Origin of the sequence: Caulobacter vibrioides OR37 (assembly GCF_000372645.1) — a bacterium.
In the GTDB taxonomy this organism is placed as follows: Bacteria; Pseudomonadota; Alphaproteobacteria; order Caulobacterales; family Caulobacteraceae; genus Caulobacter; species Caulobacter vibrioides_E.
The window spans coordinates 1-57671 of sequence record NZ_APMP01000010.1; the positions used below are offsets into that span (position 1 = coordinate 1).

Consider the following 57671-nt stretch of genomic DNA (forward strand, 5'->3'; position numbering starts at 1 on the left):
ACGCGGCCCCGCTCAGCCTATCCCCGCCGCCGTTTTGGGCCGGATCCAAACGCCCTCCCCCGCGACGGGGATGGCTGTGATTATGGAGCGGCGCTGAACGCGGATCATTCAGCGGCGCGTAGATTCGGCAAGCGCTTGATTTTACTGGGTCCTAGGTCGCGAATTCCAAGGACAGAGCGCCTCCAATCCCCATACCTCCGACTTCCCCGGCGAAGGCCGGGGTCCAGATCGAACCCACGAGCGATCGACGCTCCAGGTCGGACGCGCGATCGCGAACACCCCAAACGCTCCGGATGACTGGGCCCCGGCCTTCGCCGGGGAGGTCGGGTGTGGGGATGGCGGTGAAGAGCGGCCCACTCCGTTCATCCTCACCCTCCCATCCCGACTTCCGTCGGAACGGGCCCCGCCCTCTCCCGACGGGAGAGGGTTTTTGGCGCGATACGCCGCCCCCTACCCCTCCGCCGCGTCTTTCTTCCGTTTGCACGGCTTCAGGATCACCTTGTCGATCCGCGAGCCGTCCATGTCGACGATCTCAAGGTCGAAGGCGCCGATCTCGACGTGTTCGCCTTCGTCGGGGATGCGGCCCAGGCGGTCGAGGATCAGGCCGGCCACGGTGTGGTAGCCGCCATCGGCCTCGAAGTTCTCGCCCAGATGATCGTTCAGCTCCTGGATGTCGAGGCGGGCGTCGATCAGCCATGAGCCGTCCTCGCGGCGGATCATGCGCTTGTCGTCGTCCTCGTGGTTCTCGGGGAAGTCGCCGGCGATCATTTCCAACAGGTCCAGCGGCGTGATCGCGCCCTGCAGCGAGCCGAATTCGTCGACGACCAGCGCCATGTGCAGGCTGGTGGACTTGAAGACCTGCAGGGCCTTGAGCAGCGACATGGTCTCGGGAATGGCCACCGGCTGCTGCACGTGAGCCTTGAGGTCCAGCGGTTCGCTGGACAGGCAGGCGTCCAGCAAGTCCTTCTTCAGCACCACGCCGATGTCGCCGTCCAGGTCGCCCTCGGTGGCCACCAGGATGCGCGAGTGGGCGCTGGCGCGGATCTCGCTGAGGATCGTCTCGGGCTCGTCGGCCAGCGACACCCAGAAGAGGTCGCGGCGCGGCGTCATCGCCACGCGGACGGGACGGTCGCCCAGGCGCAGGACCTCCTGGATCATCGAGCGCTCCTCGGGCTCGATCAGGCCGGCGTCCGCGCCCTCGGCCAGGACCGCTTCCATCTCCTCGGTGGTGACGCCGCTGTTGCGCTCGTCGCGCACGCCCATCAGCCGCAGCACGCCGGCGGTCGAGACGGTCAGCAGGGTGACGAACGGGCGCAGGCCCGTGGCCACCAGGGCCAGGAACGGGGCCATGCGGCGGGCGATGACGTCCGGGAACATCAGGGCCAGGCGCTTGGGCACCAACTCGCCGAGGATCACCGAGACATAGGTCAGGCCCACGACGACGACGCCGGTGGCGATCACCTCCGAATAGCGGGCCACGGCCGGGAAGCGCGCGTCCAGCCAGTGGTTCAGGGCGCCGGCGATGGTGGCCTGACCGTAGGCACCGGCGAAGATGCCGATCAGGGTGATGCCCACCTGCACGGCCGACAGGAACCGCGTCGGATGCTCGGCCATCTCCAGCGCCAGCTTGGCGCCGCGATCTCCGCGCTCGGCCAAGCCTTGCAGCCGGGCCTTGCGGGCCGAGACGACGGCCAGTTCGGACATGGAAAACACCCCGTTCAGCAGAACGAGGAAGAGGACGACGGCGAGCGCGACGAGGATCATGGCCCTTCAGGGTCGGGGACGCGTCGCCGGACGGCGACCGCGGCGCGGGGGTCTGGGGAGGCCCGAGCCCGGCCACTATACAAAGAAAAGCGCCGCGGCCCATAGAGGACCGCGGCGCCGTGTCTTCCGGCCCAAGGGGTGAACCGGAGGACCTCCTTAGTACTTCACGCGCAGCTCCAGACCGTAGGTCCGGGGCGGGTTCAGGTTGCCGTAGTCGCCGATCGTGCCGCGGTTGGCGGCCGAGATGCGGTAGACGTGCGTCTCGTCCAGCAGGTTGCGCGCCCAGAGCGACAGGCTGGCCGAGGCGCCGCCGCCGGCCATGTTGATGTCGGCCAGGGTCAGGTTGCCGTTGACGATGAAGCTGCTGTCACCCTTGACCGCGACGTTCTGGACCAGCTTGCCGGTCGGCGAGACGTCGGCGAACTCGCTCTGGAACGAGTACTGGGCGTCGGCGTAGTTGGCGTCCAGGTGGGCGCGGAAGGTCATCGAACCGACCGGGTACTTGAAGTCGACATAGCCCGAGGCGGCGTTCGGCGGCGTGTAGACCACCTGCACCGGGAACGGCGAGCCTTGCGGCACGTCGGTGTTGCCCAGGTAGGGGAACGGCGCGGCCGGGATCTTCACGTCGGTATAGGCGTAGGAGGCGCCGATCGTGATGTTTTCCGAAACGCGAGCGGTCAGCTCGGCTTCGAAGCCCCGGATCTTGGACGTGCCCTTGGCGTTGGCCGTATCTTCGGTGTGCGCGCCGAGCGTCGGGCTGCCGGGGGTGGTGTCGACGTTGTCGAAGTCGATCTGGGTGTTCTGACGGTCCATTTGATAGGCCGCCAGGTTCAGGCGCAGACGGTTCTCGAGGAGATCCATCTTGGCGCCCAGTTCGTAGGCCTTGACCTCTTCCGGACCGAAGGCCTGGAAGGCCGACGAGCGGTCGTTGGCGCCGCCGGCGCGATAGCCGGTCGAGTACTTGGCGTACAGGTTGATGCCTTGGGCCGCGTCATACGACACGTTGATCAGCGGGTCGAAGCGGCCCTTGTCGTAGGTGAACTTGAAGTTCGTGGCCTTGCCGGCGACCATGTAGAGCGTGCCGTCGCGCTTGTCCTTGGTGTAGCGGCCGCCCAGGGTCAGGTGGACCTGCTTCATGGCTTCCGGCGTGTAGGTGCCTTGGCCGTAGATCGCGTAGCTCTCGGCGTCGGCCTGGCTGGCGCGGGCGAGCAGGCGCGTGCTGCGCTGCCAGCCTTGCGTGCCCGAGGTGATCGGACCCGCGCCGAAGCTGCCGTAGGCCGAGCGGATCGTATAGGCGGTGCCGTCGGCGTTCCACTGGTTGGTCAGCGGCGTCGAGGCCGATTCCTTGGCGTGTTCCTTGAAGTAGTACAGGCCGCCGACATAGTTGAAGCTGTCGCCGACGTCGCCGACCGCCTGGAATTCCTGGCTGTACTGGTACTGGTACAGGTCCGACAGGCTGTAGCGGCCGAAGGTGGCGTTCGGCGCGAAGACGTTACGCGACTCGATGCCCGAGTTGTCCCACTGGTTGGTCGCCACGGCGCGGGCGGCCGTGATCGAGCGCAGCTGCAGGCTGGGCGAGACGTTGTACTTCAGGGTGGCCATGGCGCCGCCCGTCTTGTCGACGCTGGGCTGCTGGACCGTGCCGATGTCCGACACGCTCTGGCGGTCGGTGCTGACCCGCACCAGCGGCGACAGCGGGTTGATCGTGCCGGCCGGCGCGGCGGCCGAGGCCGTGACCTCGGCCAGGCTGCGGACGCGCTTGCCATAGGGGTTGTAGTTCAGCAGCTGGCTGAAGAACGGGGTGTTCTCGTCCTTCGAATAGTCGATCGACACCTGGGCGCTGAACTTGTCGTTCGGCTTGTAGAGGCCGGTCACGCGGCCGCCGGTGCGGTGATACTGGTTCCAGCCGGCCTGACCTTCCATCGGGTTCTTGGTGGTCGGATCCTGGTGCTGGATCAGGGCGTCGACCTTGATCGACAGGCCGTTGAACTCCTGGAAGTCCTGGTGCAGTTCGCCGGTGTACGAACCGTAGTTGCCGAAGCCGGCCACGACGCGGCCGCCGAACACGCCCGTCGGGGCCTTGCTGACGATGCTCAGGGCGCCGCCTTCGGTGTTACGGCCGAACAGCGTGCCTTGCGGGCCGCGCAGCACTTCCAGACGCTCGATGTCGAGCAGGGCGGTGTTCAGGCCTTGCTGGCGGCCCAGATAGACGCCGTCGATATAGACGCCGACGCCTTGGTCGCGGGCGGTCTGGTTGGCGTCGAACGGCACAATGCCGCGGATGCCGACGGTCAGGGCCGACTGACGGGCCTCGAAGGTGGCGACGCGCAGCGACGGGATGGCGCCGTCCGACAGGCTGATCAGGCTCTCGGCGTGGCGATCGGCCATGGCGGTCGCGCTGAGCACCGAGACGGCGATCGGCGTCGACTGCAGGTTGGTTTCACGCTTCGTGGCGGTGATCACCACCTGTTCCAGCGCGGCGCCGTCATCGGCGGCGGGAGCGGCGGCGGCCGGGGTGGCGGCGTCGGCGGCCAGGGCGCCCTGCGCCGTGGCGATCACGAGAGCGACGACGGCCGCCCCTCCGAAATATTTCAGCATGGAAGCAAAACCCCTTGTTGGTTGGCAAGGGGCATAGACGTTCAGCGGTGATGGTTCAGTGACGACCACATGTCGATTTCACGACGTGATAATTTTATCACCTGGCGCGCGGACTTTAAGACAGTTTTGTGTAAAATCGGGAAAAGCCATGGAATTTCAACGTTAGAAAAACTTACGAAAATCCATCTACTCCGAAAGATCACCTTACCTGTCGGCTCATATGTTGGGCCGGCGCACGGGCGCGCGCGCGAATACAACGTCAGGAGCGTCTTTCCGGCGCCGACGAATTTCGGCGTGATTGTGGCAAGGTCGAGCTTGGCGCGCGTTTCGGATAGGCTCCATGTAGCCTTGCTGAAACACGGCCCCGCAAAGGCGCGGACACGCCCCGCCCGCGTGGGCTGGCGCGAGCGGCCGAACCGCCCGCACTCGCTCTAAATAATTGAATCTACGGGATTTTTATCCACCTCAAATGATCCCATTTGAAGCAGGCGGGCTCTAAAGCAGGCGGGTTCGGATCACCTGCGACAGCAGGTCGATCAGCGACACGGCCACCACGATGACCAGGACGATGCAGCCGGTCTGGTCGAACTGGAAGGCGTTGATTGAGTCATAGAGGATCTGGCCGATGCCACCCGCGCCGATGATGCCCAGCACGGTGGCCGCGCGGCTCGACGACTCGAAGCGGTAGAGGGCGTAGCTGGTCCACAGCGGCGCGACCTGCGGGATCACCCCCCAGATGATTTCCTGCAGCTTCACGGCCCCGGTCGCCCGGACGCCCTCGACGGGACCCTTGTCGATCGACTCCACGGCCTCGGCGAACAGCTTGGCCAGCACCCCGCCGGTGTTGAACATGATCGACATCACGCCGGCGAACGGACCCAGCCCCACCGCGGTGATGAAGATCAGGGCCACGACCAGATCGGGGATCGAGCGGATCAGGTCGAGGACCCGACGCACCGGCTGCTGGATCCACACGGGCGCGATGTTGCGCGCGCCCAGAAGGCCCAGCGGGATGGCCAGGACGATGGCCAGCGCGGTGCCCCACAGCGCCATCTGGATGGTCTGCCACATCCTGTCGATGAACAGCTCCCAGTCCATCGACAGGAACAGCTGTGGGTCGGTGAACGGCTTGAAGAACAGCTTGGCGAAGGCGCTGGTCTTCTCGGTGTCGGTGAACAGCTGGGGAAACTTGTCGATCTCGGCCGGCTTGAAGCTGATCACCAGCAGCAGGATCACCCCGCCCCACAGCAGGGTGTCGAAGGCCAGGGCCGAGGCCGAGCGCTTGGGCGGCGCGGGGATGCTTCCCTCGTTCATCTTAGCGTCGCTCATGAGCGGTCTCAGTTGGCCGACGTCGGGGCGACGCCGGCCTTGCCCTCGGCGGCCACGCGCTGAGCCTTGATATCGTCCAGCGCCTTCTGGGCGGCGGCGATCTTGGCCTGATCGCCGGCTTCGCGCGCCAGGCCCAGGTTTTCGGTCGCCTCCATCTCGCGCACGACCAGGAGGTGGGTGTCATCGGCCGGCTTGAACCCGCCGATCGACAGCTTCTTCAGATAGCCGCGCTGCCGCTCGGCTTCCGGCGTGTCGCCTTGCGCGTAGGTCAGGAAGAACTGGCGCAGCTTTTCCTTGATGACCGGGTCGAGATCCTTGCGCCAGATGATCGGGTCTTCGGGCAGGGTCGGCGACTCCCAGATCACCCGGATCTTCTCGGCGACGCCGTCGCCGCGCGCCTGCGAGAGGCCGACGGCCGTCGAGTTGTTGGTCGCCGCGTCCAGCTTGCCATTGGCCACCGCGAACAGATTGGCCTGGTGGTTGGCGCTGATGACGGTCTTGAAGCACTCTTCCGGCTTCTTGTTGGCCGGGATGAACACGTAGGTCATCGGCGCCAGGGTGCCCGAGGTGGACTTCTTGTCGCCGATCCCGAAGTTCAGCGTCTTGTCGCACTTGAGCAGATCCTGGACCGTGCGGATCTTGCTGTCGGCCGGCACGATGATCAGCGACTTGTAGCCGTCGACGCCCGAGGGGTCGAAGGTGCGGGCGAAGACCTCGCCGTTCGAGCGGCGCACGGCCTCCAGGCCAGACTGGTTGGAGAACCAGCCCACGTCGGTCTGTTTGGCGCCCATCGCCACGATCAGCGACGAATAGTTGGACGAGAAGAACGGCTTCACCTTCAGGCCGGTCTGCTTTTCCATGTCGGCCAGGATCGGCTTCCAATAGCCCTCCATGTTCTGGGCCGACTCCGTGGACAGGATCGAGAAGGTGATCGTGTCCTTGGAGACCGTGGCCTCGGGCTTCTTCGAGCACGAAGCCAACGCCAGGGCCGAGAGGCCCACGAGCGAACAACGGGCGGCGATGGCGAGGGCCGAACGGCGGCTGATCATTGCGGAGCTCCTTCCCAGAATACGTCCTCGAATTCCGGGCCGTAGATATCGATGAGTTGTTCACGCTTCAGGCCGGCGGCCGGGCCGTCATAGACCTTCTCGCCCGCCTTCAGGGCCACGACCCGGTCGCAGTAGCGCAGGGCGTAGTCCACCTGGTGCAAGGTGACGATGACGGTCAGGCCGTCGCTTTGATTCAGGTCACGAAGAATCTCCATGACCTTGCGCGCCGAGACGGGATCGAGCGAGGCGACCGGCTCGTCGGCCAGGATGATCTTGGCCTTCTGGACCAGGGCCCGGGCGATCGCCCCGCGTTGCTGCTGGCCGCCCGAGAGGGTGTTGGCGCGCTGGCCCGCGTAGTCGGCCACGCCGACGCGGGCCAGGGCCGCCATCGCCGCCTCGCGCGTCTCGCGGGGCCACAGGCCGAACAGACCGCGCAGCAGCGGGATGCGGCCCAGCGATCCCAGGGCGACGTTGCTGAACAGCGACAGCCGGCCGACCAGGTTGAACTGCTGGGCCACGAAGCCGACGCGGACGCGCGCCTTGCGCACCTCGCCCGACACCCTGCCCCGAGCCTGGACCGGTCCGCCGAAGGCGGTGATGGTCCCTTCGCCCTCATCGATGGTCTGGAGACCGTCGATGGAGCGCAGCAGGGTGGATTTGCCCGAGCCCGAAGGGCCGATGAGCGCGATCATCTCCCCTCGACCCACGTCGAGGGAGACGGCGTTCAGCGCGCGACGCGACCCGAAGGTCTTGGACGCGGCGCGGATCGAGAGAACAGGGTCCGACGTCATGGTCGGGACGAATCCTTAACGTGGTTTCGGCGCGGGGGAAGTGCGTTCTCTGGTTTGGGGAAGGTTAGCAATCGAATTGTGACGACCAACAGCCCTTTTCACCGCCGAACGGCGTGGCTCGCGCTCCGCGAAGCGCCGGATCTGGCTGGGCTTGTCGCGCGTTCGAACAGGACCGAAAGCACGATTTCGCCCGACGGGCGCGCCTGCATCAATTCGTCCAAAAAAGGGGGGCAGAAAGGGACTTTACAACCCTGTCCAATGCCCCTATTTCGCACGGCTCCGGCGGACCCGAAGTCCTAAACGCTGCTAACGCCGGCCTGGGTTTAACTTCCAACAGGGGGTTACGTGAATTGCGCACGTACCATTCGCCCCTGGACCTGGTCCGTGAGCGGTCACCGGAACGTCCCGTCGCACTCGTGCGGCCCGACGCGGTTTCCGTAGCCGCGCGCTGGTTCCAGTCCGAATTTAAAGGCGACGTCTTCTACGCGGTGAAGGCCAATCCTTCGCCGTGGGTGATCCGTGAGCTGGCGCAAGCCGGCGTGCGGTCGTTCGACGTCGCGTCGCTGAACGAAGTCGAGCTGGTGGCCAACGAGGCCCCGGGCTCGCGCATGGCCTTCATGCACCCGGTCAAGAGCCGCGCCGCCATCTCGGCCGCGTACTTCGACCACGGCGTGAAGACCTTCTCGTTCGACACCCACGAAGAGCTGGCCAAGATCCTGGACGCCACCGGCCAGGCCAAGGACCTGAACCTGATCGTCCGCATGGGCGTGCAGGCCGAGGGCGCGGCCTACAGCCTGTCGGGCAAGTTCGGCGTCGAGATGCACAACGCCCCCGCCCTGCTGCTGGCCGCCCGCCGCGCCACCCAGGACCTGATGGGCGTCAGCTTCCACGTCGGCAGCCAGTGCATGCGTCCGACGGCCTTCCAGGCGGCGATGGCCCAGGCCAGCCGCGCCCTGGTGCGCGCCGGCGTGCTGGCCGATGTCGTCGACGTCGGCGGCGGCTTCCCGTCGATCTATCCGGGCATGGTCCCGCCGGACCTGTCGGAGTACCTGGCGGCTATCGACCGCGGCTTCGCCGAGATGATGGTCCATGAGACCACCGAACTCTGGTGCGAGCCGGGCCGCGCGCTCGTGGCCGAGGCCTCGTCGCTGCTGGTCAAGGTCGAGCTGAAGAAGGGCGACGCGCTCTATCTGAACGACGGGTCCTATGGCTCGCTGTTCGACGCCGCGCACATGAAGTGGCCCTTCCCGGTCAAGCTGTACCGCAAGAACGGCGAAGTCGTGGAGGAAGGCCTAAAGCCCTTCCGCTTCTACGGCCCGACCTGCGACAGCGTCGACCACATGCCCGGCCCCTTCTACCTGCCGGAAAGCGTGGACGAAGGCGACTATATCGAGATCGGCATGTTGGGCGCCTATGGCGTGGCGATGTCGACCCGCTTCAACGGCTTCGGCGAGACCGACACCGTGGAAGTGCAAGACGCGCCGATGGCCTCGATGTACGGTCTGGCCAAGCGCTCGATCCCGGTCGTCCGTCAGGAAGCCGAAGAGCGCAAGATCGTCCGCTTCTCGCGTCCGAAGGGCGCGGCCGGCAAGCGCAAGCGCCGTCGCTAGAGCACGCCAAGCTTAGCTGTGAGAGTCTAAACCGCTCGAACGCGCTCCGAACGTATCAATCCAGAGTCTGGTCATCCAGTTTAGAGGACATCTAAATCGGACAGACTTGGCGGGCACGCATTCGGAAATGGCCAAGGCGGGGTTTCGGCCCCGCCCTTTTTTTGCGGGCCGACAAGCGTGACTGGACATTCTCAGGTTGCGCTGACAAATCGTCGCCATCGGGATCGACGATAGGGGCGTGCGTGGGTTTCCTGACCAAGACCAAGCTGGGTTGGACGTTCGCCTTCGGCGTCCTGGTCCTGATGTGCTTCATGCTGCAGCATCAGCCATTGCTGCACGGGACCGGTTGGAACCACAGCTACTTCTTCAACGCGGCCTGGATCCTGGAATTCGACGACTCGTTGCACCGAGGCGTTTTCCCGCCGCGCTGGCTGTTCGGGGCCAACAACGGATTAGGCTCGCCGTCGTTCTACTATTATCCGCCCCTGCCTTTCTATCTGACCGCGATCGTGGCGGCCTTCTCGGTTCACAAGAACGACTACGCTCAGATCGCCGCTTGGGGATCGTTCTATATGAGCCTGGGCTCGGGCCTGGCGATGTTCGCTTGGCTGCGGCGGCAGGCCGGCGACGTTCTGGCGCTGGCGGGAGCGATCGCCTACGTCTTCATGCCCTTCCACGTGGTCGACGACTTCGTGCGCGGAACGATGGGCGAAACGGCCGCCTATATGGCCCTGCCAATGGTGGCGCTGTGCCTGCAACAGGCTGCTCGGGTCGAAGGCCAGGCCGCCCGTCCCTGGATCGCTGGCCTTGGCCTAAGCTACGGCGCGCTCCTGATGTGCCATGTGACCATCGCGTTGCTGACCTCGATCAGCGTGCTGTCGGTCTACGGACTCTATCTTCTTTTTGACTCGCCCGTCGAGAAGCGCCGCGCCCTGCTGGTTCGCTGCGCCGCCGGCCTAGCGCTGGGCGTGGCCATAGGTCTCAGCTATCTGGGTCCGGCGCTGCTTATGCAGAAGCACGCCACCCTGCAGTGGATGTTCGTCGCGCCGGAATACCACCCATTCCGCTGGACGCTTCTGCGCCCTGACCTCTGGCCGAACCATGGTTACGGTCTCTCGATGGCCCTGATGGGCTATGGCGCCGCGGCCCTTGGCCTGGCCGCTATTCTCGCGGCCCTGAGTCGGCGGATCGAAGGCCCCGCCCGCGAGGCGGCCGTCTGGGGCCTTGCCGCGATATTCGCCTTGCTGCTGTACGCCCTGCCGTGGATCTGGCAGGGGCCGCTGGGCGCGGTCCTGGGCAAAGTGCAGTTTCCGTTCCGTATCGTGCTGGGCATGGAGTTCGCCGCCGTCACCGCCGTGGTCATGGCGGCCGCCGCCGGTCGCTGGCTGCGCCTGCTGATCCTTGTTCCGCTGTGCCTGATCCCGCTTGAAAAGGGCTATCGTCTCCAAGAGTCGCCTATCAAGCTGCATTTGGCCCAGAATGGCGACCTCGACGCGGACACCCGCCTACGCATCGCACGACGGCGCACGCCAGACGAACATCTGCCCCAGGGCTTCGATCCGGCCGGGCCCCTGTTCAAGGCGGACACCTTGGGCTTCGCCGGCTTCGACGCCGTGCCGCCGGCCCGGGCCCTGGCGCCAGACGCCCGCGTGACCCCCGCCGGCCAGTTCAAGGACGGCAGCTTCGCTATCATGGTCGAGACGCCGCGCCCCACGCGCGTGGTGCTACGCCGATTCTACTACCCGACCTGGGAGGTTGGTCTGGTGCGCAAGGGTCGCGACCCGTCGATGAAGACGGAAGGCTACGGCGTCGAAAGACTGCTGTCCTTCGAGGCTCAACCCGGCGTGAACACATACCGTGTACGGATCGTTCGTTCACCACTGGAAAAAGTCTGCGACACGATCTCGCTGTTGGCGCTGCTGCTGGCCGCGTGGCTGTTCGTTCCAGCCCTGCGAGAAACGCTTAAAAAAACTTCGCAAAGCCGCTATATAGCCGCCTTCATCGAAACACCCCATCGCCGGTCGCTCCGTCCTGGCGGTCTCATCGGGTCACGACGGGCGCTCAACTTCAGAGGAACCTCTGTCATGAACGCTCCCGTTCCGAACACCAAGGCCGAGCTGCTACAGAAGACCGTCGAGCACGTCGACATCACCTCCTACGACGCTCGCCCGATCATCGACTCGATGCGCAAGATGTCGTTCAGCTCGCGCGACACCGCTCGCGCGGCCGACATCTTCAACATGGCCCTGGCCGACAAGGGCTGCTCGACCTGGCTGATCCTGGCTGGCTCGACCTCGGCCGGCGGCTGCATGCACGTCTACCGCGACATGGTGAAGAACGGCATGATCGACGCCGTAGTCGCCACCGGCGCCAGCATCGTCGACATGGACTTCTTCGAGGCCCTCGGCTTCAAGCACTACCAGGCCGCCGGCCCGGTCGACGACAACGTCCTGCGCGACAACTACATCGACCGCATCTACGACACCTATATCGACGAAGAAGAGCTGCAGGCCTGCGACCACACGATCCTCGAGATCGCCAACCGCCTGGAGCCGCGCGGCTATTCCTCGCGCGAGTTCATCTGGGAGATGGGCAAGTGGCTGTCGGAAGGCAACGCCAAGAAGCAAGGCTCGCTGATCCAGACCTGCTATGAAGAAGGCGTGCCGATCTTCTGCCCGGCCTTCGTCGACAGCTCGGCCGGCTTTGGCCTCGTCAAGCACCAGAAGGAACGGGCCGCCGCCAAGCAGCCCTACCTGATGATCGACGCCGTGGCCGACTTCCGCGAACTGACCGACATCAAGATCGCGGCCGGCACCACGGGCCTGTTCATGGTCGGCGGCGGCGTGCCCAAGAACTTCGCCCAGGACACCGTCGTCTGCGCCGAGATCCTCGGCGTCGAGGCCGACATGCACAAGTACGCCATCCAGATCACGGTGGCCGACGTCCGCGACGGCGCCTGCTCGTCGTCGACGCTGAAGGAAGCCGCCTCGTGGGGCAAGGTCTCGACCACCTACGAGCAGATGGTGTTCGCCGAAGCCACCACGGTCGTCCCGCTGATCGCCTCGGACGCCTACTGGCGCAAGGCCTGGGAAGGTCGCGAAAAGCCGCGCTGGAACAAGCTGTTCGGCAAGTAGGCTTGCGAGCGTCACATTAGAGATGCAGGGTCCCCAGACGAAAGTTTGGGGACCTTTTTCATGCGCGCTGTTCCGCTCGCCGTCGCCGCCACCCTCCTGCTGTCCGGCTCCGCCCTGGCCGCGCCGGATCCCGCGCCCGCCGGCGCCCCCAAGGGCTACCTGCCGGCGGGGACCCTGGACACCTTGAAGGTCCTGCCGCCCGCGCCGCCGCCGGGCTCGCCCCAGGCCGAGGCCGACCGCAAGATCTTCCTGGCCACCCGCGCGCTGAAGGACAGCCCCCGCTGGGCCCTGGCGGTCAACGATGTCGACGAAAAGGCGATCCTCGCCGACTTCCAGTGCGCCCTGGGCTTCACGCCGTCGATGAGCGCCACGCCGCGCATGGTCGGCCTGCTGATGCGCCTGCGCTTCGACGTCGGCGCGGCGGTGAATGGACCGAAGGACTTCTACAAGCGCCCGCGCCCCTATCTGGTCGACGAGGGTCCGATCTGCGTCGACAAGAGCGAGGGCCTGGCCAAGAGCCCGGACTATCCGTCGGGCCACGCGACCTGGGGCTATTCGGTGGGCCTGGCCCTCGCCCAGGCCGATCCCGAGCACGCCACGGAAATCCTGGCGCGCGCCCGGGCGTTCGGCGAGAGCCGCGTCGTCTGCGGCGTGCACAACATGAGCTCGGTGTCGGCCGGCCAGCTTAACGCCTCGGCGCTGATGGCGGCGGTCAGCGGGACCCCGCTGTTCCAGACCGACATCGCCGCCATCCGCGAGGAGATCGCCCGCAACCGCAAGGCCGGCCCCGCTCCTGACGCGGCCAAGTGCGCGGCCGAGGCGGCGCTGATCGCCAAGCCTCTCCTCTAGCTTGCGCCGAGCCGGCGCGCCCTCTACCTGTTGGCCATGTCTTCCTGCGGACACGACCATCACCATCACGGCGTCGCCGGCGCGGCCCTCGCGGCCGAGCTGGACGCGGCCGAGGCCCGTTGCGTCGCCGCCGACCAGCGCCTGACCGCGCCGCGCCGCCGGGTGCTGGAGCTTCTGCTCGGGGCGGGCCAGCCGGTGAAGGCCTATGATCTGATCTCGGCCTTCGGCGGCGAGGGACCGCCGGCCAAGCCGCCGACCGTCTATCGCGCCCTCGACTTCCTGGAGAAACAGGGCTTCGCCCACCGGATCGAGAGCCTCAACGCCTATGTCGCCTGCCGCAAGGAGGCCGACGGCCACGCCGCCGCCTTCCTGATCTGCGACTGCTGCGGCGCGACCCGCGAGATCGAGCCCAAGGCCAGCGCCGAGATCATCGCGGCCGGCGCCGCGGCGGGATACGCCCTGACCAGCGTGACGATCGAGGCCCACGGCCTCTGCGCCGATTGCAGAGGTTGAGAAAACCCCGGTATTAGGATCGAACGATCGTTCCACTTCGTTCGAGAGACGCCGCGATGACGACCCCCGAGCCGCCGCCTGGCGTCGAGATCTGGCGCGCCATTCTTGGTTTCGAGGAGCCGCGCCATGACGTTCGCTGAGGGTCTCCCTGGCGTCGAGATCTGGCGCGGCGGCGTCAACACCTGGGACTGCGACGAGATGGGGCACATGAACGTGCGCCACTATGTCGGGCGGGCCATGGAGGGCCTGGTCGGCCTGGCCGCCGAGCTCGGGATGCCGCACGCCTTCTCGCCGTTCGCCAACGCCACCCTGCTGGTCAAGGAGCACCACATCCGCTTCCTGCGCGAGGCCCACGCCGGCGCGCCGCTCTACATGTTGGGCGGGGTGATCGAGATGGGCGAGTGCGACGCGAAGGTCCTGCAGCTGCTGGTGCATCCCGCCTCGGGCGAGCTGGCGGCCACCTTCCAGACCACCGTCGTCCACGCCACGCCGCGCGAGGGCCAGGTGTTTCCCTGGCCGACCATCGCCCGCGAACGGGCCGAGGCGCTGAGGGTCGAGGTTCCCGAAAAGGCCCGGGCGCGCAGCTTGGATTTGTCGCCGTTCGCCAGCACCGCCAGCCTGGCGCGCGCCGAGGCGCTGGGCCTGACCCGCATCGGCCTGGGCGGCCTGCTGCCCTCGGACTGCGACGTCTTCGGCCGGATGCGCGCCGAACAGTTCATCGGCCGGGTGTCGGACGGCATCGGCGCGTTCATCCATCCCTTCCGCGACACCATCGTCGCGCACGCCGACCCCAAGCCGGCCCGCTTCGGCGGCGCGGTGCTGGAATACCGCATCGCCTATCTGGCCTGGCCGCGCGTCGGCGACCGGGTGGACATCCGCTCGGGCCTGCTGGGGGCGGACGCCCGCACCATGCGGATGGTCCATTGGATGCTGGATCCGGCGACCGGCGAGCCGTGGGGAACCTCGCAGGCCGTGGCCGTCACCTTCGATCTCGACGCGCGTAAGGTCGTGCCGGTGACCGACGCCGCCCAGGCGGCGCTGGCGGCGCGCGCGGTGGCGGATTTGGCCCTCTAAATGACACCATGATCGCTTCCATGGTCACGCTGGGCGAGCTTGGAACTGAAGGAAGCGACACGTGACGGCGATTGCCCACCGGATGACCCTGGTCCTGGCCCTGGCGACGGCGCTTTGCGCCACCGGCGCGATCGCCCAGCAGCGACCGGCGGACGCAAGCGGACTGCATGACGCCCTGCGTCTGAGCCCCGGCCAGGAAGACGCCTGGCGGACCTATCAGGCCGCGATCGCGCCCGATCCCCAGGTCCAGCAGCGTCATCGCGCCGCCGACATGCTGCTGCCGCAACTGCCCACGCCGCGACGCGTCGCGCTGATCGAGGCCACGGCCCAGGCCGACGCCGCCGACCTGCATCGCCAGGGCGAGGCGGTGAAGGCCTTCTACGCGACGCTGTCGCCGGACCAGCAGCGGACCTTCGACCGCATGACCGCCGACGCCGCCCGGCAGGGCGAGGCGGACGCCGGCCAAGGGCGTCCTCCGGGCGAAAGATAGGGTTAGCAGGGCTTCCAGTCGTAGCGGTCGGCGGCCACGTTCCACGACCACGCGCCGCAGGCCGCCGGCGCGGTCGACGAAGCGGGCGGAGCCGGCGCGGGGCTCGCGTCGTCTTGGGGCCGGTCGTCGCGGCTGGGCGGCGGATCGCCGTAATAGGTCGTGTAGCTGTAGGAATAGCTGGGCGCGCTGTAATACCAGGGCGCGCCGTACCACGGGTCATAGAACCACGGATCGTAATAGGCCGGGCTCAGCACCAGGCCAAAGCGCGGGCCGCTCCACCAGTACGCCCTCGGATACCCCCAACCGCGATAGCGGTAATAGGGATAGCCGTAGTGGGGATATGCGTAGTGGGGATACGCGTAGCGCGGAAAGGCGTGATAGCGCGCCGCGGCCGGACTTCCGAAATGATAGCCGCCGCCGGGCCGGAAACCCGCCTGGACGACGTGGTAGCCGCCGCGGCCGTGCGCCGCGGCGAGCGAGGGCGCGGCCAGGATCGGCGTCGCCAACAGGCCTGCGCCGGCCAGGACGGGGAGAAGGGCTTTCATGATGACCTCCGAAAGAAGCGAGGCCGAGGGTCACGATGGCCAACGGTCGGAGGCTCGCGATTAGCCCGAAATAAGGGCGATCTTACGGTGAAGATATATCGCCGTCGCCACACAGGCGGCGGGTCCGGAGCTCAGGCGGTGGCCATGTCGAACAGGGCGTCGCGCACCACGTCCGGCCGCTCCATCGGCAGGAAGTGGGTGGTCCCCGCGACGGTCTCGATCCGCACATCCCGGCCGCGCCGCGCGAAGCGGTCGCCGACCCGGCAGGTGGAGTGCTTCTCGGCCTTCAGAATGCGGACCGGCGCCGTGACCAGACGGATGGCCCGCCACGGATCATGGCCCTGGGCGGCGTAGTTGGAGGCTTCCCAGGCGGGCGCGCAAGCCAGCTCCACCGTGCCGTCCGCGCGCTCGACGAAGCCGCCAGCCACATAGTCGGCCAGCATGGTCTCGGGCCAGGTCTTGAAGGCGCCGCGCCCCTTGTAGCCGGCGAAGGCGGCCTCGCGGCTGTCGAACACGGCGCGGCGGCGCAGCGACGACAGCACCAGCGGCATCCGTCGCCACAGGCGGCCCGAGGTCCACGGCGCCTTGGCGTACAGCGTGGCCAGCCAGGGCATGATCACCGGGTCCAGCAGCAGCAGGCCCTTGACCCGCTCCGGTCGCTCGGCGGCGGCCAGCAGGCTGACCGTCCCGCCCATGGAGTGCCCCGCCAGCACCACCGGCGGGCCGTCCAGACTGTCCAGCAGGCCGGTCAGATCGGCCTGCAGGTCCCGCCAGGAGCGGCGGCCGTCGGGGTCGGCGGGCAGGGTCGTCGAGCCATGGCCGCGCTGGTCGATCGCCAGCACGCGCAGCCCCGCCGCGAGCGGAGACAGCAACACCCGATAGGTCTGGGCGTTGAAGCCGTTGGCGTGAACGAAGATCACGTCGATCGGCCGATCCGGCGGGCCGAACTCCAAGGCCGCGATCTCGCCGCCAGGCGCGGACAGGACGCGTTTGCGAGGTTCGCGAAAGACGGCCGCGTCCATAGGCGTGGCTCCCTGGGCTTTTCTTGGGCTTAGGGTATGCCCGTAAGCCCTTCGCGTCCATGGAGACCCCGATGAATAAGCTTTCGACCATCGGATACGAGACCGACACCCAGGCTGGCCTGATCGCGCGCCTGAGGGCCGCCGAGGTCGACGTGGTCGTCGACGTGCGCGCCGTCGCCGCCTCGCGTCGGGCCGGCTTTTCCAAGACCCTGCTGGCGAACAGCCTGGCGGCCGAGGGGATCGGCTATCTGCACCTGCGGCCGCTGGGCACGCCCAAGCCGGGCCGCGACGCCGCCCGCGCCGGCCGCGTGGACGAGATGCGCGCCATTTTCGAGGCCCATCTGGAGGAGCCCGCCGCCCAGCTGGCCCTGGCCCAGGCGACGGAACTGGCCAAGGACAAGCGCGTCGCCCTGCTCTGCTACGAGGACGACGCCGCCTGCTGCCACCGCCGGATCGTCGCCGACCGCATCCGCCAGACGCTGAAGTGCGAGGTGGCGGACCTTTAGGCCTGGGTCAGCTTCCACTCGCCGTCGCGGTCGCGGCAGGCGCTGTAGCGCTGGCTGGACGGGGCTTGGCCGCCGCCGGAGACTTGGGCGTCGATCACCCGGCAGCTGGCGGCGCGCTGACCGTCGGGACGCACCAGCGAAGCGGCCGCGTAGCCGACGCCATAGCCGTCGCGGCCGACCAGCACCCAGCCGCCGGCCGGCGCCACGCCCAGGGCGTCGAAACGCTCGCCCGGCGCCAGCCGTCCGACCACCGCCCCGCGCGTCGAGGGACTGGCGCGCAGATTGGCGGAGGACGACGCCACATAGGGACCGCCGGCCGCGTCGTAGCTTTGCAGCGCTTGCACGCCCTGGGCCAGGCGGATGTCGCGGCCGTCGATCGGCGGACCGTAGCTGGACGAGATCACCGCGACCCGGCCCGAATTGCCGGTGCGCCGGTTGTACCAGGTCTGGGCGACGCCAGTGTCGAGCGCCTTCTTGGCGGCATGCTCGGCCATGGCCGCGTCGGTCGACTGCATCCGGCAGCCGATGTAGGAACCCGCCGCCGCCCCGGCCGCCGCGCCCAGCAGCGTGCCCAGCGTGCGCTCGTTCTTGGCCAGGCGGTTGCCGAGGAAGGCGCCGGCGGCCGCGCCGATCAGGGCGCCCTCCTCCTGCTTCTTGCCCGAGCCGTCGCACGAGAACAGGCCACCCAGCGGCCGCCCGTCGGCCAAGGCGGGGGCTGGCGCGACGACGACGCCCGCGCCGAGCGCCGCGGTCATGGCCAGGACGGTCCCGACCTTGCTCATGGACGTTTCGCGCATCGCCGAATCCTCTTCCGTTAGGTCAGTGTTGGCGCCGCGACCGGCCCGGTCGATAGTGCGCGACCAAGCATAAGGGAGTCCGGCCATGAGCAGCCATGATCAGGCGCAGTATAGCTGTTTCAAGGTCGAGATCGAAGCCGGGGTCGCCCATATCCAGTTGAAGCGACCCGAGGCCATGAACACCATGACCCGGCCATTCTGGAACGAGCTGCCGGCGATCGTCAGGAATATCGACGACAACGCCCTGGCCCGTTGCATCGTCATCTCCTCGACCGGCAAGCACTTCAGCGCCGGCATGGACCTGTCGGTGTTCACCGACGACGAGGGCGTCACCGCCCGCCAGGACGCCGACCGCTGGGTGGCGGCCGAGAGCTTCCGCCGCTTCGTCCATCACCTGCAGGACACCTTTAGCTGCCTGGACAAGGCGCGGATGCCGGTGATCGTCGCGATTCAGGGCGGCTGCATCGGCGGGGCGGTCGACTTCGTCAGCGCCTGCGACATCCGCTACGCCACCACCGACGCCTTCTTCGCGATCCAGGAGATCAATATCGGCATGACCGCCGACGTCGGCACCTTCCCGCGCCTGTGCAAACTGATCCCCGAGGGCTGGGTTCGGGAACTGGCCTATACCGGCCGCCGCCTGCCGGCGGCGCGAGCGCGCGACATCGGCCTGGTCAACGAGCTGTTCGACACGCACGAGGAGCTGGTCGCCCACGCGCTCGCCACAGCGCGCGAGATCGCCGAGAAGTCGCCCCTGGCCGTCGCCGGCAGCAAGGTGATGATCAACTACGCCCGCGACCACACCATCGCCGACGGCCTCGACTACATCGCCACCTGGCAGACGGGGATGTTCAGCGGGCCGCACATGGCCGAGGCGTTCACGGCCAAGGCCCAGAAGCGCGACGCGGTCTATCCGGACCTGCTGCCGCTGAAGAAGAAGATGTAGGGGTCAGGGACCCCCGTAGATGAAGTCTGCCTTGTAGTAGCCCTTGGCGGGATCGAGGATATTGATCGCGAACGGCGCGGAGCCGTCGGAGAGATCCGTCAACCAGGCGTCGTTTGACCTCACCATGACGCCCAGGTCGGCCTTCTGCGCCTCGGCCAGCAGCCAGCCAACCATCGCCGCCTTGGTCCCGATCCCGCTCGCGCCGTCGCCACCGTAGACAGCGAAATAGTCGGCGCGCGTGTCGATAAGGGCATGGATTTTGGGGTCGGTCGGCGCCGCGCCGAAGATGGCCTTGTAGGCCTCGCGCGTTGCGTCGAAGAGGCTCATCGCCCCGTACTTGGCCGCGAACGCGTCCTTGCCCTCGCCGAACTTGCCCAGATTCACCGCGAAGTTGATGTAGCGGTTCTCCAAATTGAAGCTCTGGTAGTAGGCGCTGTTGAGGTTGTTGGCGTTCGGTCCTGTCGGCGAGACCAGATAATCGACGCCCGCCTCGCTCGGGACCTTGCCGGTGAAGAACTCGTAGGCCAGCGAGGCCACCGAGGTCGTGGCGCCTGCGGCCTTGACGATCTGCTGGTTGATATAGATCTGCAGGTTCCCCTGGGTGACGGCGTCGGAGATCGCCATCACGGTGGCAAGCTGCGACGGCGCTTCGCTCGACGCGCGCAGGATCGCCTTGAACGCGGTCTCGGTGACGGGTTGCTGGACGTAGGAGACCGCGACGTACTGGTCAGCGAACTGCAAGCGCTGGACGTTCAACAGCGTATCCACGCCGTCCGTCCCCTTGAGATCCTGGACCCTGAGACTGCCATCGGCGTTGCGGGTGACGATATAGTTGGCGAGGTTGCCGAAATAGTGCGCCGTGTTCTGGCCGCCGCCGCCGTCGATCCAGTCGTCGCCGTCGCCACCATAGATGTCGTCGTCGTATCCGCCGCCCCAGATCTTGTCGTTCCCGGGGCCGCCGTGGACCCGGTCACCGCCGTCACTCGCATGGATGAGGTCGTCGCCCGCCAAGCCGTAGTAGGAAGCGCTGTTCGAACCCACATAGTTGTCGGCGCCGTCCGTGCCGATCTTGGTCGTGAAACTGGTCGTCGAGAACGTGCCATCCGCGAAGTCGGTGGCGGTCACCGCGGACACCCCCTCCAGCTTCACGACGATGTCGCCATCCGACAGGGTGCGCGACCCGTCGGTGTCGACGATAACGTAGAGGCTGTTGTCGCTAGCCCAGGTCCAGACCTGCCGGACGTCGCCGCCATAGTCGCGGCTGGAGGAGAAGACGTCACCGATCTTCAGGCTGAAGTTCGGATTGTCGACCGCGCCCCTAAAGAACTGCGGTGTGGAAGACGACGAGCCAAAGCTCAGGCGATCCCCCTCAGCGCCCTTGAAGTCGGCGATAGTGGCGATCCCCTGCGCAAGCGGTCCGCCCGAGAGCAACATGAAGCGATCCGCGCCAGCGCCGCCGACGTAGCGATTTGCTCCGGCGACCATGTCGATCCGGTCGTTCCCCGCCCCGCCATCCACGACCGCGCCGACCGAACCGGTCGCCAACATGAGCCAGTCGTTACCGTCGCCGCCCAGCAGGGTGTCGCCGGACCCGCCGCTGATCGTGTCGTCGCCGGCCCCGCCGTCCAGCGTGTCCTTGCCCGCTCCGCCCACGAGGAAGTCGTTGCCGGCTTCGCCATACAGGAAGTTGACGGTGTTTTCCTCGCCGGGCGAGGCCACACCCGGCTGGTCCGCGTACAGAGCGTCGTTGCCCGCGCCGCCGTGGATGATGTCGCTTCCGCCACCGCCCCAGAGCTCGTCGGCGTCATCCCCGCCATTGATGGTGTCAGGACCTGGGCCGCCATGAATCTGGGTCACGACTTACTCACTCAAGGTTGCGACAACGCAACCATTCGCTAGCGGAGCCGAGCCGCGCTGCCAAGCGCGAAAACTTCACTCGTAAGTAAACGTCATCGGCTCGTCCGCCGCCGGCAGGCACGAGCGGTCCACCGGTTTGGTCGGATCCTGGAAGAAGCCGCGGATCATGGCGCGGACGCAAGGGCTGGCATGCGAGACCCCATGGGTGGCGTTGGTGACGATCACCACCTGCGAGCCCTCGTAGCCCTTGGCGGCGGCCTTGGTCAGGGGCGGCGGGCAGCCGGGGTCGATCTCGGCGGCCAGGAACAGGGTCGGGATGGCGGTCTTCACCGGCTGTTGCTCGATCGGCGAGATCGGGCCGACGTCGATCGCCTTGCAGACGTCATGGATGCGCTGCATCGACGCCACCATCAGCCGGGCCACCGCGTCGGTCTCGGTCCCCTTGGCGACGTCGGCGCGCTTTTCGAACGGGATCTCTTCCTTGCACAGGTGGGTCATGAACTGGCCTTCGCTGTAGTAGTCGCGGTTCTCGACGAACTCCTGGACCGGCGAGACATCGCCCTGGATGATCTTCCAGAGGTCGCGCGGCAGCACGCCGGCGGTGAAGTAGCTGGCGTCCATCAGATAGCCGCCCAGGTCGTCGGCCGTGTAGGTCTTGCCGTCGATCGTCTGGGGAGCGGCGAGCCAGCGCTCGGCGACGACGGCCAGCTTGGCCTTCAGATCGGGATAGCGCTTGGCGCACTCGGCCACGGCGGCGCACTTCTTCATGACGATATCGATCGAGGTCGAGACCATGGCCGGACCGCCGACCGTCCAGTCGGCCTCGGGCGGCCACGGGGAGTCCTGCACCACCGCGCGGATCCCTTGCGGCTGATGCGTCTGGATCGCCGCCTCGATGCGCGTGCCATACGAGCCGCCGAACAGGTCGATCTGCTTGTAGCCCAGCACCTGGCGCAGGTCCTGGACGTCCTTGGCCACCTCGACGGCGTTGTAGCGCGACAGGTTCACGCCCTGGGCCTGGAAGGCCTTCAGGCAGGCGACGATGCCTTGGGCGTCCTGCTCGGTGGGCGGGCCGGCGTCGGTCAGGTGCGTGCCGGGGCAGTCGAGATTGGGGACGGACTGGCCGCCGCCGCGCTGGTCGATGAACACCCAGTCCTGGTCGGCGGCGATGAACTCGCGCGCGGTCTTGCTCGCCAGCGTCCGGGGCAGGCCGGGCAGGGCCGAACCGCCGGGGCCGCCGTGCAGATAGAACACCGGCGGCAGGCCGGGCTTGGGCTGGGCGGCGCGGACGATGGCCACCGCCACCTTGATGCGCCGGCTCTTGGGATCGCCGCGCGTCTCGTCGACGATCAGATGGCCGCACTCGACCTTCAGATCGACATCCTTGTAGTCGCCGACGCAGGCGGTCTTCTCGAAGCGCGGCGCGGCCGCGTGCGCGGCGCTCCCCAGGGCGGTCACGACGAGCGCGCCGGCGACGGCGATCCAGGACAGACGGGACATCGAACAAACTCCTTGGGGTGTGTGCATCAACACCAAGGTCGACGCCCACCGCAAGGCTTCGTGGGAAATCGCGGCTTCAGACGGCGAGGTTCGCCGGCATTTCCGCGCCGCGCAGGTCGGCGCCGTCCAGCCGGGCGCGCGACAGATCGGCCTCGATCAGCCGGACGCGCGGGGCGCTGGCGCCGCGCAGATCGGCGCCGCGAAGCACCGCGCGGGTCATGTCGGTGCGGATCACCCGGTCCTCGGCGATCTTCAGCGGACCCAGCTTGGCGCCCGACAGGTCGGCTCGGGTCAGCTGGGCTCCGACCAGGCGCGCGCCGCGCAGATCGGCGTTCTTCAGCTTGACCCCGCGCAGGTCGGCCCCCGACAGATTGGCGCCCTGCAGCTGCGCGCCCTCCAGGTCCATGCCGAAGAACACCGCCTTCGGCGCCGAGAGACCGCTGAGGCGACGCGCCTTCAGGCGCTTGAGCGGGCGGAAGTCGACATCCGCCAGGTCGCCGATCTTGCCCTCGCGGCCATTGGACTCGCAGAACAGCTCGTGCGCCTCCAGCACCTCGTGCAGGGGCTCGTCGTCGATATAGATGATCGGCGGCGGCGCGCGCAGCACCTGGGTCAGGTCGGCGTCGGTCAGGTCCGCGCCGCCGAGGTCGGCGCCGACCATCACCGCGCGGCGCAGCGAGACATTGGCCATCTCGGCGTTTTGCAGGCTGGCGCCCGAAAGGTTGGCGCCGTCCATTCGCGCGTTGGTCAGCCGCGCGCCTCGCAGCGAGACGTTCGAAAGGTCGGCGTCGGTGAAGTCGACCTGGCGCGCGAAGGCGCCCGACATCTGGGCCCCGGCCAGGGCCGCGCCCTCCAGCACGGCGTAGCCCAGCTCGCCCGGCCGGCTGGAATGCTCCAGGATGCGCAGGCCCTTGTCGTCGTCCCGAACGGCGGTGACGCCCTCGCGCAGGTCGCAGCCCGTCAGATCGGCGTCGCCGAGATTGGCGCCGCGCAGGCACGCGCCGCGCAGGTCGCCGCGCGACAGGTCGGCTCCGCGCAGGTCGGCGTCGCGCAGGTCCGCGCCGTAGAGAACCGCCCGCGCCAGCCGGGTTCCCCGCAGCGAGGCGCCGCCCAGCAGAGCGCCGGTCAGATCGGCCTCCGACAGGTCGACCCCGTCCAGCTCGTAGTTGTTGAGATTGACGTATTGCAGCACCGCGCGACGGCCGTTGGGCAGCCCCTTCAGATAGCGGGCGTGCGCCTCGACGGCCGCGCGGACGGCGGCGGCGTCAAGGGTCCGGATCAGGCTGGGCTTCGGGGATGCGGCGGCGGGCATCGGCGGTTCTGGGAACCCCTGGCGGCGGTGGGCGGATAAGCGGAAACAGCCCCCAAACTCCCACTTCAACTTTAAGCAATGGTTCAGAGCGCGACAGAAAGTCGCGGGCTCGCGGGAGCGGGAGGCGCGATGCGGGAATAGCGCCTCTTAATCTAGCCTATTGTTTTCGCATCGCTTTGGCGGAAAGTCGGCGTCCACTCTTCCGCGCGATGCGCTACAGCCAGCCCTTGCGCTTGAACCAAAGCAGCGGCGCGATAGCGGCGACCGCCATCAGGCAGATGGCCATCGGATAACCGTCCAACCACTTCAGCTCGGGCATGTGCTCGAAGTTCATCCCGTAGACCCCGGCGATCAGGGTCGGCGGCAGGAAGACGATCGAGAAGACCGAGAACACCTTGAAGATCGAGTTCTGCTCGATGTTGATCAGGCCCAGGGCGGCGTCGAGCAGGAAGGTGATGTTGCCGGCCATATAGCTGGAATGGTCGGTGATCGACTGGACGTCGCGCTGCAGCGATTTCAGGTGATCGCGCAGATCCTTCTCGCCATCGAACTGGTCGGCCAGGGTCGCGAAACTGAGCAGGCGGGCCAGGCTGACCAGGCTGTCGCGCGCCTTGGAATTGACGATCTGCGCCCGGCCAAGCTTGTTGAGGATCTCCTCGAAGGCCGCGCCGCGCGGGCGGCTGAAGATGGCGCGCGACTGGACCTCGACCTCGGCGGCGGTGCGCTCGAGGATGTCGGCGGTGCGGTCGACGACGGCGTCCAGCAGGCCCAGGAAAGTCTGCGATCCGTTGGGGCAAAGGCTGGGCTGGCGCTCGGCCTGGGCGGCGAACACGGCGAAGGCGCGGGGCTCGACATAGCGGATGGTGACCAGCTTGGCGCCGTACAGCACGAAGGTGACGGGAGCCGCGGTCGGCAGCTGGCCGTCGGCGTTGACCAGGATGGTGGCGGTCATGAACGTGCCGCCGTCCTCCTGATAGAGACGCGAGGAGGCCTCGATCTCGGCCATCTCCTCGCGGGTGGGCAGCAGCAAGCCCAGCGAGCGCTCGACGGCCACTTCCTCGGCGCGGGTAGGCTCGACCAGCTCGATCCAGACGGCGTCCTCGGGCAGGCGCCAATCGGGCGACAGGTCGGCGGTGTCGAAACCCGGCGCGCCGTGACGGAGAATTCTCAACATGAACGCGCCCCCGCTAACGCCGAGGGAATGCCCCGGCGCGCGCGGAAGGTCAACGCGCTCGCGGCTTAGCGCGGCGGGTTCTGCTTGTTGTTGTCGGAACCACCGCCGGTCGCGGCCTCGATCAGAGCGGCGATACGGTCGGTCGAGTCGGCGGCCTGGCTGATGATGTCCAGCGGCGAGGCGCGGACGGAGCTGGCGACCTGGTTGGCGGCCTGCTTGGCGGCCGAGACCACGGCGTTCTGGGCCATGGCGATCTTGCTGGTGGCCATGGCGATCTTGATCGCCTGGGCGTCGGGATAGATGAAGCCGTTGGTCGGATAGACCGTGGTGCCGAGGTCGCGGATCGGATCGTACCAGACCTTGACCTGCGTCCAGTCGCCGTTGGGCGAGACGTCGACGACGGTGACGTCCTTTTCGATCTGGCCGCGATCGCCCTCGATAATCGACCAGTTGGCGTGGGTGACCTGGATGACCCGATCGGTGAGCACCTGGCTCACGAACGCCACGTGGCCAAGGTTCATGCGGGCGGTGGGCTTGAACGACAGGACCGAGCCGATCTTCGGAACCGAGCCGGTGTCGTACTTGCCGGCGGCTTGCGACCACCAGGTGCGGGCGTCGCCGAAGATTTGGATGCCCGACATCAGACGCGCGAACGGTACACACTGCCAATAGCCGTCAGCGTTCGCGCCGGACATCGGCACGAGACTGATCATGGCGGCGGCGGCCAGGGAACCCAGAAGGGTCCTCGTCCGTTTCGTCATGCTGTGGGTACTCCCCCGCGTCACTGGGTGAAGCAATAACCCTGCCAGCGACTGGTGAAAAGAGTGTTTATGTCGCACCCACCGTCGCGAAACGGCGCTGTTTCCAGCGCTTGGCCCAGGATTTCATTTTCTCCCGGCACGGATTTTCCAAGACATGGAACGAGGCGGCCGAAAGTGGGATCAGCGACAGGACAATCAATGCCCAGATCACGAGCGGAAGCCTCTCGCTATCGATATTGATAAGCTTCGCCGTGGCATTGATCGCCAGGATCTTCCACGGGATGCAGATCATGTAGGTCGAATAGCTGATCTCTCCGAGATAGACGAATACTGACTGTCCAGCAAAGCTGAAACCGGTCGCGGCGAGGGTCGCGAGCATGAAAATAAGGCCGCCTAGCAGCATGATTATGACTCGATCCGGGGCCCCAAACTGCACGGCGGCGAGCACGGCGGCGCCTAGGAAAGCGGCGCCTGGGCCACTGAGTCGCCCCGGGAATCGCTCCGAACGCCACAGGGCATGCAGCGCGCAGCCATAGGCGAAGCAGGGCACGATGCGCAGGGCGCCCCACTGGATGGTCGCGGCGGTCAGCGGGAAGCCGGCGAGCGCCTCGAAGGCGGGATAGAGGCCGGCGATCAACGCCAGGGCGCCCAGCACCGCCGCCACGGGCCGCTCGCGCAGACGCCAGGCGGCGAAGGCGAAGACCGGGAAGGCCAGATAGGCGAACCACTCGGCCGAAATCGACCAGGAAGCATGGTTCCACCCGGCCGTCGGCGCGAAGCCCCAGGCGTGGACCAGCAGCAGATTGGCCGGCAGCGACGGCCAGGACAGAATGTTCGGATCGACCCTCAGCCCCGCGATCGTCGCGACGATCGCCATGGCGCCGATCCCGACCAGCGTGGCCAGATGCAACGGATAGACCCGCGCCAGCCGGTTCCACAGGAAGTCGCCATACTGGAACCGCCCCTCGCCGAAGCCGCGCAGATAGACGTGGCAGAGAATGAAGCCGGAGAGGATGAAGAAGGCCTCGACGCCCAGATAGCCCTTGGCCGCGATCGCCGGAACGAAACCGACGTCCAGCTTCGGCCAGTAGTGGTACAGCACCACCCAGAGGGCCGCGAAGAACCGGAAGGCCGTCAGGGGCTTGATATTGGCGGCGTCGGGCATGGCGGGCGCTCCCCAAGGATACGGTTTTCCTTCCCCCCAGGGGTGGAAAGACAGCGTTACGCGCCTATCTCGCTATATAACATGTACGCATACGCGAGACGGCGACCCAGCCGATGATCCTAGAGAGGACCCATGAACGAACTCCTTAGCCTCGTCGCCGACCCGGCCGCCTGGGCCGCCTTGGTGACCCTGGTGGTGATGGAAGTCGTCCTCGGGATCGACAATCTGGTCTTCATTTCGATCCTCTCGAACCGCCTGCCGGCCGAGCATCGCCAGAAGGTGCGGCGCATCGGCATCTCGCTGGCGCTGATCATGCGCCTGGCCCTGCTGTCGACCATCGCCTTCATCGTCGGCCTGACCGCTCCGGTCTTCGACCTCGGCATCGCCGGACCGCTGGGCGCCCACGGCGAGCCCAGCTTCGAGACCGCCTTCTCGTGGCGCGACCTGATCCTGATCGCCGGCGGCGTCTTCCTGATCTGGAAGGCGACCAAGGAGATCCACCACAATGTTGATCCCGCGCACGAGGACACGCCGACCGAACCCAGCAAGACCGGCGCGGTGATCTCCAACGTCGGCTCGGCGATCTTCCAGATCATCCTGCTGGACCTGGTGTTCTCGATCGACTCGATCCTGACCGCCGTCGGCATGACCGACCACCTGCCGATCATGATCGCCGCCGTGATCATCGCCGTGGTCGCCATGCTGCTGGCCAGCGACCCGCTGGCCGACTTCATCAACAAGAACCCGACCGTGGTCATGCTGGCCCTGGGCTTCCTGCTGATGATCGGCACGGTGCTGATCGCCGAGGGGTTCGGCGCCCACGTCCCCAAGGGCTACATCTACACCGCCATGGCCTTCTCGGCGGGCGTCGAGGGGCTCAACATGTTGGCCCGCAAGCGCAAGGGCGGCTAGAGCCCTTTCCGATCTGATTGATCCAATCAGATCGGATAAAAAGGGCTCGAAATCAAAAGTTTAGAGCATTTTTCGATCCGATAACCGTTTCACACTTATCGGAAAATGCTCTGGCCCGAGCCCGCCGAAAGCCGGGGCGCGCCCCAGCGACGACGCCGCAACATCCCCCCTACTTCCCGCCTTGGGGGCGTGGTAGTCGGCTCGCCCCGGCTGTCACGCGTCCAAGGCTCCGATGACCACCCAGACCTTCGCCCCCCAGGCCTTCTCCGACGCCGAGCGCCGCCTGACCCTGGCGGCGCTGATGATCGTGTTCCTGCTCAGCGCGCTGGACCAGACCATCGTCTCGACCGCCATGCCGCGGATCATCGCCGAGCTGAACGGTCTGAACCTCTATTCCTGGGTGACCACGGCCTATCTGCTGACCTCGACGGTGATGGTGCCGATCTGGGGCAAGCTGGGCGACATCTTCGGCCGCAAGCCGGTGCTGATCACCGGCATATCGATCTTCCTGGCCGGCTCGTGGCTGTCGGGCCTGTCGGGCGAGTTCGGCGATCTGCTCGGCATGCCGGGCATGGTGCAGCTGATCGTGTTCCGCGCCCTGCAAGGGATCGGCGGCGGCGCCCTGTTCACCACCGCCTTCGCGATCATCGCCGACCTCTATCCGCCGCGCGAGCGGGGTAAGTTCGCCGGCATCTTCGGCTCGGTGTTCGGCCTGGCCAGCGTGCTGGGGCCGATCATCGGCGGCTACTTCACCGACCACGGCACGGTCCGGTTCGGGGCCCACGCCATCGCCGGCTGGCGCTGGGTGTTCTACGTCAACCTGCCGCTCAGCCTGCTCTCGCTGTTCATGGTCATCGTCAAGATGCCGCCGCTGGAGCATCGCCGGGCCGGCAAGATCGACGTCTTGGGCGCGGCCCTGCTGATCGCGACCTTCGTGCCGCTGCTGCTGGGCCTGAGCCTGGCCGGCCACAGCTTCGCCTGGAGCTCGCCCCAGAGCCTTGGCCTGTTCGGCCTGGCGGCGGTGTCGCTGGTCGCCTTCGTGATCGCCGAGACCAAGGTTTCCAACCCGATCCTGCCGATGCACCTGTTCCGCAACAAGGTCTTCACCACCTCGAACCTGGCCGGCTTCCTGGTCTCCAGCGCCTTCATGGGCGTGGTGATGTTCCTGCCGCTGTTCCTGCAGCTGGGGCGAGGCGTGCCGGCCACCGTCAGCGGCATGACCATGCTGCCCCTGATGGCCGGACTGATCGTCGGCAGCACGATCGCCGGCCAGCTGGTCACCCGGACCGGCCGGTACAAGCCGTTCATGATCGGCGGCGTCGTTTTGCTGCTGGTCGGCGTGTTCCTGCTGCGCGACCTGTCGCGGATCCACCACCTGGGCCTGCTGTGCGGACTGTTGGCCTTGGTCGGACTGGGCCTGGGACCAGGCCAGAGCCTGTTCAACATCGCCACCCAGAACGCGGTGGACCCACGCGACATCGGCGTCGCCACCAGTTCCAACCAGTTCTTCCGCCAGATCGGCTCGACCGTCGGGGCCGCCCTGGCCGGGGCCCTGCTGACCGCCCGCCTGGCCAGCCTGCCCGGCGGCGGCCTGGACCTGGCCAAGCTGGAAGGCATGGCCATCACCGCCGCCGCCCATGGCCAGGCCGCGCACGCCGATCCGGCCCTGCGCGACGCCCTGGTCCACGCGGTCAGCGGCGTCATGCAGGCGGCGCTGGTCGTCGTCTTCCTGGCCCTGGCGACGATCCTCCTGATCCCCGCCCTGCCGCTGCGCTCACGTCAGCCTCAGCCCGCCGCGACCCTGGCCAAGGACGAGCCAACCAACTGACAGGCCCTCAAAGGAAGCTATACGGGTCCACGTCGATCACCACCCGCACCGAGTTCGGGACCTTGGCCCGCGCTCGCCAGGCGGCCAGGAAACCCTGCAGGTCGACATTGCGCTCGGCCCTGACCAGGAACCGCTTGCGGCGGCGGCCGCGCACCAGGGCCAGCGGCGCGTCGGCGGGGCCGAACACCTCGACCCCCTCGGCGTTGGGGATCACCGCCGCCAGGGCCTGGACATAGGCCTCCAGCGCCTCGCCATCCGGTCCCGAGGCGATCACCGCCGCCAGGCGTCCGAACGGCGGCAGGCCCGCGTCCTGACGCATGGCCATCTCGGCCTCGACGAAGGCGTCGCGATCCTGGGCGGCCAGGGCCCGCATCACCGCGTGCTCCGGCGCGTAGGTTTGCAGCAGCGCCCGGCCCGGCTTTTCGTGGCGTCCCGCCCGACCGGCGGCCTGGGCCAAGAGTTGGAAGGTCCGCTCGCCGGCCCGCAGATCGCCGCCGCGCAAGCTGAGGTCGGCGTCGACCACGCCCACCAGCGTCAGGTTCGGAAAGTTGTGGCCCTTGGCCGCCGCCTGGGTGGCGACCAGGATGTCGATCTCGCCCGCCGCCATGCTGGCGACCAGCGCCTTGGCCCCCTCGGCGTCCATCACCGTGTCGGACGAGAACACCGCCACCCGGGCGTCGGGGAAGATGTGCCGCGCCTCCTCCTCGACCCGCTCGACGCCCGGGCCGATCGAGACCAGCGAGTCCTTGGCCCCGCAATGCGGGCAGGCCTCGGGCTTCTTCATCGAAAAGCCGGTCAGGTGGCAGACCAGACGCCCGGTGTAGCGGTGCTCGACCAGCCAGCTGTCGGTGTCGGGCGACTTCATCTTCTCGCCGCAGGCCTTGCACAGCACCAGCGGCGCGTAGCCCCGCCGGTTCAGGAACAGCATGGCCTGCTCGCCCCTCTGGAGCGTCACGGCCATGGCCTTGATCAGCGGCGGCGACAGCCAGCGGCCGGGCTCCGGCGGCGTCTGGCGCATGTCGATCAGGTCTATGTCGGGCAGCTGGGCCGCGCCGTGGCGGGCCGACAGCCGCAGCCACCTGTAGCGTCCGGCCTGGGCGTTGAAGAGGCTTTCCAGCGACGGGGTGGCCGAGGCCAGGAGCACGCTGGCCCCCTCGATCTTGGCGCGGGCCACGGCCAGGTCGCGGGCCTGGTAGATGAAGCCCTCTTCCTGCTTGAACGAGCTATCGTGCTCCTCGTCGACCACGACCAGCCGCAGCTTGCGGAATGGCAGGAACAGGGCCGAGCGGGCCCCGACCACGATGCGGGCGTTGCCGCTGGCCACGCCCTCCCACACCTGGCGGCGGCGGGGCGGCGCGACGCCCGAGTGCCACTCGGCCGGCAGGGCGCCGAACCGCTGCTCGAAGCGGGCCAGCACCGCCTGGGTCAAGGCGATCTCGGGCAGCAGGACCAGGACCTGGGCGTCGGGGTCCTTCAAGGCGGCGGCGACGGTCTCCAGATAGACCTCGGTCTTGCCCGAGCCGGTGACCCCGTCCAGCAAGGCCGCCTGGAAGCCGCCGGCGTCCAGCATCCCGGTCAGCGTCTCGACACAGGCCGCCTGGCCCGGATTGAGCGCGCGCGGCGGCAGCGACAGGTCCGGCTGGGGCAGGCCGCGATCGGGCTCCACGAAGTCGACGGCCAGCACGCCCTCGTCGACCAGACCCTTGACCACGCCGGCCGAGACGCCGGCGGCCGAGGCCAGCGCCGCGCCGGACAGCTTCACGCCCTCGGCGGCGGCCAGCACCTTCAGCCGCGCCGGCGTCATGCGCGCGGGCTGGGCGCCGGTCAGGACCAGCACCTTGTCGGGCTTGGGCGGCGGATGGCGCAGGCCGCGCAGGGCCATGGCCAGCGGCCAGCCGGGCAGGTCGACCGAATAGCGCGCCGCCCATTCGACGAAGGTCAGCACGCCCGGCGGCAGCGGCGGGTCGTCGAGCCGGCCCTGGATCGCCTTCAGCGGTCGATTGCCGCCGGTTCCGTCGCGCAGCGCGGTCACCACGCCCCGGATGACCCGCGGCCCCAGCGGCACGGCCACATGGTCGCCGACGCTCAAGGCCAGCCCCTCCGGCTCGGCGTAGTCGAAGGCCTCCGGCAACGGCATGGGCAGCAGAACGGAGGCGATACGCGGCATGGCGACATGCTTTTGCCGCCAAACCGTCCCCAGGTCGAGATGGTCCGTGGTCAAGCTCATCAAGCCGGCGTTAACCGACTTGCCGCTTCATCGCCATGTTGAGTCTAGACGGTGGGGACGGCGATGAGCGACGCGACGCGAGCGACCAGGACGACGGTCGTGGATCCTGACAGCGTGCGCGATTTCCTGCGCACGGAACCGGAATTCCTGCGCCAGGACGAGACCTTGCTGGGCGAGCTGGGCCTGAAGATCGACGGCGGCAACGTCATCGACTTCGGTCCTGCGGCCCTGGCCCGCGCGGCCGCCGCGCACCGGCGCGAGGCCAGCGTCCGCCAGGCGATCGAGGACAACGCCCGCGCCAACTATTCGGCCCAGGCCCAGACCCACGCGGCGGTGATCGACCTGCTGGACGCCCGCAATCATTCCGACCTGGCGCGCCGCGTCGACGAGATGTCCCAGCTGCGCTTCGGCCTGGCCGCCGGGATGCTGGCGCTGGAAGGTCCGTCGCGGGTTCCGGCCGGCTGGGGCGTGCTGGCCCCGGGCCAGGTGGACATGACCCTCGGCGAGGCGCCGATCGCCCGCATGGGCTTCTTCGCCCCGGCCCTGCCGCTGTTCGGCGACAAGGCCGAGACGATCCGCAGCATGGCCCTGGTCCGCCTGGCGATCTGGGAGCCGCGCCGCGAGGCCCTGCTGGCCTTCGGCTCCAAGGACCCCGAAGGCTTCACCCCCGACATGGGCACCGAGCTGGTCAACTTCCTGGGCCGCGTGGTCGAGCGCACGGCCGAGCGCTGGCCCGTCCTGTGACGACGCCCGGCGTCGGGAGCGCGCGCCAGGCCCTGACCGCCTGGCTGGCCTATCTGACGCTGGAACGCCGGGCCTCGCCGCGCACCGTGCGCGCCTATGGCGACAATGTCCTGGCCTATCTGAACTTTCTGGAACGGCATCGCGGCGAAGCCCTGACCCTGGCGGCGATGAGCGAAATCACCGCCGCCGACCTGCGCGGCTACCTGGCCTTCCGCCGTCAGGGCGACGACGCCCTGGCGCCGCGCTCGATCAGCCAGGCGCTGTCGTCGATCCGGGCCTTCCATCGCTTTCTCGACCTGCGCCACGGCGTGGCCAACGCCGCCGTCGACCTGGTGCGAGGACCGCGCCTAAAGGTCGGCCTGCCGCGTCCCGTCTCGGAGGACCAGGCCCGCGACCTGATCACCGAGGCGGCCGAGGACACCGAGCGCGAGCCCTGGGAAACCGCGCGCGACGAGGCGGTGCTGACCCTGCTGTGGGGCTGCGGCCTGCGGATCAGCGAGGCCCTGTCGCTGATCCGGCGCGACGCGCCCCTGGCCGCCGCGCTGCGCATCACCGGCAAGGGCGGCAAGACCCGGATCGTGCCGGTGCTGGACGCCGTCAAGACCGCCATCGACGCCTATCTGGACGAGTTGCCCTTCGCGCTGGGGCCCGACGAGCCGCTGTTTCGCGCCAAGCGCGGCGGGCCGCTGTCGCCCCGCCATGTCCAGGGTCTGGTCCAGACCCTGCGCGGACGCCTGGGCCTGTCGGACCGGGTGACGCCGCACGCCTTCCGCCACGCCTTCGCCACCCATCTGCTGGGAGCGGGGGCGGATCTGCGGGCCATCCAGGACCTGCTGGGCCACGCCTCGCTGTCGACGACCCAGCGCTACACCCAGGTCGACGCGGCGGGCCTGCTGGCGGCCTATCAGGCGGCGCACCCGAAGGCTTGAGGCGCGCCTCCGCCTGGAATCGCCGAGCCCCAATCTCTCGCCGCCTCGCCGCGCCTTCCGCTAGGTCATCCGCGCCATAAGAGACAGACCGATCCAATAGGACCGAAATTGAGTTTCGACGAATACTATCGTTGAGACACAGAGGAAGCGAACACGACTTGAAATCGTGCGACATACGGTCGCGAACCGGTCCGACATAGAGTCGGTTAACTGGTCTTTCACGCCGAACATAGGTTTTTACCTCGGAAAGGCAGCGTTCAAAGCGCCCGCTTCGAGAGACTTTCATGACGTTCGATGATCTGAGGATTTCGACAAAGGTCGCGTTGCCCGCCGTGGTGCTGACGGTGGTCGCCCTGGCCATCGCCGGCGTCGGCGCCTGGCAGGAACGACGCGCCGAACAGGACACTAGAACGCTGGTGGAAAGCCGCGCCCCCACCGAGCTCGCGTCGGCGCGGCTCAATCGGCGCCTGCAGACGATCGGCTACGCCGCCTATCGCGTCGTGGCCTACAAGGGCCAATCCGCCCAAGCCCAGCACGCCAGCCAGGATCTGGATCAGGCTTACAAGGAAGCCCGAAAGCAGTTGGGTCTGATCGCCCAATACGATCCATCCGCCAAGGCGAAGGCCGAGGCGTTCGGCCATCGCGTCGACAAGATCTATGACAGCGCCCGAGGCGGGGCGGACATGGGTCTGCAGGACGCCGACGAACCGGCCATGGCGATCCTGGCGACCGTCGATCCCGAAATCGTCGCGCTGACCAAGGACATCAACGCCTTCACCACCAGCCACAACGAAGCCACCCAGGCGATGGCGAAGGCCGCCATCGCGCGCGCCCAGACCACGTCGTTCACGGCGCTGATAGCGGCCCTGATCGCCGCTGGCGGCGCCCTGGGCTTCGCGCTGTGGATCGGCAATCGCAAGATCGCCGCCCCGCTGCTGGCCACGTCAAAGACCATGGAAACCCTGGCCCAGGGCTCCATCGACGTCGAGGTCAAGGGCGGCGAGCGCAAGGACGAGGTCGGGACGATGGCCCGCTCGGTCCAGGTCTTCAAGGACAACGCCGTGGCCCTGCGCGCCGCCGAGGCCGCCCACGCCCGCGCCGCCGCCGAGACCGAGGCCGAGCGTCGTCGCAACCAGGAGCTCGCCGAAGCCGCCACTCGCGAGCAGGCCATGGTCATGGAAGCCATCGCGGCTGGCCTGAGCCGCTTGGCGGAGGGCGACCTGACCTACCGCGTCGACCAGACCTTCCCCGAGGCCTACAAGCGCCTGCAGACCGACTTCAACGGCGCCATCGGCCAGATGGAAGAGGCGATGAAGACCATCGTCCACGCCGCCAACAGCATCGGCGCAGGCTCCGACGAGATCACCACGGCGGCCGACGACCTGTCGCGTCGCAGCGAGCAGCAGGCCGCCAGCCTGGAGGAAACCGCCGCCGCGCTGGACGAGATCACCGCCACGGTCAAGCGCTCGTCGGCCGGGGCCAACGAGGCCAGCTCGGTGGTGGGCTCGACCCGCGCGGACGCCCAGCGCTCCAGCCTGGTGGTCCGCGACGCGATCGAGGCGATGAACCAGATCGAGAAGTCCTCGCAGTCGATCAGCCAGATCATCGGGGTGATCGACGAGATCGCCTTCCAGACCAACCTGCTGGCCCTGAACGCCGGCGTCGAGGCCGCCCGCGCCGGCGAGGCCGGCCGCGGGTTCGCGGTCGTGGCCCAGGAGGTCCGCGCCCTGGCCCAGCGCTCGGCCGAGGCCGCCAAGGAGATCAAGACACTGATCTCGACCTCCAGCCAGCAGGTCGGTCAGGGCGTCGCCATGGTCGGCCAGACCGGCGAGGCGCTGCGGGTCATCGTCGAGAAGGTCGGCGAAATCGACGGCCTGGTCTCGGAAATCGCCGCCTCCAGCCAGGAACAGTCCACCGGGCTCAACCAGGTCAACGCGGCCGTCAACCAGATGGACCAGACCGTTCAGCAGAACGCGGCCATGGTCGAGCAGTCCACCGCCGCCTCGCACGCCCTCCGCGGCGAGGTGGAAAACCTGATGCGGATGATCGGCCGCTTCCGCGTGGCGGGCGTCGTCAACGGGTCGTCCACGGCCAGCCGCGCCGCCAGCCCTCGCGCCGCGTCGCCGGCGCCCGTCCGCAAGCCGGCTCCGGCTCCGATCGCGCCCAAGGCGCAGACTTCGATCGCGCCCAAGGCGCCGGCCCTGGCCAGCGCGGCCAGCCGTCCCGGCGCCAACCCGGTCGCCGCCGTCCAGGCCAAGCTCGCCCAGGCCGTCGGCGCCGCCCCGCCCGTCAGCGACGACTGGGAGGAATTCTAAAGGTTCAGTGCGCGTAACCGCGCCCCGCCAGCGGCGGGGCATTCTCCCCCCGAAACACCTTGGCCTCGCCTTCCTGGGCGGGGCCTTTTTCGTGATCGACGGTCGCCCGGAGGATGCGTCTTAGCGCTCGACTTTCCTCGGAAGCGTCGCGATTGGCGTGGCGACCGGACACCCATCGACCATGCGCGCCACCGCCCACTCCCCATGCGCCGGCGGCAGGTCGCCCAGCCGCTTGGCCCTGCCTTCGGAGCTGGCCAGCGGTTTGACCGTCGGCGCGCGCTCGGGCGCCGCATCTTGAGCCTGCTGAACACCGTACTGGCCGCACCGCGCCAGATGGTCCAGTCGCGTTATCAAGGCTTTGTATTCCTTCGCGCCGACCACAGTGGTCGCGGGGGGATCGGCGGGGCGCTTGTGATGAGGCGCCGCCAAAGGCTGAGACTCCAGGGCGGCGGCGAGAGCTAGGGCGGACAAAAGCATGGCGGGGCTCCGTGTGGGAACCCCGCCACTCTACGCCCGATTGTCGGACGCGATCATCACATATTGCGAAACGTCGTTACGCGGGATCAGGCCTGCATCGTCCAGCCTTCGACGCCCATGGCCGCCTGGCGCAGGGCTTCCGAGCGGGTCGGGTGCGGGTGGCAGGTGCGGGCCACGTCTTCCGAGGCGCCGCCGAACTCCATGGCCACGCAGTACTCGGCGATCATGTCGCCGACGTTCGGACCGACCATGTGAACGCCCAGGATGCGGTCGGTCTTGGCGTCGGCCAGCACCTTCACGAAGCCGTCGCCCTCATGGTTGATCTTGGCGCGGCTGTTGGCCAGGAACGGGAACTTGCCGACCTTGTAGGCGACGCCCGCGGCCTTCAGGTCGTCCTCGGTCTTGCCGACCGTGGCGACTTCGGGGCTGGTGTAAACGACGCCCGGAATGATGTCGTAGTTCACGTGGCCGGCCTTGCCCGCGATCAGCTCGATGCAGGCCACGGCCTCGTCCTCGGCCTTGTGGGCCAGCATCGGCCCCGAGGTCACGTCGCCGATGACCCAGACGCCGTCGACGCCGGTCTTGTAATGATCGTTGGCGATCATGCCGCGCTTGTCCGGCGTGATGCCGACCGTTTCCAGGCCCAGGCCTTGGGTGTACGGACGACGGCCGATGGCGACCAGCACGTAGTCGGCCTCGATGGTCGAGGCTTCGCCGCCGGCGACCGGCTCGTGCGTCAGCTTCACGCCCTTGGCCGAGGCCGTCGCGCCCGTGACCTTGGCGCCCAGCGAGAACTTGAAGCCCTGCTTGGTCAGGATCTTCTGGAAGGCGTTGGCCACCTCGGTGTCGGTGCCCGGCAGGATGCGGTCCAGGAACTCGACCACGGTGACCTCGGCGCCGAGGCGCTTCCAGACCGAGCCCAGTTCCAGGCCGATCACGCCGGCGCCGACGACCACCAGGTGCTTGGGCACTTCCGGCAGCGACAGGGCGCCGGTGGAGTCGACGATGCGCTTGTTGTCGATTGTCACGCCCGGCAGCGGGGTCGGCTCCGAGCCGGTGGCGATCACGATGTTCTTGGTTTCCAGAACGGTTTCCGCGCCGTCCTCGGCCTTGACCACGACCTTGCCGACGCCGTCGATGCGGCCCCAGCCCTTCACGTAGTCGACCTTGTTCTTCTTCATCAGGAACTCGACGCCCTTGGTCAGGGCTTCGACGCTCTCGGCCTTCTGAGCCATCATTTGCGCGAGGTTCAGCTTCGGCTTGACCTCGATGCCCAGCTTGGCGAATTCCGGCCCCGTCGCGGCGGCGTAAAGCTCCGAGGCGTGCAGCAGAGCCTTCGACGGCATGCAGCCGACGTTCAGGCAGGTGCCGCCCAGCTTGCCACGACCTTCGACGATCGCGGTCTTCAGGCCCAGCTGGCCGGCGCGGATCGCCGCGTTGTAGCCGCCGGGACCACCGCCGATGATGACGACGTCGTACTGAGCCATGGGTCTTTCGCCTTCAGGACGCGCCGGAAGCGGCGCCGGACAGAATATGGGGCCTCGCCGGCCATATTGTCAGACCTCTGGAGGCGCGTGTTCCTTAGAGGCAAGTGACGCAAAACGGAACCCGCTTTCGGCGCCCGCGCCCTTGAAAATCAAGGGAAATGCGCTGTCCATAGCGGCATCCCTTTCCTGCTGGCGGCGCCGATGCGTCACGGGGCTGACATCCCGCCGCGTCGGAAATGTCATCGGACGATGGCGTCCTGGGGGCATGACCGCCCGCGACCGACTCGCCGCCGCCCTCGCGATCCTGGCCCTGATCCCGCCAGCGGCCGACGCCGCGTCCGCGCCGGCCTCGCGCCACCAGATTCCGGTGGCCAGCGACAAGGCCGGCGACACCCTGGCGGTGTTCTATTCGGGCGACGGCGGCTGGGCGGCCCTGGACCAGGGCGTGTCCCGATACCTGGCCGACAACGGCGTGCCGACGCTGGGCGTCAATTCGCTGAGCTATTTCAGCACCCGGCGCTCGGCCGACGGCGCGGCCCAGGATCTGGCCGAGGCCTTGCGCGACTATGGCGACCGCTGGAACCGTCCGAACGTGGTGCTGATCGGCTATTCGTTCGGCGCCGGCGCCCTGCCCGCCATCGTGCCGCGCCTGCCCGCCGACGCGCGAAGCCGGGTCAGTCGGGTGATCCTGATCGGAACCGGCTCGCACGGCGCGCTGCGGTTCCATCCGACCAGCTGGCTCAACATCCCGACGCCCGACACTTTCCGGGTCCGCCCGGCGCTCGAAGCGCTGACGGGCGTGAAGATCACCTGCGTCTACGGCGATCGCGAACGGGCCGACATCTGCGCCAGCCTGCCCGACGCCCGCATCGCCAAGATCCGCCTGAAGGGCGACCACCACTTCAACCGCGACTACGCGACCTTGGGCGAGGCCGTGCTGAGGGCCAGCCGTTAGGTTGGATGCGCCGAAACGCGCGAGTTCCGCGCACGCCTATAGCGGCGCCGCCAGGCCGTGGCGCGCCGCCAGCCAGCGGGTGATCGGGCGAGCATCGGTCAGGAAGGAAAGGCCGTTGGCCGACTGGATCTCGCCATGCGGACCCGCGTCCGGCCCGGCCGCCGCCAGGATCAGGGTCGGGGCGTTCTGATGGTCCTCGCCCAGGCGCGCGACCAGGGCCGCGCGCGGGCGGCCGTAGTCGACATAAACGATGTCCACCGCCTCGCGCAGCGCGGGATAGGTCGCGAGATACCCCTCCATCATCGCGCAGTCGGGACAGAAGCGCTCGGCGCCGTCCTTCTCGAAATGCGGCTGCAGCAGATAGAGCGTGTCCTTGGCCATTGCGCGGGATCCCAGAAATGCGAACGGCCCCGACGTAGAACGCCGGGGCCGCGAATGCAAAGAAGCCCGCCGGTCGGGCGGGCTTCTCGGGGTCTTCCTAGAGTTCCAGCAGCAGGCGCTGCGGGTCTTCGATGGCTTCCTTGACCTTGACCAGGAAGGTCACGGCGCCCTGGCCGTCGACGACGCGGTGATCGTAGGACAGAGCCAGGTACATCATCGGGCGGATCTCGATCTTGCCGTTGATGACCATCGGACGTTCCTTGATGGCGTGCATCCCCAGAATGCCCGACTGCGGCGCGTTCAGGATCGGGGTCGACATCAGCGAGCCGTAGATGCCGCCGTTGGTGATCGTGAAGGTGCCGCCCTGCATGTCCTCGATGCCCAGCTGGCCGTTGCGGGCGCGCTTGCCGAGGTCGCCGATGGTCTTTTCGATCTGGGCCAGGTTCAGCGCGTCGGCGTCACGGACGACCGGAACCACCAGGCCCTTGTCGGTGCCGACGGCGACGCCGATGTCATAGTGGTTCTTGTAGATCAGGTCCTGACCGTCGATCTCGGCGTTGACGTCCGGGATCGCCTTCAGCGCGGCCACGACGGCCTTGGTGAAGAACGACATGAAGCCCAGCTTCACGCCGTGCTGCTTTTCGAAGATGTCCTTGTACTGAGCGCGCAGGGCCATCACGGCGCTCATATCGACCTCGTTGAAGGTCGTCAGCATGGCGGCGGTGTTCTGGGCTTCCTTCAGGCGGCGGGCGATCGTCTGACGCAGGCGCGTCATCTTCACGCGCTCCTCGCGCTCGTGCAGGGCGCGCGGCGCCGAAGGCGCGGCGGCCGGGGCCGGCGCCGAGGCGCGGGCTTCCAAGGCGGCAAGAGCGTCGCCCTTGGTCACGCGGCCGTCCTTGCCGGTGCCGGCGACCTTCGAGAGGTCGAGGCCGGTCTCGGCGGCGATGCGGGCCGGGGCCGGGCTGACCGGCGCGGCGGCGGGAGCGGCGGCGACGGGGGCCGGAGCGGCGGCCGGCGCCGGAGCCGGCTTCGGCGCTTCAGCCTTGGGGGCCGGAGCGGCGGGAGCGGCGGCGGCGGTCGCGCCTTCGCTCACCACGCCCAGGACCGTGCCCGGAACGACCGTCGCGCCTTCGGCCGCGCCGATGGCCGACAGCACGCCGTCCGCCGGCGAGGCGACTTCCAGCGAAACCTTGTCGGTTTCCAGCTCGACGAGGATCTCGTCCTTCTTCACGGCCTCCCCGACCTTCTTGGTCCAGCGGGCGACCGTCGCTTCCGTGACGGATTCGCCGAGGGCGGGGGTATTGATGTCGGCCATGGGGCTTTCCGAGTTCTCTTGTTTCGTCCGGCGGGTTTCTTAGGGGCGAGGCGCGACGCTTACGCGAAGGCCTCGTTGAGGAAGGTCTCGAGCTCTTTCAGGTGGCGGCTCATCAGGCCGGCGGCCGTCGAGGCCGAGGCCGGACGACCGACGTAGCGCCCGCGCTTGGCCTTGATGTCCAGCTTGTCCAGCGTCAGCTCCAGCCACGGATCGACGAAGGTCCAGCCGCCCATGTTCTTCGGCTCTTCCTGGCACCAGACCAGGTCGGCGTTCTTGAACCGGTTGAGCACGTTCATCAGCGACTTCATCGGCCACGGATAGAACTGCTCCAGACGCAGCAGATAGACGTCGTCGCGGCCGGTCTTGGCGCGCTGGTCGACCAGGTCGAAATAGACCTTGCCCGAGCAGATGATGACGCGCTTGATCTGATCGTCGCTCTTCAGCGTGATCCCGCCGACGTCGCAGCCGGCCTCGGCGCCGTCCACCATCACGCGGTGGAAGCCCGATCCTTCCGTGAAGTCCGAGAGGTTCGAGACGGCGCGCTTGTGGCGCAGCAGGCTCTTGGGCGCCATCACGATCAGCGGCTTGCGGAACTCGCGGTGCATCTGGCGACGCAGGGCGTGGAAGTAGTTGGCCGGGGTGGTGCAGTTCAGCACCTGCATATTGTCCTCGGCGCACAGCTGCAGGAAGCGCTCGAGGCGCGCCGAGCTGTGTTCCGGACCCTGGCCTTCGTAGCCGTGCGGCAGCAGCATGACGAGGCCGCTCATCCGCAGCCACTTGCGTTCGCCCGAGCTGATGAACTGGTCGATCACCACCTGGGCGCCGTTCACGAAGTCGCCGAACTGGCCTTCCCACAGGGTCAGGGTGTTCGGGTCGGCCAGCGAGAAGCCGTACTCGAAGCCCAGCACCGCCTCTTCCGACAGCGCCGAGTCGATGACCTCGTAATTGGCCTGGCCCGGGCGGATATTGTTCAGCGGCGTGTAGTGTTCCTCGGTCTTCTGGTCGATGATGTCCGAGTGGCGCTGGGTGAAGGTGCCGCGCACCGAATCCTGGCCCGACAGGCGGACCGGATAGCCTTCGTCGAGCAGGGTGGCGAAGGCCAGGTGTTCGGCGGCGCCCCAGTCGATGCCCTCGCCCTTTTCGAACGCGTCGCGGCGGTTCTCGATCGCGCGGCGGACGGTCTTGTGGGCGTCGATGCGCTCGGGGATCGTCGTGATCAGACGGCCCAGCTCCAGCAGGCGGGTCTTGGGGAACGCGGTCTTGCCGCGACGGTCCTCGTCGCCCGGCAGGGTCAGGCCCGCCCACTTGCCGTCCAGCCAGTCGGCCTTGTTAGCCTTGTAGGTCTTGCCGGCCTCGAACTCGGCGTCGAGGAACTTCTCGAACTCCGAAACCCAGCCATCGCTCTCGGCCTGGGTGATGACGCCCTCGGCGACCAGGCGGTTCGAATAGAGTTCGCGCGTCGGGGGGTGACCCTTGATCTTCGCGTACATCAGCGGCGACGTCATGGTCGGATCGTCGCCTTCGTTGTGGCCGAAGCGACGGTAGCAGACCATGTCGACCACCACGTCCTTGCCGAACTTCTGGCGATACTCGGTGGCCACCTTCGAGGCGAACACCACTGCCTCGGGGTCGTCGCCGTTGACGTGGAAGATCGGGGCCTCGACCATCAGCGCCATGTCGCTGGGATAGGGCGAGCTGCGCGAATAGCGCGGGCTGGTGGTGAAGCCGATCTGGTTGTTGACGATGAAGTGGATGGTGCCGCCCGTGCGGTAGCCCTTCAGGCCCGACAGGGTGAAGCACTCGGCCACGACGCCCTGGCCGGCGAAGGCGGCGTCGCCGTGCAGCAGCAGCGGCAGCACGTGGCCGCGCCCCGCGTCCGGCGTTTCGCGCAGCAGGAAGGCCTGCTTGGCGCGCGCCTTGCCGATCACGACCGGATTGACGATTTCCAGGTGCGACGGGTTCGCCGTCAGCGACAGGTGGACCTTGTTGTCGTCGAACTCACGGTCCGACGAGGCGCCCATGTGATACTTCACGTCGCCCGAGCCCTCGACGTCGGACGGCACCGACGAACCGCCTTGGAACTCGTGGAAGATCACGTGGTAGGGCTTGCCCATCACGGCGGCCAGCACGTTCAGGCGGCCGCGGTGCGGCATCCCCAGGACGATGTCCTTCACGCCCAGGGCGCCGCCGCGCTTGATGATCTGCTCCATGGCCGGGACCATGGCCTCGCCGCCGTCCAGGCCGAAGCGCTTGGTGCCGGGGAAGCGCTTGTGCAGGAACTTCTCGAAGCCCTCGGCCTCGATCAGCTTCTTCAGGATGGCGACCTTGCCCTCCTTGGAGAAGGTGATTTCCTTGTCGCGGCCCTCGATCCGCTCCTGCAGCCAGGCCTTCTCGGCCGGGTCGGAGATGTGCATGTACTGCACACCGACATTGCCGCAGTAGGTGCGGCGCAGGATCGACAGGATCTCGCGGATCGTGGAGGTCTCTAGACCCAGCACGAAGTCGAGGAAGATCGGGCGGTCATAGTCGGCTTCCGAGAAGCCGTAGCTGGCCGGGTCCAGCTCGCTGGCGTCCTTGGGCGGATCCAGGCCCAGCGGATCGAGATTGGCGGCCAGGTGCCCGCGCATCCGATAGGCGCGGATCATCATGATGGCGCGCAGGCTGTCCAGCGTGGCGGCGCGGACGGCCTCGGCGTTGGCGCCGGGAGCCTTGGTCTCGATGGCCTTGGCGACCTTGGCCTCGACGGCGGGGGCGACGCTGGCCCATTGACCGTCCAGGGCCGACAGCCAATCCGGACGCGCGGTCGGGACCTTGCGGGGCGTCCAGGCGGGATCCTGGGCGGCGCGCTTAACCTGGTCGGCCTGCTCGGCGAGACTGGAGAAGAAGGCGTTCCACGAGGGCTCGACCGACCCGGGGTTCTCCGCCCACTGGGCGTAGAGGTCTTCCACGAACGCGGCGTTGGCGCCGTAGAGGAAGCTGGTCTCGGTCAAGACCTGGTTGATAATGCCTGCGTCGTCCGCCATCGCTGTTCGCCTCAAAGCCTGATCGTTTCGGACCCATCCGAAAAGGATAACAGGCTCGTTCTTTTTGAGGAGAGTGTGGCGGTCGCCGAAACCGGCTTCCACGTTCGACCGCCACGCTCTCGATCCAAAGGTTCACGAGCCCATACCCAAGGCTCGTAAATATAGTCTCTCAATCACCCGAGCGCCCGTCGATCGGCGGGGCCCAGGTGATTTTTTCGGATCGTCGACTGGCGGTCGCAAAAAACCTGGGCCCCGCGCGAGGCGGGGTTTCGGTGTCTAGTTTAGCCCTTGAGGACTTCCAGCAGGGTTTCGCCCAGCTTGGCCGGCGACGGCGAGACGCGGATGCCCGCGCTCTCCATGGCCGCGATCTTGTCCTCGGCGCCGCCCTTGCCGCCCGAGACGATGGCGCCGGCGTGGCCCATGTGGCGGCCGGGAGGCGCCGTGCGGCCGGCGATGAAGCCGACCATCGGCTTCTTGCGGCCGCGCTTGGCTTCGTCCTTCAGGAACTGAGCCGCGTCCTCTTCGGCCGAGCCGCCGATCTCGCCGATCATGACGATCGACTTGGTGGCTTCGTCGGCCAGGAACATTTCCAGGACGTCGATGAACTCGGTGCCCTTGACCGGGTCGCCGCCGATGCCGACGGCCGTCGTCTGGCCCAGGCCCGCGTTGGTGGTCTGGAACACGGCTTCATAGGTCAGGGTGCCCGAGCGCGACACGACGCCGACCGAGCCTTCCGAGAAGATCGAGCCCGGCATGATGCCGATCTTGCACTGGTTCGGCGTCAGGACGCCGGGGCAGTTCGGGCCGATCAGGCGCGACTTGGAGCCTTGCAGGGCCTTCTTGACCTTGACCATGTCCAGCACCGGGATGCCCTCGGTGATGCAGACGATCAGCGGGATCTCGGCCTCGATGGCCTCCAGGATCGAGTCGGCCGCGAAGGGCGGCGGGACGTAGATCACCGAGGCGTCGGCGCCGGTGCGGTCCTTGGCTTCGGCGACGGTGTCGAACACCGGCAGGCCGATGTGCGTCTGGCCGCCCTTGCCCGGCGTGACGCCGCCGACCATCTGGGTGCCGTAGGCGATGGCCTGCTCGGTGTGGAACGTGCCTTGAGCGCCGGTGATGCCCTGGCAGATGACCTTGGTGTGGGAACCGATCAGAACCGACATTTAGCGGGCGCCCTTCACAGCGGCGACGATCTTCTCGGCGCCGTCAGACAGATCGTTGGCGGCGATGACGTTCAGGCCGCTTTCCGAGATGATTTTCTTGCCGAGTTCGACGTTGGTGCCTTCCAGACGGACGACCAGCGGAACCTTCAGACCGACTTCCTTCACGGCGGCGATGACGCCTTCCGCGATGATGTCGCAGCGCATGATGCCGCCGAAGATGTTGACCAGGATGCCCTTCACGGCCGGATCGGCGGTGATGATCTTGAAGGCCGCGGTGACCTTCTCCTTCGAAGCGCCGCCGCCGACATCGAGGAAGTTGGCCGGCTCGGCGCCGTACAGCTTGATGATGTCCATGGTGGCCATGGCCAGGCCGGCGCCGTTGACCATGCAGCCGATTTCGCCGTCCAGGGCGATGTAGGCCAGGTCGTACTTGCTGGCTTCGATTTCCTTGGGGTCTTCCTCGGTCTCGTCGCGCAGCGCCTTGATGTCCGGATGACGGAACAGGCTGTTGCCGTCGAACGACAGCTTGGCGTCGAGGACGCGCAGGTGATCATCCGCCGTCACGATCAGCGGGTTGATCTCCAGCATGGCCATGTCCTTGGCCATGAACGCCGTATAGAGCTGGGTCAGCAGCGAGGCGGCTTCCTTGGCCAGACCGCCGGTCAGGCCGAGAGCCTTGGCCAGGGCGCGCTGGTGGGTCGGCCACACGCCCGTCGCCGGGTCGATGGTGAAGGTGTGGATCTTCTCGGGCGTCGAGTGGGCGACGTCCTCGATGTCCATGCCGCCTTCGGTCGAGGCGACGACCGAGACCTTGCTCGAGGCGCGGTCGACCAGCAGCGACAGGTAGAATTCCTTGGCGATCGCCGCGCCTTCTTCGATGTAGAGGCGGTTGACCTGCTTGCCCTTGGGGCCCGTCTGGTGGGTCACCAGCACGCGGCCGAGCATTTCCTCGGCGTTGGCGCGGACCTCTTCGACCGACTTGACGACGCGGACGCCGCCCTTGGCGTCGGGGCCGAGGCCCTCGAACTTGCCCTTGCCGCGACCACCGGCGTGTATCTGGCTCTTCACGACGAAGACCGGCGTGCCGAGCTTCTCGGCGGCGGCGGCGGCTTCATCGGGCGTGAAGGCGGCGAAGCCGCGCGGCACGGGGGCGCCGAACTCGGCGAGTACGGCTTTGGCTTGATGTTCGTGGATGTTCATGAGGGCCCGGTCTCGACGACGGCTTTCTGAAATGTGGCCGGGTTATAGGAGCGCTATTTCGCAGGCGCAACCGCGTGAAGACGATAAGGTGAAGGCTTGCGCGCTTATCTTGTCCAACGAGACACCCAGACCCAGCATCTGCACGGTTCCGGCACGTGAAGCCTTTGACGCCACGGAATTGTTACCGGTAACCCTTTTGAGCCACCGGACAGCGATCGGCCCGTGGCGGAAATCACGCCTACCGTCGAGGCTCGGCGCGCCGCCAGAGCCCTTCCCCTTGATGGGGAAGGGTTGGGATGGGGTGACGCTGAATTTCCGCCGCGACACGCTCGGCCACGGCGTAAGGGTTGCCGAACGCTTCTCCATCGCGAACGCGTAAGACCCGATAGCCTTGGCTCACAAGCCAAGCATCGCGCTCGGCATCGTGACGCCGAGCCTCGGGATGGTCGTGCCAACCGCTATCGACTTCGATAACCAAACGTGCGCCGTGATGCACAAAGTCGGCGACGTAGGGTCCGATCGGCGCTTGGCGACGGATATGAAGATCGAGTGCGCGAAGGGCCTTCCAGAGAACCTTCTCGCTGACGGTCATCGCATTGCGAAGACGGCGAGCGCGCTTGACGGCGCCCGGTGCGTGCCTAGGTCTTGGGGCTCTTTCGGACATGCTGTCACCCCATCCCCAACCCTTCCCCATCAAAGGGGAAGGGAGACAATAAAGCAACCTTTAGTTGATATTAAATTGCCCCGTGCTTGGCGCATCAAGCGGCTCACGGCCCGGCTGGCGCGGGCGGTTTCGAGCCCGGCCGGGCGACGGCGTACATTTCCCAGGCGATCTGGCGCATCAGCGCCTGGCGGTCGTCGCCGACGGCATAGAGGTCGAAGTGGGTCTTGTCCGCCAGGTAGCGGAAGTCGGTCTTGGCCCCGAGCCCCTTCATGACGGCCTCCAGGCGATGGGCCGCGCCGTCCAGATAGAAGGTGTCGGCGGTTCCGACGATCAGATGCACCTTGCCGTCCAGATCCGGCTTCAGCGCCGGCCAGTTGGCCTTGAGCCTGGCCGCGATGTCGTAGTGCTGGCTCCAGTAGGCCACGACGGCGGGATCGACCGCGCCGGTCGCCCGGTCGAACATCGGCAGCGGCCGGCCGTCGGGTCCGCGCGGCGAGAACACCCAGTCGAACGAGCGCATCTGGCCGCCATACTCGCCCAGGGCCTCCTCCATGGCGGTGGAGTCGCGCATCGTCGCCAGGACCTTGGCGTGGTCGCGGGCGATCGGCAGGGCCGAACCGTCGCGGCCAAAATAGAGATTGGCCCCCGGCGCGTAGAGGTCGACGCCCGTGAAGTCGTGGAAGTCGCTGGGGTCGGGCGAGGTCGACCAGGTTCCGCCGAACACCTTTGGATAGCGGGTCTGCAGCCACAGCGTCGCCCAGCCGCCCGACGAGTGGCCGTTCAGGAACCGTCCATTGACCGTGGCGTCCATGCGCCAATGCTTTTCGAGGTCGGGGATCAGCTCTTGCGTCAGGGCCTGGCCCCAGGGGCCGTTGTTGACGCTGTCGGCGAACTCGTGCGTGCCGGTGGCGCTGCTCTCGTCCAGATAGACCCAGATCATCGGCGGGGCCGTCTTCTTGGCCATCGCCTCGTACATGCGCGCGGCCTGGCCGACGAGGTAGGGCGCCGTCCCGCCAAAGCCATGCGTGTAATAGGCCGTCGGATAGCGATCCTGGCCGGACTCGTAGCCCGGCGGGGTCAGGACCCAGCCCTTCATGGTGATCGGCCGTCCCCAGAAGGCGCTGAGCGACGGGCTGACGAAGTCGATCGCCGTCAGATGGGGCCTGGCCGCCGCGACGCGTTCCGCCGTCCCCTTGGGCGCGTCGGCCGGCGGATTGAAGGGATCGAAAGCCGGCTCGACCTTGTCCAGCACCAGCGTCGTTCCCGCCGCCAGGGGCAGGGTCAGGGTCGCGACGGAGCTGATCAGGTCGCCCTCGCCCCGGCCGTTGTAGTTGTAACTGTGGTTCTGATCGAGCACGGCCTGGATCGCGTACTCGCCCGGCGGCAGTCGCGAGAAGGCTTGCGGCGCGGCGATCCCGTCCAGGTCGATGTCGATGGTCGCGCCGGCCCGGACCGTTCCGACCTCGCGCGCCGAGACGTGGCCCTTGTGCTCCGCGAACGGATCGACGTCGACGGACTCGATGACGCCGCCCTTGGCGTCGGCCTTCGCCGTGGCCAGCGGCTGGGCGAAAACCAGCAGGCGCCCCGACACGGCGCCCTCGATCCGGGGCCCGACCTGAACCCTCAGGATCGGATGGGCGTCCTCGGCCCGAGCGGCGCCGCCGCCCAGCGCCAAGCCGCAAGCCGCCAGCAGCGCCGTCGCCGCGATCATTCCTCGCATATTCGCCCTCCCCCGAAATCAGAGGCAGGCTATCGCACGCCGGTCCGGAGGCAAGCCCCGGCGGAACGCGGTTATCCGCCGGCCTTCACCGAGACAGAGCCGCGACGCTCCAGCTTGCCCCAGCCGACCCGGCCGCCCCGGATGGCCATGACCACCGACTTGACGACCACGTAGTACATCAGCTGGCGATAGCCGAACCGCTGCACGGGCAGGAACGGCAGGTCCGACCACGGCGCGCGCTTTTCCAGGATCATGCCCAGAGCGCCGGCCGACAGGTCGACGCCGATGAACACCGCCCAGTAGATCAGGCCCAGGATCAGGTCGTCCGGACGCCACTCCACCGGGTGGGCGACGGCGGCGTAGACGCTGCTGATCAGACTCCAGACCACGCCCAGATCGACCAGCGGCGCGGCAACGGCGAGGATGATCTGGAACAGCCAGATCTGCGGCAGGGCCACGAAGCCCAGGACCGGCGTCTTGGTGTTGAACATCGCCTTGCGGTGCTTCCACACGCACTGCAGCGTGCCGAACGACCAGCGGAAGCGTTGCTTCAGAAGGCCGCCGACCGTGTCCGGCGCCTCGGTATAGGCGCGGGCGTCGGGGTCGAAGGCCACCTTCCAGCCGGCGCGCTGGCAGGCGATGGTCAGATCCTGGTCCTCGGCCAGGGTGTCGGCCGGATAGCCGCCCAGGGCGTCGAGCACGCTCTTGCGCCACGCGCCCACGGCGCCCGGCACCACGGTGACCGCGCCGAGCGCCGCCAGCGCCCGACGCTCCAGGTTCTGGGCGGTGACATATTCCAGCGCCTGCCAGCGGGTGACGACATTGACCCGATTGCCGACGATGGCGTTGCCGGCCACCGCGCCGATGTCCTCGTCCTGGAACCAGCGGGCCAGGCGGCCGATGGTTTCCGGGGGGAACAGGGTGTCGGCGTCCAGGGCCACGACGTACTCGCCCTTGGCCACGGCCAGGCCGCGGTTCACGGCCCGCGCCTTGCCGCCGTTCTCGAACGACAGCAGCGTCACGCGCGGATCGTTGGCGAAGTGGGCGCGCACCTCGTCGGCCGTGCGGTCCTTGGAGCCGTCGTCCAGAACCAGCACCTCGAGGTTCTTCCACTTCGACTCCAGGATCCGCGCCACCGAGGCGGCGATCACCTTCTCCTCGTTGAAGCAGGGGATCAGCACGCTGACCAACGGACCGTTGTCCGGGTCGAGATCGGCGGGCTCGTCGTGGGTCCAGAAGCGGTGGACCAGGGCCAGGCTGGCCAGGAACACCAGCCGCGCGACGCCCAGGAAGATCGCGGTGATGAACAGCCCCGTCATGATCTTCTGGAACCCGCGGAAGAAGTCGAAGCCGAGGCGGTCCAGCGCCAGGTCGAGCGCGGTGCGCGAGGTCTTCGGCATGGTCTGCTCGGGCGTCAGGCCCGCCAGCTCGCCGATCGTCACCAGGCGGTAGCCGCGCGCGCGGATGGCGTCGATCAGGCCGGGCAGCGCCTGGACCGTATGGCTGCGATCGCCGCCCGCGTCGTGCAGCAGCACGACCTGGCCGGGCCGGTTTCCGGGATTGTCCAGCCGGTCCAGCGCGCGGTCGATGATCTGCTGGGGCGAGGGCTTTTGCCAGTCGTCGGTATCGATCCGCAGGCCGACGGTCATGTAGCCCAGGGTCTGGGCGATCACCAGCGGCGCCACCTCGTGCGGGGTCGACGGCTCGGCGTCCCCGAAGAACGGCGGGCGGAACAGACGCATCGAGCGCCCGGTCAGCACCTCGAACAGGCGCTGGGTGGCGTTCAGCTCGACCTGGACCTGCGGCAGGGGCGTTTCGGCGATGTTGGGGTGGGTCCAGCTGTGGCCGCCGACATTGTGGCCCTCGGCCACCTCGCGCTGCACGAGGTCGGGGCGCCTTTGCATGTTCTGGCCGATCACGAAGAACGTGGCCGGGGCGTGCTTGGCCTTCAGGATGTCGAGGATCTTGGGCGTCCAGCGGCCGTCGGGGCCGTCGTCGAAGGTCAGGGCGACCAGGCCCTTCTTCTGGCCATAGCGCTCGATCACGTAGCTGGACGGAATGACGTCGTAGCTCTCGCCCGAGATCAGGCCGGTCTGGTGATCGAACTCCATGCTGCGCTTGCCCGGGGTGGGCAGCGAGGCCACGCGCAGCACCTCGCCGCCGCCGTCGAAGTCGACGCCCTGGCCGTTGGCCAGGGTGGTGAGACCGCTCGCCGAGATCTGGCCATAGGGCTTGCCCAGCAGGGTCCAGACGCCGGGATCTTCCATGCCCATGCGCCACAGGCCATAGCCGCGCGGCTTCCAGGCGTCGGTGACCTTGATCTGGTTGAACAGGGTGACCGCGTCCAAGAACCAGACGACGTGGTTGTCGCCATTGTCGTCGGTATAGCTGTAGGTCGGATTCAGGGTCTCCGGATCCATGCGGATCGTGGCGCCGGCGTCCTGGGCGTTGCGCATCGCCTCGTGGAAGGTGGCGGGCGCGCCGGACGCGCGCGTGCCGTCCTTCTTCAGCGTCCAGTCATAGCCATAGGCGCCCAGGGCCAGGACCGAGCGGTTCGGATCCAGCGAGGCGAAGCGCTGGGCCAGCTCGCGCTCGTACCAGTCCTGACCGGCGTTCGGGCCGGGGTCGCCCAGCGCGTAGTGCTGGTCGTAGGCCATCAGCACCAGGGTGTCGGACGCCTGCTCCAGACGCTTCAGCGGCCAGCCCTCCTCGTCGAAGGGCGCGGTCACCCAGACCTCGCGGTCGGTGCCGGCGAAGGCGGCGCGGGCCTCCTCGAGGAACTTCGGATAGGCGGCCAGGCCCTTGGGCCCCAGGGCTTCGAAGTCGAAGACATAACCGCCGTAGCCGCGCTGGGCGGCCAAGTCCTTGAGGGTGGCGATCAGCTTGGCCCGGGCGGCCGGATTGACCAGCAGGGCGTCGCCCATCGGCCCGTTGAACGCGGCGTTGGCCGAGTTGTGGACCAGCGGCAGCACGGCCGGCGGCTTGGGCGCGTTGGCGATGCGCGCCGCGCCTTCCGGGTCGTCGACGATATTGATGTCGCCGCCCGAACCGTTGATGGCGATCCACTGGGGCGAGATCACGTCCAGCTTGTCGACGTTGCGGCGCAGCGACTCGCGGCTATCCTCGTCCCAGGGCACGTAAAAGCCGACCGACAGCGCCTTGGCGCCGGTGGCCGTGGTCTCGTCCTTGGGCCGCGGCACGTGGCGCCAGGTCTTGGCGACCTTGGTCTTTCGCGGCGTCTCCTGGTGCAGCGACGTCAGGACATGAGGGTCCTTCAGCGGCGCGTCGGGCAGGCGCGGAGCGAAGGCCAGGGTGGCGACGAAGCCGGCCACGATCGCGGCGACGGCCGAGATGAAGACGCCCAGCACCAGCTTGGCGCGCCGCTCACGCTTGCCCGTGGGGTCGTGGAAGATATGGCGGTCGTCGGGAGTCATGGTCGGGAGTCGCTCGGCCTGGAGCCTTTCCGCTTCAAATGGACTCATTCGAAGCGGATGAACAGGCTCGGAATCATAAGGTTGGAGCGTGACGCCCGCCGAAACCGCGCACACTTTCGGCGATCACGCTCCAGTTCGCGGCTCTTGATACCCGAAATTGACGGAAGCGTGGCGCATTCTATCGGACCGCGTCGCGCGGATCGTCCGTCCGCGCCCCTACTCGACCCAGTCGCGCGCCAGACGCCGCGAGGCCAGCAGGAACAACAGGGCCGCCAGCAGATAGAAGCCCATGCCGGTATAGATCGCCCAGCGCAGCGATTCCGCCCCGAAGGTCGGCTTGAGCAGATCCGAGACCAGGCCGAAATAATAGACGCCGACGGCGATCCCCAGGAGGTTGTTGATCAGCAGGAACAGCGCCGAGGCCGTGGTCCGCATCGGGGCGGGAGCCAGGTGCTGGACGGCCGCGGTGATGGGCCCCAGCCAGGTCAGGTTCAGGCCCGTGGGGATCAGGAAGATCACGAAGGCCACGGCGAGCGCGGCCTGCCCGCCCAGCCCCCCGACCAGGGCGCCGCTGTTCATGGCGAGCAGGAAGCAGGGCACGGAGATCACGAAGGCCACGGCGGGTGTCAGGGGATAGGCGCCCTTGGACTTGGCCCCCAGCCTGTCGGCCATGGCGCCGCCCAGCCAGATGCCTAGCAAGCCGCCGATGAAGGCGATGCCCGAATAGTACCAGGCGGTCTGCGCCAGGGTCAGGCCCAGGCTCCGGATGAAGAACGATGGCAGCCAGGCCGCCACGCCATAGCCGCAGACGGACGAGGAGGCCGCGCCCAGGGCCAGCAGCCAGAAGCTGGGCTTGGCGGCCAGCAGTCGGACCACCTCGCCCAGGGGGGCGGCGGGCGCCGGCGGCGCGACGGGCGCGCCGGCCTCACGGTCGGCCCCGCCGCGCGGCGGATCGCGCATGACCAGGCGAAACAGCGGCGCCAGCAGCACCCCCAGCGCCCCGACCACGACGAAGGCCGAGCGCCAGCCGTAACGCACCGCCAGCAGACCGCCCACCAGCGTCCCGGCCGCCGTGCCCAGCGGGATGCCGAACGCGTAGGCGGCCAGGGCCCGGGCGCGCTGCTGCTTGGGGAAATAGTCCGCGATCAGAGAATAGGCCGGCGCCACGCCGCCCGCCTCGCCGATGCCCACGCCCATCCGGGCCAGGAACAGCTGGCCAAAGCCGCCGACGAAGCCGCACAGGGCGGTGAAACCGCTCCACAGGGTCAGGGCGGCGGTCATGATCCAGACCCGACTGAAGCGGTCGGCCAGCCAGGCGATCGGAATGGCCAGGGTCGTGTAGAGCAGCGCGAAGGCCAGGCCGCCCATCAGGCCGAATTGGCCGTCGGTGAGGTGGAACTCGTCCTTGATCGGCTTGGCCAGGATGCCGAGGATCTGCCGGTCCAGGAAGTTGAAGGTGTAGGCCAGGATCAGCATCGCCAGGACGACATAGCGATAGCCTGACGGCTTCGCCGCCCCCGGGCCAGCCGCCGCCGCGTTGTGCTGTTCGCTCATCCGTCGCCCCTCACGCCGCCGTCACATAAAAATGGGCCGGGCTCGTCGCGACAAGCCCGGCCCCAGCTTTCGCCTAGAGGGTTAGAACGCCACCTCGACGGTTCCCGTCACCGTGCGCGGGGGGCCGTAGAAGCCGATGACCGAGTTGTTGTAGGTCGGGGCGCCGAAGTTGTAGCCGCCGGTGCGATAGCGCTCGTCGGTCAGGTTCTTGCCGGTCAGCACGAACTTGTACTTGCCGCCCGGCGCGGTCCAGACCGCGGTCAGGTCGACGAGGGTGAAGGCCTTCTGGTCCAGGGCCGGCAGCGGTTGCTCGAACTGCTGGTACTTGTCGCGGTAGCTGACCATCGGGGTGATGGCCAGGGTCCCACCGGCCAGGTCGCCGCGCCAGGTCAGGCTGACATTGCCCGTGAACTTCGGCGTGTTCTGGAAGCCGTAGAGGTCGGCGACGTTGACGATCTGGCCCGTCGCCAGGGTCTGGGACGGATTGACCGGGTTCGGCGCGCCGGCCGGCACGAAGCGGTTGAACGTGTCGTACTTGGCGTGGATGTAGCCCACCGACACGTTGCCCGACAGGCTGTGGCTGAGCTTGGCGCTGGCCTCGAACTCGGCGCCGTACAGCGTCGACGAGCCGGCGTTGTCGACCGAGCTGGCGATGCCCGACGGCACCACGACCTGGGTCGTGACCTGCTGGTCGGTGTACTTGGACAGGAAGACCGCCGACGAGAACGACACGCGGCGGTCCAGGGCGAAGCCCTTCAGGCCGGCCTCGTAGGTCTTCACGACCTCGGGCTTGTAGCCGTTGACCGTCTGCGGGGTGATGAACGCGTCGCCGCGCATGTCCCAGCCGCCCGACTTGAAGCCTTCCGAGAACGAGACGTAGCCCGTCAGATCCGGCGTCAGCTCATACGAGGCCGAGATGCGCGGGGTGAACTTCTCGAAGGTGGTCGCGGCGCTGTAGTTGGTGCGCGTCTGCAGGATCGGACGCTGGGCGCCGCCCTGATACGGCGACGGCGTCGCGCCCAGATAGAAGAAGCGGAAGACGTTGGCGTGCTTGGCGTCGCGGGTGGCGCGGCCGCCCAGCGAGACCTTGAACTTGTCGGTCAGATTGGCGCTGAAGTCGAAGAAGGCCGCGAAGCTCTGGGTGCTGACCTTGCCACCGTCGGCGATCGAGACGCCCAGATTGCCGGCGATGGTGTCGAACTCGCCCGAGGCCTGGCTGTTCATGTAGTAGAGGCCAAAGACGCCCTGGACGATCTCGTCCGAATAGACGGCCTGCAGTTCCTGCGAGAACGAGCGGTCGTCATAGGTGGCCGGCACGTCCAGCGTCGGCAGCGGCGTGCCGTCGAAGTCGATCATGGTCTGGGTGTGACCGCGACGGTTAGCGGTGATCGACTTGAACGTCAGGTGGTTGGTGGCGTCCCACTGACCGGTGAGCGACACGCCCTTGGTCATGACGTGGTTCTTGTCGCCCAGGCCGGCCTGGGTGTCGTAGACGCCGAGGATCGGGTAGTTGCCCGTCGTCGGCAGCGTCTCGCGGTGGCCGTGGCGCGGGTTGGAATCGTCGGCCACGTGGTCATAGGCCAGGCGGAAGAACAGGGTGTCGGTCGGCTTGTACTCGGCGCTCAGGCGATAGGCCTGGACATCCTTGTTGTACTGGTCAGCGCCCGTGGTCAGGTTCTTGCCGTAGCCATCGTGCTTGTACAGCGCGTAGGTCGCGCCGACCGACAGGCCGGTCCCGTCGATCGGGGTCTGGGCCTGGACCAGCAGGTCGCGCTCGTTATAGCTGCCGTAGGTCGCGCGGATCTTGCCGCCGGACTCGTCGCCCAGGCGCCTGGTCACGTACTTGATCGCGCCGCCGATGGTGTTGCGGCCGTACAGCGTGCCTTGCGGGCCGCGCAGCACTTCGATGTGATCGATGTCGAAGATATCCAGCACCGCGCCCTGCGGCCGGTAGATATAGACGTCGTCGACATACAGACCCACGCCCGGCTCGTAGCCCCACAGCGGGTCCTGCTGGCCGACGCCGCGGATATAGCTGATCAGGGTCGAGTTCGAACCGCGCGCGGTCTGAACGGTGATGTTCGGCGTGGTCTGCTGCAGGACCGTGATGTCCGTGCCGCCCTGCTGCTCCAGCTTGGCCGACGAGTAGGCCGAGACCGCGACCGGCACGTCCTTGAGGTTTTCCTCGCGCCGGCGGGCCGTGACGACCACCTGCTCGACGGACACCGAATTGTCGCCGGCCGGAGCCTTCTCCTGAGCCGAGGCGACGCTCGTGACGGCGCTCCACGCCGCGCCGGCCAGCAGCGCGGCCTTCCACATCGAATTCATGGGTTTCCCCTCCCTTGCTTCCGCCCTCCCGAGCATGGTCCTTCTCACGCGGACGTATGCTTGGGCCTCGCCTATTCATCGAACAGCGAATTGCGGACACAATCACCCGAACCGGCGACGGACGCCAGCGTTTTTTCACCAGGTGATGAAAATGAACCGCCGGCTGACGGTCAGGCGGCGGAAGAGGCCTTGGCGATCACCGCCTCGAAGCCGGCGGCGCAGTACGAGAACAGCCGCGCCCGAACGGCTTCGAGGTCGCTGGAGTGGCACTCGCCTTCCGACAGGCTGTCGATCCGTCCGGTCTCGGACAGGGACAGCATCATCGACCCGGTCAGGAACTGGTAGCACCAGTAAAGGTCGCGATACTCCGCCTGCGGCCGAACGATCTTCAGGGTCTCGACCAGCTGATGGACCACGGGGTCGAAGAACCGGGCCATGGTCTCGCCGCCCCAGGCCGGCGTGTTGTTCACCTGGGCCACCAGCGCGAAATAGCTCTTCCAGCCGGGTCCGCCGTCCTGGGAGATGCGCAGCAGCGGGGCGATGAAGGCCTCGATCACCCCCTCCACCGTCATGGCCCCGGCCCCCGGAGTCTCGGGGTCGTGCGCCTTCACATAGGCGTTCATCGACGCCTCGCGCGCCTGGTTGAGGATCTCGGCCCGTCGCAGGAACACCGCGTCGAACAGTTCGCGCTTGGCGCCGAAGTAGTAGTGGATCAGGGCGGTGTCGACGCCGGCCTCGGCCGCGACCTGGCGGGTCGTGACGCCGTGGAAGCCGTGGCGCGCGAACAGGCCCTCGGCCGCGTCGAGGATGGTCTCCTTCAGATCCAGGCCCTTGGCCTTGGAAGGACGGCCCCGCCCGCTGACGCGGGTCTTGGCTGCGGTCATGAATATGGGCCCGCTTGGTTGCGTTCCGTCCCCGGATAGGCGCAACCAAGCGCGGCTGGCAAGAGACCCTGGGTTATCGAGACCCGCGCAAGGCCGCCGGCGCCCCGGCTTAGCCGAAGAAAACCGCCCACATCAGGCGGCCCGGGATGAAGGTGAACAGGCCCGCCAGCAGCAGTCCGCCGACGAACATCCCCGTCATGGCCCGGCGGTGCGCGGCGACCTTGCCCCGCTTGATGGCGTAGACCGCGCCGGGCAGGCCGACGATCACCCAGCCGGACAGCAGGTGGATGAAGCTGAAATGGCCCGGATTGACCGCCCGGATGAACAGTGAGCTGACCGCTGTCGCGCCCATGGCCAGCACCCAGGTCCAGCCCAGCAGCTTGTGCGCGGCCGTGCCCTTGACCCGCATCATCAGCACCGCCCCGATCATCAACGCCGTCAGGGCCGAGAACAGGTGGATCCGGATGACCAGCGACGCCTGTGCGATCTTGTCCAGGTCCGGCGCGTGCGGGTGAAAGGACAGCGCGGCCGCGTGGCCGGCGAAACGCGGCGCGATCACCGCGACGATGACGCTGGCCGTCACCGCGCCGATCAGGCCCATCCGAACTCCGATCCAGCGGGCGTCCTGAGACATTGACTTGCCTTGCTCGGCCATCTTCCCTCACTCCGATCCTGGCGGGCGTCCCGGCGCCGCGCCGTCGGAAACCTGAGTGGAGTGGGCGGGTTCGTGTCTCAATCGTCGTTGCGCCAGTCGCCGGCCTCGTTTCGTGAACGGCTGGGGGATGTCGTTCGCGCTTCGCGAATGGCGATGACCTCGAAGGAGAGCCTGCGCGGCCTGGCGGCGTCGGCGGCGGCGGGCGTGTTCCTGGCTCTGATCGGCGCGTTCGGCACCGATGGCATCCCGGTGCTTACCCGCGTCGCGTACTGGGTCGGCCTGTGCTTCACCGGCGCGGTCGTCGGCACCGGGCTCAGCCGGACCATCGGCCGGAACGGGCGGGCCTATGCGCGGCCCTGGCTGTATGGAAGCCTGACCGCGATCGGCGTCACCCTGCCTTTCACCGTGGTGGTCTGGCTGGTCAGCGAGATGACCTTCCAGGGCCGCCCCCGCCTGGCGGCCCTGCCCCTGTACCTGCCGCCGGTGTTCATCGTCACCGTGGCCATGACCGGCCTGAACTTCCTGGCGCAGCGCCCGCTGACCGCGACACACGCCGCCCCGGCGTGCGGGCCCGAGCCCCGGTTCTTGGCCCGCCTGCCGGCAAAGCTGCGCGGCGCGGACCTGTTCGCCGTCGAGGCCGAGGATCACTATCTGCGCCTGCACACCTCGCGCGGCCAGGACCTGATC

The 57671-nt window shown here is 67.8% G+C and carries 44 protein-coding genes and 1 pseudogene (1 of these 45 running past the window's edge); 16 read left to right on the plus strand and 29 right to left on the minus strand.

The annotated features are described in order from the left end of the window. Window positions 1–450: 450 nt before the first annotated feature. The 5 genes from OR37_RS09970 to phnC all read right to left on the minus strand — a co-directional run bounded on the left by OR37_RS09970 (window position 451) and on the right by phnC (window position 7531). Window positions 451–1764: a hemolysin family protein gene (locus OR37_RS09970; RefSeq protein ID WP_004619157.1), complete on the minus strand. Its 1314-nt coding sequence runs from the start codon at window positions 1762–1764 to the stop codon at window positions 451–453. Window positions 1765–1920: 156 nt separating this feature from the next. After that, the gene (locus OR37_RS09975; protein WP_004619160.1) at window positions 1921–4362 is read right to left on the minus strand and encodes a TonB-dependent receptor; all 2442 of its coding nucleotides are present in this window, start codon (window positions 4360–4362) and stop codon (window positions 1921–1923) included. Window positions 4363–4857: 495 nt separating this feature from the next. Then, on the minus strand, window positions 4858–5691 hold the full coding sequence (gene phnE, locus OR37_RS09980; protein WP_004619162.1) for a phosphonate ABC transporter, permease protein PhnE: 834 nt from the start codon (window positions 5689–5691) through the stop codon (window positions 4858–4860). Window positions 5692–5699: 8 nt separating this feature from the next. Continuing rightward, window positions 5700–6740 (minus strand): phosphate/phosphite/phosphonate ABC transporter substrate-binding protein, encoded by a 1041-nt coding sequence (gene phnD, locus OR37_RS09985; RefSeq protein WP_004619164.1) that lies wholly within the window; start codon window positions 6738–6740, stop codon window positions 5700–5702. Beyond that, window positions 6737–7531: a phosphonate ABC transporter ATP-binding protein gene (phnC, locus tag OR37_RS09990; protein WP_004619165.1), complete on the minus strand. Its 795-nt coding sequence runs from the start codon at window positions 7529–7531 to the stop codon at window positions 6737–6739. The genes phnD and phnC overlap by 4 nt, the downstream gene beginning before the upstream one ends. A 350-nt stretch (window positions 7532–7881) precedes the next feature. Here phnC and OR37_RS09995 point away from each other — a divergent pair, with 350 nt between their 5' ends. From OR37_RS09995 to OR37_RS20730, 7 genes and pseudogenes are all read left to right on the plus strand, one after another. Next, window positions 7882–9141, plus strand: coding sequence for a type III PLP-dependent enzyme (locus OR37_RS09995; RefSeq protein ID WP_004619167.1), 1260 nt, complete (start codon window positions 7882–7884; stop codon window positions 9139–9141). Between the two features lie 311 nt (window positions 9142–9452). After that, window positions 9453–10541, plus strand: a pseudogene (locus tag OR37_RS22095) (6-pyruvoyl-tetrahydropterin synthase-related protein); the annotation flags it as partial. Window positions 10542–11225: 684 nt separating this feature from the next. Then, entirely contained in the window at window positions 11226–12275 is a 1050-nt protein-coding gene (locus OR37_RS22100) for a 1,9-bis(guanidino)-5-aza-nonane synthase (protein ID WP_035017215.1), read from the plus strand. Between the two features lie 60 nt (window positions 12276–12335). Then, on the plus strand, window positions 12336–13124 hold the full coding sequence (locus tag OR37_RS10005; protein WP_004619171.1) for an acid phosphatase: 789 nt from the start codon (window positions 12336–12338) through the stop codon (window positions 13122–13124). Window positions 13125–13160: 36 nt separating this feature from the next. Further along, window positions 13161–13637, plus strand: coding sequence for a Fur family transcriptional regulator (locus OR37_RS10010; RefSeq protein ID WP_004619173.1), 477 nt, complete (start codon window positions 13161–13163; stop codon window positions 13635–13637). Window positions 13638–13763: 126 nt separating this feature from the next. Continuing rightward, entirely contained in the window at window positions 13764–14711 is a 948-nt protein-coding gene (locus tag OR37_RS10015) for a thioesterase family protein (protein ID WP_004619175.1), read from the plus strand. Window positions 14712–14772: 61 nt separating this feature from the next. After that, the gene (locus OR37_RS20730) at window positions 14773–15201 is read left to right on the plus strand and encodes a Spy/CpxP family protein refolding chaperone (protein ID WP_004619177.1); all 429 of its coding nucleotides are present in this window, start codon (window positions 14773–14775) and stop codon (window positions 15199–15201) included. A gap of 2 nt (window positions 15202–15203) precedes the next feature. Here OR37_RS20730 and OR37_RS21325 read toward each other — a convergent pair whose 3' ends face one another. Together OR37_RS21325 and OR37_RS10030 are read right to left on the minus strand one after the other, a co-directional pair. Then, window positions 15204–15746, minus strand: a complete 543-nt coding sequence (locus OR37_RS21325; protein WP_004619179.1) for a hypothetical protein — start codon at window positions 15744–15746, stop codon at window positions 15204–15206. A 131-nt stretch (window positions 15747–15877) separates the two neighbouring features. Then, complete coding sequence (locus tag OR37_RS10030) at window positions 15878–16768, minus strand: alpha/beta fold hydrolase (RefSeq protein ID WP_004619181.1); 891 nt, start codon at window positions 16766–16768, stop codon at window positions 15878–15880. Window positions 16769–16839: 71 nt separating this feature from the next. Here OR37_RS10030 and OR37_RS10035 point away from each other — a divergent pair, with 71 nt between their 5' ends. Beyond that, on the plus strand, window positions 16840–17274 hold the full coding sequence (locus tag OR37_RS10035) for a DUF488 domain-containing protein (RefSeq protein ID WP_004619183.1): 435 nt from the start codon (window positions 16840–16842) through the stop codon (window positions 17272–17274). On the opposite strand, the gene OR37_RS10040 is transcribed toward OR37_RS10035, so the two are convergent. Beyond that, window positions 17271–18056 (minus strand): SH3 domain-containing protein, encoded by a 786-nt coding sequence (locus OR37_RS10040; protein ID WP_035017217.1) that lies wholly within the window; start codon window positions 18054–18056, stop codon window positions 17271–17273. The genes OR37_RS10035 and OR37_RS10040 overlap by 4 nt on opposite strands. 100 nt (window positions 18057–18156) lie before the next feature. On the opposite strand from OR37_RS10040, the gene OR37_RS10045 reads away from it, so the two are divergent. Then, window positions 18157–19017 (plus strand): crotonase/enoyl-CoA hydratase family protein, encoded by an 861-nt coding sequence (locus OR37_RS10045; protein WP_004619187.1) that lies wholly within the window; start codon window positions 18157–18159, stop codon window positions 19015–19017. A gap of 3 nt (window positions 19018–19020) precedes the next feature. Here the strand turns inward: OR37_RS10045 and OR37_RS20735 are convergent, their stop codons facing one another. The 6 genes from OR37_RS20735 to OR37_RS10075 all read right to left on the minus strand — a co-directional run bounded on the left by OR37_RS20735 (window position 19021) and on the right by OR37_RS10075 (window position 26786). Continuing rightward, on the minus strand, window positions 19021–20874 hold the full coding sequence (locus OR37_RS20735) for a calcium-binding protein (RefSeq protein ID WP_004619189.1): 1854 nt from the start codon (window positions 20872–20874) through the stop codon (window positions 19021–19023). A gap of 75 nt (window positions 20875–20949) precedes the next feature. Next, the gene (locus OR37_RS10055; protein ID WP_004619191.1) at window positions 20950–22374 is read right to left on the minus strand and encodes an alpha/beta hydrolase; all 1425 of its coding nucleotides are present in this window, start codon (window positions 22372–22374) and stop codon (window positions 20950–20952) included. 76 nt (window positions 22375–22450) lie between these two features. Next, the gene (locus OR37_RS10060) at window positions 22451–23686 is read right to left on the minus strand and encodes a pentapeptide repeat-containing protein (protein WP_004619192.1); all 1236 of its coding nucleotides are present in this window, start codon (window positions 23684–23686) and stop codon (window positions 22451–22453) included. Window positions 23687–23900: 214 nt separating this feature from the next. Beyond that, window positions 23901–24860 carry a magnesium transporter CorA family protein gene (locus OR37_RS10065; RefSeq protein ID WP_004619194.1) on the minus strand — a complete coding sequence of 320 codons (960 nt, stop codon included), beginning with the start codon at window positions 24858–24860 and terminating at the stop codon, window positions 23901–23903. A 65-nt stretch (window positions 24861–24925) separates the two neighbouring features. Continuing rightward, on the minus strand, window positions 24926–25621 hold the full coding sequence (locus OR37_RS10070; RefSeq protein ID WP_004619196.1) for a CHAP domain-containing protein: 696 nt from the start codon (window positions 25619–25621) through the stop codon (window positions 24926–24928). Between the two features lie 67 nt (window positions 25622–25688). Next, window positions 25689–26786, minus strand: coding sequence for an acyltransferase family protein (locus OR37_RS10075; RefSeq protein ID WP_004619197.1), 1098 nt, complete (start codon window positions 26784–26786; stop codon window positions 25689–25691). Between the two features lie 132 nt (window positions 26787–26918). Here OR37_RS10075 and OR37_RS10080 point away from each other — a divergent pair, with 132 nt between their 5' ends. After that, window positions 26919–27698, plus strand: a complete 780-nt coding sequence (locus tag OR37_RS10080; RefSeq protein WP_004619199.1) for a TerC family protein — start codon at window positions 26919–26921, stop codon at window positions 27696–27698. Between the two features lie 232 nt (window positions 27699–27930). Next, window positions 27931–29526, plus strand: a complete 1596-nt coding sequence (locus OR37_RS10085; RefSeq protein ID WP_004619201.1) for an MDR family MFS transporter — start codon at window positions 27931–27933, stop codon at window positions 29524–29526. Between the two features lie 7 nt (window positions 29527–29533). Here the strand turns inward: OR37_RS10085 and OR37_RS10090 are convergent, their stop codons facing one another. Further along, window positions 29534–31693 carry a primosomal protein N' gene (locus OR37_RS10090; protein ID WP_035017219.1) on the minus strand — a complete coding sequence of 720 codons (2160 nt, stop codon included), beginning with the start codon at window positions 31691–31693 and terminating at the stop codon, window positions 29534–29536. A gap of 123 nt (window positions 31694–31816) precedes the next feature. Between OR37_RS10090 and OR37_RS10095 the strand changes: the two genes are divergently transcribed. From OR37_RS10095 to OR37_RS10105, 3 genes are all read left to right on the plus strand, one after another. Next, the gene (locus tag OR37_RS10095; RefSeq protein ID WP_004619205.1) at window positions 31817–32497 is read left to right on the plus strand and encodes a DUF484 family protein; all 681 of its coding nucleotides are present in this window, start codon (window positions 31817–31819) and stop codon (window positions 32495–32497) included. Then, the gene (locus OR37_RS10100; RefSeq protein ID WP_004619207.1) at window positions 32494–33426 is read left to right on the plus strand and encodes a tyrosine recombinase XerC; all 933 of its coding nucleotides are present in this window, start codon (window positions 32494–32496) and stop codon (window positions 33424–33426) included. Before OR37_RS10095 ends, OR37_RS10100 begins: the two co-directional genes overlap by 4 nt. Window positions 33427–33710: 284 nt before the next feature. After that, on the plus strand, window positions 33711–35741 hold the full coding sequence (locus OR37_RS10105; RefSeq protein WP_004619209.1) for a methyl-accepting chemotaxis protein: 2031 nt from the start codon (window positions 33711–33713) through the stop codon (window positions 35739–35741). Window positions 35742–35861: 120 nt separating this feature from the next. Here OR37_RS10105 and OR37_RS10110 read toward each other — a convergent pair whose 3' ends face one another. Continuing rightward, window positions 35862–36218, minus strand: coding sequence for a hypothetical protein (locus OR37_RS10110; protein ID WP_004619211.1), 357 nt, complete (start codon window positions 36216–36218; stop codon window positions 35862–35864). A gap of 86 nt (window positions 36219–36304) precedes the next feature. Further along, window positions 36305–37705, minus strand: coding sequence for a dihydrolipoyl dehydrogenase (lpdA, locus tag OR37_RS10115; RefSeq protein WP_004619213.1), 1401 nt, complete (start codon window positions 37703–37705; stop codon window positions 36305–36307). Window positions 37706–37970: 265 nt separating this feature from the next. Between lpdA and OR37_RS10120 the strand changes: the two genes are divergently transcribed. Continuing rightward, window positions 37971–38660, plus strand: a complete 690-nt coding sequence (locus OR37_RS10120; protein WP_004619215.1) for an AcvB/VirJ family lysyl-phosphatidylglycerol hydrolase — start codon at window positions 37971–37973, stop codon at window positions 38658–38660. A gap of 36 nt (window positions 38661–38696) precedes the next feature. Here the strand turns inward: OR37_RS10120 and OR37_RS10125 are convergent, their stop codons facing one another. The 12 genes from OR37_RS10125 to OR37_RS10180 form a co-directional block, all read right to left on the minus strand. Then, on the minus strand, window positions 38697–39041 hold the full coding sequence (locus tag OR37_RS10125; RefSeq protein WP_004619217.1) for a DUF3088 family protein: 345 nt from the start codon (window positions 39039–39041) through the stop codon (window positions 38697–38699). A gap of 97 nt (window positions 39042–39138) precedes the next feature. Further along, on the minus strand, window positions 39139–40356 hold the full coding sequence (odhB, locus tag OR37_RS10130; RefSeq protein ID WP_004619219.1) for a 2-oxoglutarate dehydrogenase complex dihydrolipoyllysine-residue succinyltransferase: 1218 nt from the start codon (window positions 40354–40356) through the stop codon (window positions 39139–39141). 59 nt (window positions 40357–40415) lie between these two features. Further along, window positions 40416–43379 carry a 2-oxoglutarate dehydrogenase E1 component gene (locus tag OR37_RS10135; RefSeq protein WP_004619221.1) on the minus strand — a complete coding sequence of 988 codons (2964 nt, stop codon included), beginning with the start codon at window positions 43377–43379 and terminating at the stop codon, window positions 40416–40418. 281 nt (window positions 43380–43660) lie between these two features. Next, entirely contained in the window at window positions 43661–44545 is an 885-nt protein-coding gene (sucD, locus tag OR37_RS10140; RefSeq protein ID WP_004619223.1) for a succinate--CoA ligase subunit alpha, read from the minus strand. Beyond that, entirely contained in the window at window positions 44546–45745 is a 1200-nt protein-coding gene (sucC, locus tag OR37_RS10145) for an ADP-forming succinate--CoA ligase subunit beta (RefSeq protein ID WP_004619225.1), read from the minus strand. A gap of 238 nt (window positions 45746–45983) precedes the next feature. After that, a complete protein-coding gene (locus OR37_RS21035) occupies window positions 45984–46439 on the minus strand; it encodes an endonuclease domain-containing protein (RefSeq protein ID WP_419144092.1) in 456 nt (151 codons plus the stop codon). Between the two features lie 73 nt (window positions 46440–46512). Next, window positions 46513–48129 carry an alpha/beta hydrolase gene (locus OR37_RS10155; RefSeq protein WP_004619227.1) on the minus strand — a complete coding sequence of 539 codons (1617 nt, stop codon included), beginning with the start codon at window positions 48127–48129 and terminating at the stop codon, window positions 46513–46515. A 71-nt stretch (window positions 48130–48200) separates the two neighbouring features. After that, window positions 48201–51563 (minus strand): glycosyltransferase, encoded by a 3363-nt coding sequence (locus OR37_RS10160; protein WP_004619229.1) that lies wholly within the window; start codon window positions 51561–51563, stop codon window positions 48201–48203. 216 nt (window positions 51564–51779) lie between these two features. Then, a complete protein-coding gene (locus OR37_RS10165) occupies window positions 51780–53117 on the minus strand; it encodes a spinster family MFS transporter (RefSeq protein ID WP_004619230.1) in 1338 nt (445 codons plus the stop codon). A gap of 81 nt (window positions 53118–53198) precedes the next feature. Continuing rightward, complete coding sequence (locus OR37_RS10170) at window positions 53199–55445, minus strand: TonB-dependent receptor (protein ID WP_004619233.1); 2247 nt, start codon at window positions 55443–55445, stop codon at window positions 53199–53201. A 170-nt stretch (window positions 55446–55615) separates the two neighbouring features. Next, a complete protein-coding gene (locus OR37_RS10175; RefSeq protein ID WP_004619234.1) occupies window positions 55616–56329 on the minus strand; it encodes a TetR/AcrR family transcriptional regulator in 714 nt (237 codons plus the stop codon). A 109-nt stretch (window positions 56330–56438) separates the two neighbouring features. Further along, window positions 56439–56984 carry a DUF2306 domain-containing protein gene (locus OR37_RS10180; RefSeq protein WP_004619236.1) on the minus strand — a complete coding sequence of 182 codons (546 nt, stop codon included), beginning with the start codon at window positions 56982–56984 and terminating at the stop codon, window positions 56439–56441. 147 nt (window positions 56985–57131) lie between these two features. On the opposite strand from OR37_RS10180, the gene OR37_RS10185 reads away from it, so the two are divergent. Beyond that, on the plus strand, window positions 57132–57671 hold the 5' portion of the coding sequence (locus OR37_RS10185; protein ID WP_004619238.1) for a LytTR family DNA-binding domain-containing protein. The gene runs 201 nt beyond the window's last position; the window shows 540 of its 741 coding nt (coding positions 1–540); the start codon lies at window positions 57132–57134; its stop codon lies off the right edge, out of view.

Excerpts from the sequence above, each read along its gene's own strand:
- OR37_RS09970 (WP_004619157.1), bottom strand. The coding sequence starts at position 1,764 with ATGATCCTCGTCGCGCTCGCCGTCGTCCTCTTCCTCGTTCTGCTGAAC.
- OR37_RS09975 (WP_004619160.1), bottom strand. The coding sequence starts at position 4,362 with ATGCTGAAATATTTCGGAGGGGCGGCCGTCGTCGCTCTCGTGATCGCC.
- phnE (WP_004619162.1), bottom strand. The coding sequence starts at position 5,691 with ATGAGCGACGCTAAGATGAACGAGGGAAGCATCCCCGCGCCGCCCAAG.
- phnD (WP_004619164.1), bottom strand. The coding sequence starts at position 6,740 with ATGATCAGCCGCCGTTCGGCCCTCGCCATCGCCGCCCGTTGTTCGCTC.
- phnC (WP_004619165.1), bottom strand. The coding sequence starts at position 7,531 with ATGACGTCGGACCCTGTTCTCTCGATCCGCGCCGCGTCCAAGACCTTC.
- OR37_RS22100 (WP_035017215.1), top strand. The coding sequence starts at position 11,226 with ATGAACGCTCCCGTTCCGAACACCAAGGCCGAGCTGCTACAGAAGACC.
- OR37_RS10005 (WP_004619171.1), top strand. The coding sequence starts at position 12,336 with ATGCGCGCTGTTCCGCTCGCCGTCGCCGCCACCCTCCTGCTGTCCGGC.
- OR37_RS10010 (WP_004619173.1), top strand. The coding sequence starts at position 13,161 with ATGTCTTCCTGCGGACACGACCATCACCATCACGGCGTCGCCGGCGCG.
- OR37_RS10015 (WP_004619175.1), top strand. The coding sequence starts at position 13,764 with ATGACGTTCGCTGAGGGTCTCCCTGGCGTCGAGATCTGGCGCGGCGGC.
- OR37_RS21325 (WP_004619179.1), bottom strand. The coding sequence starts at position 15,746 with ATGAAAGCCCTTCTCCCCGTCCTGGCCGGCGCAGGCCTGTTGGCGACG.
- OR37_RS10030 (WP_004619181.1), bottom strand. The coding sequence starts at position 16,768 with ATGGACGCGGCCGTCTTTCGCGAACCTCGCAAACGCGTCCTGTCCGCG.
- OR37_RS10035 (WP_004619183.1), top strand. The coding sequence starts at position 16,840 with ATGAATAAGCTTTCGACCATCGGATACGAGACCGACACCCAGGCTGGC.
- OR37_RS10040 (WP_035017217.1), bottom strand. The coding sequence starts at position 18,056 with ATGAGCAAGGTCGGGACCGTCCTGGCCATGACCGCGGCGCTCGGCGCG.
- OR37_RS10045 (WP_004619187.1), top strand. The coding sequence starts at position 18,157 with ATGAGCAGCCATGATCAGGCGCAGTATAGCTGTTTCAAGGTCGAGATC.
- OR37_RS10055 (WP_004619191.1), bottom strand. The coding sequence starts at position 22,374 with ATGTCCCGTCTGTCCTGGATCGCCGTCGCCGGCGCGCTCGTCGTGACC.
- OR37_RS10060 (WP_004619192.1), bottom strand. The coding sequence starts at position 23,686 with ATGCCCGCCGCCGCATCCCCGAAGCCCAGCCTGATCCGGACCCTTGAC.
- OR37_RS10065 (WP_004619194.1), bottom strand. The coding sequence starts at position 24,860 with ATGTTGAGAATTCTCCGTCACGGCGCGCCGGGTTTCGACACCGCCGAC.
- OR37_RS10070 (WP_004619196.1), bottom strand. The coding sequence starts at position 25,621 with ATGACGAAACGGACGAGGACCCTTCTGGGTTCCCTGGCCGCCGCCGCC.
- OR37_RS10075 (WP_004619197.1), bottom strand. The coding sequence starts at position 26,786 with ATGCCCGACGCCGCCAATATCAAGCCCCTGACGGCCTTCCGGTTCTTC.
- OR37_RS10080 (WP_004619199.1), top strand. The coding sequence starts at position 26,919 with ATGAACGAACTCCTTAGCCTCGTCGCCGACCCGGCCGCCTGGGCCGCC.
- OR37_RS10085 (WP_004619201.1), top strand. The coding sequence starts at position 27,931 with ATGACCACCCAGACCTTCGCCCCCCAGGCCTTCTCCGACGCCGAGCGC.
- OR37_RS10090 (WP_035017219.1), bottom strand. The coding sequence starts at position 31,693 with ATGCCGCGTATCGCCTCCGTTCTGCTGCCCATGCCGTTGCCGGAGGCC.
- OR37_RS10095 (WP_004619205.1), top strand. The coding sequence starts at position 31,817 with ATGAGCGACGCGACGCGAGCGACCAGGACGACGGTCGTGGATCCTGAC.
- OR37_RS10105 (WP_004619209.1), top strand. The coding sequence starts at position 33,711 with ATGACGTTCGATGATCTGAGGATTTCGACAAAGGTCGCGTTGCCCGCC.
- OR37_RS10110 (WP_004619211.1), bottom strand. The coding sequence starts at position 36,218 with ATGCTTTTGTCCGCCCTAGCTCTCGCCGCCGCCCTGGAGTCTCAGCCT.
- lpdA (WP_004619213.1), bottom strand. The coding sequence starts at position 37,705 with ATGGCTCAGTACGACGTCGTCATCATCGGCGGTGGTCCCGGCGGCTAC.
- OR37_RS10120 (WP_004619215.1), top strand. The coding sequence starts at position 37,971 with ATGACCGCCCGCGACCGACTCGCCGCCGCCCTCGCGATCCTGGCCCTG.
- OR37_RS10125 (WP_004619217.1), bottom strand. The coding sequence starts at position 39,041 with ATGGCCAAGGACACGCTCTATCTGCTGCAGCCGCATTTCGAGAAGGAC.
- odhB (WP_004619219.1), bottom strand. The coding sequence starts at position 40,356 with ATGGCCGACATCAATACCCCCGCCCTCGGCGAATCCGTCACGGAAGCG.
- OR37_RS10135 (WP_004619221.1), bottom strand. The coding sequence starts at position 43,379 with ATGGCGGACGACGCAGGCATTATCAACCAGGTCTTGACCGAGACCAGC.
- sucD (WP_004619223.1), bottom strand. The coding sequence starts at position 44,545 with ATGTCGGTTCTGATCGGTTCCCACACCAAGGTCATCTGCCAGGGCATC.
- sucC (WP_004619225.1), bottom strand. The coding sequence starts at position 45,745 with ATGAACATCCACGAACATCAAGCCAAAGCCGTACTCGCCGAGTTCGGC.
- OR37_RS21035 (WP_419144092.1), bottom strand. The coding sequence starts at position 46,439 with ATGGGGAAGGGTTGGGGATGGGGTGACAGCATGTCCGAAAGAGCCCCA.
- OR37_RS10155 (WP_004619227.1), bottom strand. The coding sequence starts at position 48,129 with ATGCGAGGAATGATCGCGGCGACGGCGCTGCTGGCGGCTTGCGGCTTG.
- OR37_RS10160 (WP_004619229.1), bottom strand. The coding sequence starts at position 51,563 with ATGACTCCCGACGACCGCCATATCTTCCACGACCCCACGGGCAAGCGT.
- OR37_RS10165 (WP_004619230.1), bottom strand. The coding sequence starts at position 53,117 with ATGAGCGAACAGCACAACGCGGCGGCGGCTGGCCCGGGGGCGGCGAAG.
- OR37_RS10170 (WP_004619233.1), bottom strand. The coding sequence starts at position 55,445 with ATGAATTCGATGTGGAAGGCCGCGCTGCTGGCCGGCGCGGCGTGGAGC.
- OR37_RS10175 (WP_004619234.1), bottom strand. The coding sequence starts at position 56,329 with ATGACCGCAGCCAAGACCCGCGTCAGCGGGCGGGGCCGTCCTTCCAAG.
- OR37_RS10180 (WP_004619236.1), bottom strand. The coding sequence starts at position 56,984 with ATGGCCGAGCAAGGCAAGTCAATGTCTCAGGACGCCCGCTGGATCGGA.